The organism is Amycolatopsis sp. NPDC059021 (assembly GCF_042739895.1).
Taxonomy (GTDB): domain Bacteria; phylum Actinomycetota; class Actinomycetes; order Mycobacteriales; family Pseudonocardiaceae; genus Amycolatopsis.
Genome location: NZ_JBHYIQ010000021.1, coordinates 63,352 through 119,080, shown reverse-complemented (window position 1 = coordinate 119,080; position 55,729 = coordinate 63,352). Strand labels below are relative to the sequence as shown.

Below are 55,729 nucleotides of genomic sequence, written 5' to 3'. Positions count from 1 at the left end.
TGTTGGGGGGGCACGGCTTTTCGGTGGGTTATCTTGGTGTTGGTGTGTGGCCCCCACCCCAACCCCCCAGCGGGGGGAAGGCCCCCGGACCCCCATCCTTGTGGCTGGGTGGGTTCCCTCGGTCCGGTTCGTGTGCTGACGCGTTAGGTCCGCTCAACCGCTCCAGTGGGGACACGCCGGGGGTGCATCCAGTTGGAGTGCAGCTGCCGAGGGCTGGGCCGGTGAATGAGGCCATCCCGGAGTTCGAAGACCAGACAGTAGTCGTTGGCGTAGTGGTTGCCGTCGGCCAGAATCGACGTCATGGTTCCTCCACGATCACCGCTCGCTGGCGACGTGGAGGCCGTGAAACGTGACTGCGACGTCGCACACGAACAACCGGGTGAAGTCCTCGGCAAGGAAGTGCGCGATCGCTTTGCGCTATCAGCAGTGACCCATCGATCCGGCGCCGGGGTGTGACTTCTTCCCGGGAAATGCCATGCGTTCGGCACGAAATTCAAGGTTGTTGTGCATGGTAAAAGATGTGAGAAATTGAAGATCGCTTCGTTTGGGTGTGGGGGCGTAACGGAAGGTGTATTGTCCGCTCTTCTGGTTTGCTCGGTTGCCCGCAAGGGCAGGATCGAGCGTCACATCGATGTCGAACAGCAGGTAGGTTGTTCGAAGCGCCGAGAAACTTCGCGTTCGGGATAACCAGTGTGCGTCCGGTGATTGCGGGATCTTTCGCAATCGCGCGGTGGGGTGAACGCGGTCGAAAACGGAAGTGCCCAGGTAGAACTATCGCGAGAGGGGACGGGGTATGCCCGTGACTTCGGATCTCGATCGGACAATCGAGAAGTACGCCACTGGGCGCTTCACCGACGCGACGCCGTTGCTGGAGGCGGGAATCGAGTCGCTGGCATTGCTCCGGCTGGCGGTCGAGGTGGTTTCCGACGAGGACGCGGAGATCGATCTCGCCGACCTCGTCGACGTACGCACGATCGGGGACCTCAAGGCCTGGCTGACGCGGTTGGCGGCCACCGAATGCTGACCGAGACGGGGCCACGCTTTCCGCTCACCGGCTCCCAGCAGGGGCTCCTCGTCGTGCACAACCGCGCCGCCGGGCAGCCGGTCTACAACATGCTGGTCCGGTTCGACCTCGATCCACATCATGACGCCGCCCAGGTGGAGGCCGCGCTCGCCGCGATGGTCGCCATGCAGCCCGCGCTCCGCCAGACCTTCGGCGTGCTGCCCGAGATGCATGCCCGGCTCACCCCGGCGGCCCCCACGGTCCCGTGCGAACGGGTGATCGTGGCGCCTGCCGACTTCGAGGCGGCGGTCGCGGCCACCGCCCACAAGATCGGCAGGCCCGAGTTCGATCTCGAGAACGGCCCGGCGTACCGGTTCGCCACGGTGCGCGCGACCGACGACAGCGCCTCGGTGGTCCTGCTGGCCGACCATCACATCATCCTCGACGGGCTCTCGGTCGGTCCGATGGTCGGCGACCTGGAGCGCATGCTCACCGATCCGCTCACCCCGGCGGAGATCGACGCGAAGGTCAGTTTGCGCGAACGCGCCTACCTCAAGGAAGTGACGGCACAGCAACGGGCTTCGACGTCCGCGGCAGCGCTCGAGCGGTCCGCGGCATGGGCGGAGCGGCTGCGTACGGTGCCGCCGCTGGAGCTGGCTCCCCGGCCGGGCCGGCCCACCCAGACCTCCTTCACCGGCGGGCGGGTGCGGTGGCGGCTCGACGACGCGGAGGCGGCCGCGCTCCACCGCCTCTGCCAGCGGCTCGACGTCTCCCCGTTCGTGCTGTTCACCGGAATTTACGGCGCGGTGCTGGCGCGGCACGGCAATGTGCCGGAGGTGCTCGTCGGCTGCCCGTTCCTGGCCAGGCGCACCATCGGCGCCTTCGACCTGTGCGGATTCTTCGTCAACACTCTGCCGGTGGCCGTCTCGGTCGACTGGGACCGCTCGGTCGCCGAGCATCTGTCCACAGTGGTCAGTGGGGCGATCGACTTCTGCCGGGCCAACACCGATATCAGTTTCACCCAGCTCGTCGCGGACGTGCGGCCGGACAGGACGACGAACCGCAACCCGCTGTTCTCGGCGATGTTGGCGATGCAGGACACGTTCGCGGCGGGGTCCGACGGCCCCGTGCGCCGGGTCAGCGAACCGGGCAACGACACCGCCAAGTTCGACCTGTGGCTCGGCGCGACGCCGGTGGACGGCAGCTGGCTGCTGGAACTGGAGTACGACAAGGAACTGATCGCCCCGGCCGTGGCCGATGGCCTGCTCACCTCCCTGCGCACCGCGTTGCGGCGGGCGTGGGACGACAGTTCCCGGACGCTGGCCGACCTGTTCACCGACGCGTCGGCGGCGGCCAGTACCCGGTCCGACGGCTGGAGCTCCCGGCCGCGGTATCCGACGCTGGTCGAGGGCGTCGAAGCGACGGCGCGGCAGAGCCCGGACGCGATCGCCATCGAGGAACCCGGACGACAGCTGACCTACGCGGAGCTCGTCGCCGCGGTCGCGCGGGCTTCCGGCGGACTCGCCGAACAGGGCGTCGGCCGGGGTGACCTGGTCGGGCTGGCCGCCGACAACCTCGGTGACGCCGTGACCGCGATACTCGCGATCCTCCGCCGTGGCGCGGGTTTCCTGCCCCTCGACGAAAATCTCCCGGGCGAACGCCTGGCCTATATGGTGGACAAGGCGGAATGCCGTCTGGTAGCCGGGAACGAAATCGTCCGGGACGTGCCCGCGGTGGCCGTCAAGGAACTGGTGGAGGCCGAGCCCGGCGAGGCCGCGAGCGATCCGGACGCGCCGGTCTACGTCATGTTCACCTCGGGCTCGACCGGAGCGCCCAAGGGTGTCCAGATGGGACAGCGGTGGCTGACCCAGCTGGCTGCCTGGCAGGCCGACGCGCTGCGCATGGACCGCGACACCCGCTTCCTCCAGTACGCGCCGCTCGGTTTCGACGTGTGCTTCCAGGAAATCCTGCCGACCTTGCTCAGCGGCGGCACGGTGGTGTCGCGGGGCGCGGCCGATCGACGCGACTTCGCCGCGGTGCTGCGGCGGATCGCCGAAGTCGAAGCTACGCACGTGTACCTGCCGGTGGCGGCGTTGCGTCCGCTGGTGATGCACGCGCTGGACCACGGAACGCGGCTGCCGGCGTTGCGCAAGCTCTGCGTCTCGGGTGAGCAGCTGCTCGTGGACGAACAGCTGCGCGAGTTCTTCGTCCAACACCCGCACTGCGAGCTGGTGAACCACTACGGCCCCACCGAAACCCAGGCCGTCACCACGCGCCGGCTGTCCGCGGAGGACGCGGTGTGGCCGGTCCACGTGCCGATCGGGACGCCGCTGCCCGGCGTGGCCGCGTATGTGGTCGACGCGACCGGCCACCTCGCGCCCGCCGGTGTTTCCGGCGAGCTGTATCTCGGCGGGAACTGCCTCTCCGACGGCTACCGCAATGATCCGGCGCTGACCGGGGAACGGTTCGTGCCGGACAGGTTCGCCGGATCCGGCCTGATGTACCGCACCGGGGACCTGGTGGTCCGCGATCACCGCGGCGAGCTGATCTACCTCGGCAGGCTGGACACCCAGGTGAAGATCCGGGGCAACCGGGTCGAGCTGTCCGAGATCGAGGCGGTGGCGACCCGGGTGCTCGGGGTACGCCAGGCCGTCGCGGTGGTGCACGGCGAAGGCGCCGCCAAGGAGCTCGCGCTGCTGCTGGTCCCGCATCCCGGCGCGACGCCCGACCCGGAGCGGGTGCGCACCCATCTCGCGGCGACACTGCCCGAGTACATGCGTCCATTGTGGATATTCACGGTGCCGGGGATCCCGGCGACGGCCACCGGGAAGACCGATCGCGCGGCACTCGGCCGGATGGTCGACGAGCTGCTCGCCGCCCAGCGGCAGGACGACACCCCGGTGGCCGTCGAGTACGAGAGCGACCTCGAACGTGAGCTCGCCGCGCTGTGGTCCCGCGTGCTCAAGGTCGACGGCATCGTCCGCGACCGGCCGGTGCTGGAATACGGCGCGCACTCGCTGAACATCTTCACCACCTTCACGGAAATCCAGCAGACCTACGGAGTCACGCTGGCGATGGGTGAGTTCTTCGCGTCGCCCACGATCGCCACGCTGGCCGCGCTGATCCACTCGGCACAGGAGGACCCATGCTGAAAGTGACGGAGAACGACCGGCTGATCCCGTTGGTGCGCAAGGGATCCCGGCCCTCCTACGTGCTGCTCCCCGGTGCGGGCGGCGGTCTCGCCTACTACCTGCGGATGGCGGGATTCCTCGGGAAGACCGGCAATGTGTACGGCATCCGGGCGGCGGGACTGGTGGCAGGCGAAGAACCCGAGAACCGCCTGTCCGACATGGCGGATTCGGCATTGCGGACGCTGGATGACGCGGGGATCGAGCCGTCGCTGATCGTCGGCTGGTCGATGGGTGGCGTGATCGGCTGGGAGGTGTGCCAGCGGCTGGCCGAGCGTGGCGTGCAGCCCGCGCTGGTGCTGCTGGACACGTCACCGTTCCCCTTCGTGGGAGACGCCGAGTTCACCGACTGGCTGCTCGGCAAGATCGGTGGTCAGCTCGGCCCCAGCCCCGACGAGGAGAGCGCGGCGCGGCTGAAGGGCGTGCTGCTGGGGCAGCTGAGCGCGCTCGCCGAGAACAACGTCGACCGTCCGTACGCGGGCCGGGTGTTGCTGGTGACCTGCGCCGAGCCGGCGGACGCGCGGGAGCAGAACCTGGCCGCCTGGCGGAAGCTGGCGCCGGACCTGCGTGAACACACCGTCGACGTCGATCACTACTCCGTGGCCAAGCCGGAGAACTTCCTGGCTCTGAGCGACCCGCTGGCGTCCTTCCTCGCCCACTGAACCCCAGGAGTCTGCCGTTATGACAACCCGTTCACTCTTCGACTGGTTCCACGCCTCGGCGAAGGCGTACCCGGACAACGTCGCGCTGGAGGTCGGCGCCGAGACCTACACCTACCGCGAGCTGCTGGGCGCGGTGGAGCAGGTTTCGGGGGCGATGCGGGCCGCGCACGACGGCCCGCTCAAGCGGATCGGGTTGCTGACCGCGCGCAGCACCCCCGGCTACATCGCCTACCTGGCGGCGCTGCGGCTCGGCGCGACCGTGGTGCCGATGAACCCGGCCAACCCGGCCGCCCGCAACCTGGGCATCACCGCCGAGGCCGGACTGGACCTCACCATGGTCGACGACAGTGCCGGTGACGGCGCGGCGGAGTACCGGGCGAACGCCGGCGTCGACATCCTCGACCTGACCGGGGACAGCTGGAAGCGTTATCTGGAAACGGATCCCGCGCTGGTGGTCCCGGCGGTCGTGGAGCCCGATCCGGACGATCCCGCGTACCTGATCTGCACCAGCGGCACCACCGGCCGCCCCAAGGGCGTGCCGATCACGAACGCCAACGTCTCCGGGTTCCTGTCCGAAGTGGCGAAGCGCTACCGGTTCGGGCCGGCTTCCCGTGGCGCGCAGACGTTCGAGCTGAGCTTCGACGGGCACGCGCTGGCCATGTTCGGGACGTGGGGCGGCGGTGGCGCGGTGGTCGTCGCGCAGCGCGCGGACGTGCTCGCGCCGGTGAAGTTCATCAACACCCGGCGCCTGACGCACTGGATGTCCGTGCCGTCGCTGATCTGGTTCGCCAAGCGGCTGCGTGCGCTGGGCCCCGGCAGCATGCCGACGCTGGAGCTGAGTTCGTTCGGTGGCGAGGCGCTCACCGTGGAACACGTCGAGGCGTGGACCGCGGCCGCGACGAACACCGCGGTGATCAACTGCTACGGGCCGAGCGAGTGCGCCTGCATCGTCACCGCCTACGAGGTGCCTGCCGACCCGGCGGAGCGGATCGAGACCTCGAACGGCTCGCTGCCGATCGGGGATGTGTTCCCCCGCCTGGAATACGTGCTGCTCGATGAGGATCTCCGCCCGTCGGAGGACGGAGAGCTCTGCGTGCGCGGCGATCAGCGCTTCCCCGGTTATCTCGACCCCGCCGACAACATCGGCCGCTTTGTGTCCATTGTGGATGGTGAGGTGACGGTCTACGACGGGAGCACGCCGCTCACCGCCGCGCACTGGTACCGCACCGGGGACCGGATCCGCCGGGAGAACGGCGAACTCGTGCACCAGGGCCGGGTCGACCACCAGGTCAAGGTGCTCGGCAACCGGGTGGAGCTCGGCGAGATCGAAAGTGCCCTGCGCAGGCACAGCGCGATCTCCGAGGCCGTGGTCGTCACGATTCCCGCCGCGGACGGGGAAGTCGACCTGCACGCCTTCTACCTCGGGACCCCGCTCGCCGAGGAGGAGCTGACCGGGCTGGTCGCCGATCTGCCGCGGTACATGCGGCCGCGGGGCTTCCACCACCGTGAGGAGTTCCCGATCACCGACAACGGCAAAGTCGACCGACGTCGTCTCGTCGACGGATTCCCCGGCCGCTGAGCCGGATCCGGATACCTGCGAGGAAGGGGCCAATCCGTGCACACCGACGTGGAACGGGCGACCGTCACCGCCGCGGCCACGCCGACCCAGGAGGCGATGTGGTGGCTGCACCAGCGGGCGAAGAACAAGTCGGTCTACCACATCACCTGGCGGCTGGCCGCCGAGCGCGCGATCGATCCGGCCACGCTCGCGACCGCGTGGCAGTGCGTGGTCGACCGGCACGACGTGGTGCGGACCTCGGTGTCGAGGCCGGGCGAGGACGTGCTGCTGCGAGTCCAGCCTGAGCTGCACGCGCCAGTGCGCCGGGTCGAAGTGGACGATCCCGGCGACGTGGACACGGACGTGCTCCTGCGGCTGATCGCGGAGGAGGCGCAGCAACAGCCGATGGCGCTCGAGCACGCGCCACTGGCCAGGCTCGCCGCCGTCCGGGTCGGGGACCGGCACGAACTGGTGCTCACGGTCCATCACCTGATCCTCGACGGGTGGGGACTGCAGCTGGTGATGGAGGATCTGTCGACCGCCTACGCCGCCGCGGTCGCCGGCCGGGAGCCGGAGTTCGCCACCGAACCTGAGCCGTTCCACCACTACGCGACGGGCCAGCGGGAGACGGCCACGAGCACGCGGTGGGCGGACGACGTCGAGTACTGGCGGGGCCGGCTGGCAGGCGCGGCCGCCACCACTGTCGCTGCCACCACCGACGCGGAGTTCGTGCCCGGCGCACCCGGCGTGGTGTTCCGCCACACCTTCAGCGAAGCGGCCGCGGCCGGAATCGCGGCTCTCACCACGAGCACCTTCGCCACGCCGTTCGCCGTTTTCCAGGCCGCCATGCACATCGTGCTCGCCCGAGGGGGCGCCGGGCCGGACGTCACGATCGGGACCGAGATGGCCAACCGGATGACTCCGCGCGAGCAGGGTCTCGTCGGTTATCTCGCCAATCTGTGCCTGTCCCGGGCGCACGTGGCCGCGACCGACCGCGTGCTCGACGTCGTCACCGCCGCCCGTGACGACGCTTGGGCGATGCTCACGCACCAGTCCGCGCCGTATCCGTTCGTGTTCGGCGCGCTGCCCGAGGAAACCCGGCGCACGCTGACCGACGACTGCCCGGTGGGGCTGAGCCATCTCGGGCCGATCGGCACCGGGCTCGCGCTCGGCGACGTCGGGCTGACCCTGCTGCCCAGCCCGAACCGGGCGGCGAGGGCGGATTTTTCGATCTCCACCTGGGAAGTCGACGGCACGTACCACGCGGAGGTCGAGTACCACACGGGCCGCTACGACCAGGTGACCGCGCAGGCGCTGCTCACCGATCTGGACGCCGTGCTGGCGGCCGACCCGGAACAGCTGGTGGGCAGCATCCAGGTGCGCACCCGCTCCACCCCGGCACGGGCCGGCCACGTGCACGAGACCGCCGCCGCGGCTCACCCCGAGTCGGCCGCCTGGCGGCACGTGGACGCGGTGTGGTCGGACCTGCTCGGCGCGCCGCCCGAGGGCCCGGACGTGGACTTCTTCGCTGCGGGCGGCAATTCCCTGCTCCTGCTGAGGCTCAGCGCCGCGCTGGAGGAGGCCACCGGGGTGGTCGTCGACGCGGTGGAATGGCTCGCGGAGCCGACGCCGCGCGCGTTGGTGTCCCTCTTGGCGGGGAACGAGGACGAGCCGGGCGACGGCACCACCACGACCACGGTCGTGCTGCGCGAGGGCACCGGCCCGCACCTGCACCTGGTTCCCGGGGCGGGCGGTAGTCCGAGCGACTTCCGGGCGATCGTCGAGGCGCTCCCCGCGCACTGGCGGGTGACGGCTTCGCGGGAACAGGAACCCGCGACGAGCGTGCGCGACATGGCGCGACGCTTCGCGGCTGACCTGGCGGCGGAAGGGATCGAGCCGGACCTGCTCGGCGGCTGGTCGATGGGCGGGCTGGTGGCCTACGAGATGGCCTGCGAGCTGCCGCTGGGAGCCGCGAAACCGTTGGTGCTGCTGGATTCTCCGCCGCCGGTGGGGTATTCGCCCACCCCGGAGGGCGAGCTGTTCGACACCTTCGCCGCGGCGTTCACCACGGGGCTGCCGGTGCTGGCCGGCGAGCCGGAGTTCCGCGTCCGGGTGCTCGCCGCCTGGCTGGCGGCGAGCGGACAGCCGATCCCCGCCGAGACGCTGGAGGAGCGGTGGCGCGCCTACACCAGGCACGCCGGGATGGGCGAGGCCTACGTCCGCGCGGCGGAACTGCCGGTCGCCGCGTTGATCGTCGGCGCGGACCTGCGTCCGAGCGAGTGCGAGGAATGGGCGGGCCGGTTCCGCGGCCCGAGCGTGCTGATGGTCGACACCGACCACCACGGCGTGCTGCGGGACGAGGCCGCGCGGGAAGTGGCCGCCGCGATCGCCGGATTCGGCCTGCGGGACGCGGCGTGAACACCGGCAACCGCGTCGTGCTGAAGATCGGCACCAGTTCCCTGATCACCGACGGCCGCGTGGATCCCCAGCGCGTCGACCGGCTGTGCACGGCGATCCATCGCGGCATCGCGGCCGGTCTGGCACCGGTGCTGGTGGCCTCCGGCGCGATCGCCGTGGGCCGCACCGCGTATCCCGGGGTGGCCTCCGCCGAGGACGCCGCCCAGCAGGTGGCCGCCGCGCTGGGGCAGGGCGTGCTCTATCCGGCGCTGCGCGAGCACTTCGCGGCCGGCGGCCTCACGACGGGGCAGGTGCTGCTCACCCCGCACGACCTGATCGAGCCGAGCCGGGGTGCCCGCGTGCGGGCGCTGCTCGACGAGATGCACCGGCACGGTTTCCTGCCGATCGTCAACGAGAACGACGCGCTCGGCGTCCGCAACAACGACGTGCTCGCCGCACTGCTCGCGGGATTCCTCCGCGCCGAGCTTCTCTTGTTGCTGACCAATGTGCCCGGTCTCTACGACGGCAACCCGATGCTGGGCGCGAACGCGCGCCGGATCGGTCACGTGCCGTCGCTGACTCCGGAGCTCGAAGCCCTGGCGGGGGACTCGCTGGGTGACGGGGGCACCGGCGGTATGCGGATGAAACTGGCCGCGTGCTGGATCGCCACCTATTCGGGGGTACGCACCGTCATCGCCGACACCGCCGATCCCGCCGTCCTCACCGACGCCTACCGCGGTGTCGCGGTGGGAACCGACTTCGCACCGCGCCCGATCCGTGGCAATCCGCCGTCGGCCGGCCGGTTGTGGCGTGCTTTCCGGACTCCGCCGAGGGGCGCGATCACCTGCGGCCCGGCCGGGCAGCGGGCCATCGAACACCGGCAACCGCTGCGGCGGGTGCAGATCACCACCGCGCGCGGCAGGTTCCGCGCGGGTGACGTGGTGGACCTGACCGGTCCGGACCAGCGCCTGCTCGCCCGTGGCGGCATCCGGTTCGCCGCGGACACCGTCGAGTTCGGCTGCGCGCCGGGCACCGCCCTGCTCGCCGGTTCCGACTACGTACGCATCGGAGAGGACTGACATGACCGTGCTGGATCAGTGCCGGGACGCGGTCGCGGCCTCGGCCGTGATCACGCAGCTGACCACGGAGAAGAAGAACGCACTGCTGCGAGACATGGTCACGGCCATCGAAACGCGGCTGGACACGATCATCGAGGCCAACGCCGAGGATGTCGCGGAGGCAAGGGCGGCGGGCACCTCGGCGACGCTGGTGGACCGGCTGACCCTGACCGAGCGGCGGGCGGCCGGGCTGACCGCCGCCATCCGGACGATCATCGACCTGCCCGATCCGTCGGGGCGGGTGGTGGAGGGCTGGACCCGGCCGAACGGTCTGCGCATCGAACGGGTGCTGGAACCGCTGGGCGTCGTCGCGGTGATCTACGAGGCTCGCCCGAACGTCACCGCCGAGGTGGCCGCGCTGTGCCTGAAGTCGGGGAACTGCGCCGTGCTGCGCGGATCGTCGACGGCGATGCGCACCAACCGCGCCATCATGGCGGCACTGGACGCCGCGATCGCGGCGCATCCCGAAGTGCCCGCCGCGGCCGTGCAGCTGATCGACGACCCATCGCGGGAAGCCGCGCTGGAACTGATGCGCGCCAAGGGTTACGTCGACCTGCTGGTGCCGAGGGGCGGCCCGGACCTCATCGCCTCGGTGGAACGGAACGCGACCGTGCCGACGGTGATCGACGGCGCGGGCAACTGCCACCTCTACATCGACGCCTCCGCGCGGCGGGAGATGGCCACCGAGGTGACGGTCAACGCGAAGACGTCCCGGCCGAGCGTGTGCAACGCGATCGAAACCCTGCTGGTGCACGAGGATCTGGTGGCGGACTGGCTGCCCCAGGCACTCGACGAGCTGGCCGCGGCCGGGGTCGAGATCCGTGGCTGCGCCAAGGTGTGCGAGGCGTGGCCGAAGGCGGTGGCTGCCACCGTCGAGGACTGGGCGACGGAATACCTGGACCTCGTTCTCGCGGTCCGCGTGGTGTCCGATGTGGACGGAGCGATCGCGCGCATCCGGGAGTACGGCACCGGCAACGCGGAAGGCATTGTCGCCCAGGACATCGCGGTGGCGAACCGGTTCGCCCGCGAGGTCGATTCCGGCAGCGTGTTCGTCAACGCCTCGCCCCGCTATTCCGATGGCGGCGAGTTCGGCTACGGCGTCGAGATCGGCGTCTCCACACAGAAACTGCACTCGCGGGGCCCGATGGGCCTGACCGCGCTGATGACCGCGAAGAACGTCGTCTGGGGAACCGGACAGACCAGGAAGGTGGCCTGATGGACGGCAGGAGCCCGCTGCGGCCCAGTGCGCTGCTGGAGACGGTCGACCAGGCGATCTCCATCAAGTACAACAACCTGGTCTACGACCTCGAAGCGACCGGGCACGACATCGTCACGCTGTCGCTCGGCGAGTCGTTCTTCGACGTGCCCGCCCCGGATTTCGGCGGATTCGAGCCGGACGAACTGCACCACTACTCGCATTCCCGCGGCCTGCCGGAACTGCGCAGGAGGCTGGCCAAGTACTACGGCGACGAGTTCGGCCTGCCCGTCGACCCCGACCACGAAATCCTGATCACCGCGGGCTCCAAGGTGGCGATCTACCTGGCGTTGCTGGCGACCGTGGAGCCCGGCGACGAGGTCGTGGTGCTCGAACCGTCCTGGCTGAGCTACGCCACGCAGGTCTGGCTCTGCGGCGGCGTGCCGGTCTCGGTGCCGCACGACGTCGGTGTGTTCGAGCTGGACAGGTACGTGACCGGCCGGACCCGGGCGATCATCGTCAACAACCCGAACAATCCGAGCGGCCGGGTCTACACGCAGGCCGAACTGGACTTCCTGCACGAACTGGCCGAGCGGCACGGTCTGCTGCTGGTGGCGGACGAGGCGTACAACGAATTCGTCGCGCCCGGCACCCGCTTCGTCGCCTGCGGTGCCGCCGATTCCGGCAAGCGGCACACGCTGACGATCAACTCGATGTCCAAGAACTACGGCATTTCCGGCTGGCGGGTCGGTTACGTCATCGCCCACCGCACGCTGATCGAGCAGATCCTGAAGGTCAATCAGCACCTGATCACCTGCGCGCCGACGCCGTTGACGCGCTATCTCGCCGAGAACTTCGACACGCTCATCGAGCGCACGCGGCCGCAAATCCAGCGTGTGGTCGAGACACGGAACGAGGTGGCGGGCTGGCTGGCCGAGCGGGGAATCGAGGTGCTGCCCGGCTCGGCGACCTTCTACTTGTTCGCGTCGCTGGGAGATTCGACGCTGGGGTCGGACGCATTCGCCGAGCGCCTGCTGCGGGAGTCCGGGGTCAGCGTGGTTCCCGGGATCGCGTACGGGGAGTCCTGCGATCACTACGTCCGCATCTCGGTCGGCGCCGAAACACCCGAGCGGATCCGGCGCGGCATCGACGCGATCGCCCGGCTCATCGCGAACACCGGCGGGTAGGACGGTGCGGGTCGACCTCGTCGCGGACCTCGGGGAAGGCTTCGGCGCCTACCGGATGGGCGACGACGCGGCATTGCTCGACGTCGTCTCCTCCGCGAACGTCGCCTGTGGTTTCCACGCCGGTGACCCCCGCCTGATGGAGGAGACGGTGGCCGCGTGCGCCCGCCGCGGGATCGGTGTCGGCGCGCATCCCGGGTTCCCGGACCTGGCGGGGTTCGGCAGGCGCGCCATGAGCCTGACCCCGCACGAGGTGCGGACCGACGTGCTCTACCAGCTCGGCGCGCTGGGCGCGTTCGCCAGGGCGTGCCGCACCCGGCTGCGGCACGTGACCCCGCACGGCAGCCTCGGCAATCTGGCGATGACCGAGCGGCCGTACGCGGAAGCCGTCGTCGACGCGGTGGCCGCCTACGACCGCTCGCTGGCCGTGGTCACCCAGGACGGTGTGCTCGCCGAAGCCGCGAGCCGGGCGGGGCTGCCTGTCGCCGTCCTCATGCTGGCCGACCGTGCCTACCGCGACGACGGCACGCTGGTGCCCCGCCGGGAACCGGGCGCCGTCATCACCGATCGCGCCGAGGTGACCGCCAGGGTGGTGCGGGCGGTCACCGGCGGCGTGGTGCGCACCGTCACCGGCCGGGACCTCCCGATCGCCTGCGACACCGTGCTGGTGCACGGCGACACCCCGGGCGCGGTCGACCTCGCGCGCGGTGTCCGTGCCGCACTGGACCAGGCCGGAGTGTGTGTCGCCCCGCTCACGGACGTACTGGCGAACCGGGGTGCGCGATGAAGCTCGACATCGTGCCGTGCGGTGACTCGGCGCTGCTGGTCCGGCCTGGCGAAGGATCGGCGTGGCACATCGTGCAGAGCCTCGCCGACGCCCTCGAGTCTTCCAGTGTGATCGGGCTGGTCGATCTGGTCGCGACTTACGACAGCCTGCTCGTCGCGTTCGACTGCGTCCGTACCGGACACCACGAGTTGGCCAGCCGGGTCCGCCGTCTCGCGGGCACCCTGGAAAACCCAAGCGCGCCAACGGTTTTCCGACGGTTCGAGATCCCGGTCGTCTACGGCGGCGAGCACGGTCCCGATCTCGCGGACGTCGCCGGGGAACTCGGGCTGAGCGAGGACGAGGTGGTGCGGCTGCACGCCGGTGCCGAGTGGGTGGTGCGGTTCCTCGGCGCCCCGGCGGGCGCGCCGATGCTCGACGGCTCACCGTTTCCCGCTCGGGTGAGCCGCCGCTCGCGTCCACGCACGACGGTGCCCGCGGGTTCGGTGGCCGTCTCCGGCACGCAAGCGGTGGTCTACCCGGTGGTTTCGCCGGGCGGCTGGCGGCTGATCGGCCGGACACCGCTGCGGCTCGTGGATCCCGCCCGGGAGCCGATGGCGCCGTACCGGCCGGGTGATCGGTTCCGTTTCGTGCCGATTCCCGCCTCAGGCGGGCGCTCATGATCCGGGTACGGCGAGCGGGGCTCGCCGCCGTCACCGATCTGGGCAGGCCCGGCTTCGCCCGGCAGGGCATCCCGGCGGGCGGCGCCGCCGACCAGTACTCGGCCGCGGTGGCCAACATCCTGGCAGGCAACGCGGAAGACGCGCCGCTGATCGAGGTAACGGCGTCGGACTTCGCGTTCACCACGGACCAAGCGGCGTTCGTGGCGGTGACCGGAGCGCCGGTGACCGTCACCGTCGGCGGGTCCGTCCGCCGGACCTGGGACCCCCTGTGCATCGCCGCGCACGAACCCGTGGCCCTCACTCGGCTCACCGGTGGCCTGCGAGCCTATGTCGCGGTCAACGGCGACTGGCACGTCGACCGGACGCTCGGCAGCTGCGCCGCCGCCCCGGAACTCGGGATACGCACCTGGCTGCGCGCGGGCGCGACGATCGACGTGCGCGGCGGCTACCGTCCCGACGGCCATCCCGTCTTCGTGTTCGGCGCTCGCAGACCCCGGTTCGCCGACCCGCTCACCCTCGACATCACCGCGGGCCCGGACGCGGACGAGCCGGTGGCGGCGGCCCTGACCACCGCCACCTATGTGGTCAAGTCCGAAAGCGACGACGTCGGAGTCCGGTTGGACGGCCCGGCGCCGTCCGGGGTCGCCCGGACCGATCTGCTGTCCAAAGGGGTTCCCGCCGGCGCGGTCGAATTGCCGCCCGGGGACGAACTGCTGGTGTTGCGCCGCTCTCATCCGATCACGGCGGGCTATGCGGTGATCGCGGTCGTGACCCGGACCGGGTTGTCCGCTTTGGGCCAGGCCAGACCGGGACATCGGCTGCGGTTCCGGCTCCGCACGTTCGAGGAAGCCGTCGCGGACCGTCGGCGGCAACGTCAAGCACTCGACGACCTGACCCGCCGGGCACATACCGCGTTCACCAGCGTCGGCGTCCCGGTCCGGGCCGCTCGAAGGACCAGCTGAAGAGGGAAGGGAGCGGTCATGACGAAACCGGTACAAGCGGAGGTGGTCGTCCCTTCCGCCGATCCCAGTGCGCGGAACACCGCCGTGCTGGTGGTCTTCACCGCGGCCACCAACCTCGCCGACGGCGTGCTCAAGGTGGCGCTGCCGCTGATCGCCACCTCGCTGACCACCTCACCGGCGTTGATCTCCGGGGTGCTGACCACCCTGATGCTGCCGTGGTTGTTCACGGCGCTGCATGTCGGTGTCCTGGTCGACCGCGCGGACCGGCGGAAACTGTTGTGGCTGGCCAACGCCGTCCGGGTCGCGGTGGTGGGCGGTTTCCTCGTCGCGGTGCTGGCCGGTGCGCTGAATCTGGCGATGATCTACACCGGCGGGGTGATCCTCGGTGTCGCCGAGGTGATCGCGCTGACCTCCGCGGCCGCGTTGCTGCCCTCGGTGGTTTCCGGGCCGAAACGGGAGCGCGCGAACTCCTGGCTGACCGGGTCGGAAACGGTCTGCAACGAATTCATCGGGCCGTTCCTCGGCGGCCTGCTGGTGGCCGCGGGTGCGGGAATAGCGCTGGGCGCCACCGCGATCACCTACGCGATCACGGCGGCCACGCTGATCTTCCTGGTCGGCCGGTTCCGGGCGGCCGGTGCCTCCGGCCCCGGCGACGTCGAGGCGGCCCGGCCCGCGATCCACGCGCAGATCGCCGAGGGCCTGCGGTATCTGTGGGAACAGCGGGTGCTGCGCGTGATGACCTTGCTGGTCGCCGTGCTCAACGCGTTGTGGGGCGCCTGGCTGGCGTTGATGCCGTTGTACGCCACCACGGCCATGGGCGTGAGCACCGCCGCGTACGGCCTGCTGGTGGGCGCGCTCGGTGTCGGCGGAACCTGCGGAGCCGTGCTGGTGGCTCCCGCCAACCGGCTCTTCGGACGGCGGCGGGTGATGTTCGCCAACATCTTCCTGACCGGAGCCATGGTCGCCTTTCCCGCGCTCAGCACGAACGTCGGAGTGGTCGCGGTCGGTGCGTTCCTCGGCGGGCTGGGCGGCGGGCTGTGGGTGGTCAACGCCCGGACCGTCAGCCAGACGCTGGTCGACGAGTCGATGATGGGCCGGTACAGCGCCGTCGCCCGGCTGTTCGGGTGGGGTTCGGTGCCGCTCGGCGGGTTCGGCGCCGGGTTGCTGGCGGAGTGGGCCGGGGTCAGGATCGCGTTCGCGGTGTTCACCCTGCTCGCGCTGACCGTCGTCGTCCCCTTCCTCCGGGTCTATTCCCGGCCGGTGGCCGCCGCCATGGAGACGCGGATTTCCACGGGCGCGGAGCCAGCGACTCCCCGGGCTTGAGGCAGGTCCACGTGGACCTGTGCCCTTTGGAGGGTGAAGTGTGCCCTTTCGTCTCTGGACACTCCCGGCGCGCCGTTCCTGTCTACTGTGGACACAGTGCGTGATCCACCGGCGGGGTTGTGGTCGCTCTGCGTGGAAAACCGGCCGTGAAGATAACTGGTCGACAAACTTCCGGCGATCGCACAACGCAAACGGGGGCAGGGACGTCTGAACTGTCGTGAAGAGGATGCGAATCGCGGGTCTGGGTGCGCTGGCGCTGCTGCTGACGGCGTGCGGCGGGCAGACCGAGGTGGTCGGGGTGGCGCAGTCGGCGCCGAACGTGGTGCCGGCGGCGAAGGTCGCGGTCGTCAGTCAAGGCAGCGATCAGCTGAGCCCGCGCTCGCCGATCGTGGTCAAGGCGAGTGACGGCACCCTGCAGTCGGTGACGGTCACGAACCCGCAGACGGGCAATACGGTCAAGGGTGACTTTTCCGCGGACAAGGTCACCTGGACCAGTGACGATCAGCTCCGCTACGGGGCCACGTATCAGGTCGTCGCCACCGCGGTGAACAAGGAGGGCAAGCCGGTCGAGCAGCGGAGCGAGGTGCACACGCTCACGCCGAAGGGCGTTGTGACGCCGACGCTCCTGCAGCCGACGTCCGATGGCACGTTCGGTGTCGGCCTGGTCATCGGCGTCAAGTTCGACCGCGACGTCCCGGACAAGGCCGCCGTCGAGAAGTCCCTCAAGGTCACTTCCTCGCCCGAGCAGGGCGGCAGCTGGTACTGGGTCAACAAGCGCGAGGCGCACTTCCGGCCGCAGGCGTACTGGAAGGCCGGCTCCACCGTGAAGCTGGAGTCCACGACGTTCGGCCAGGACATCAGCGGCGGCGTCTACGGCGGCCCGGACGTCTCGGCGACGTACAAGGTGCACGACTCCTGGATCGCCAAGGCGGACGGCAACACCCACCAGATGCAGGCCTTCCACAACGGCGAGCTGGTCAAGACCGCGCCGATCAGCATGGGCAAGACCGAGAACACCCCGCCGCGCGGGCCGACGCCGACGTTCAACGGGACGCACACCGTGCTGGGCAAGCAGGCCCACATGATCATGGACTCCTGCACTTATGGCGTGTGCGAGGGCCAGCCGGGCTACTACAAGGCGCCCGAGAACTGGGACGTCCAGATCTCCGGCGACGGCGAATACCTGCACGAGAACCTGGCGACGGTGAGCGTGCAGGGTAGCCAGAACGTCTCGAACGGCTGCCTGAACATGAACACCGAGAACGCCAAGTGGTTCTTCGACAACTTCAACGTCGGCGACGTCGTCGAGGTGACCAACTCCGGCGGCCCGCAGCTGAACATCAACAACGGGCACGGCGACTGGGCCATCGACTGGTCCGCCTGGCAGGCGGGCAGCGCCCTGCACGGCTGAGCCGCACCTACCCGCAGCATCCGGAACGTGCTGGATCCCGACACCGGGGTCCAGCACGTTTTTGTGCCGGATCAGACGCGGCAGAGGATCTCGCCGTGCGGGATGGCGAAGAAGCCGTCCGGATGCGCGGCCCATTCCGTCCAGGCGGCGGAGATGTCCTCCAGCTCACCGCGGGTGGCGTGACCGCCCTCGACCGCTTGTTCCGCGATGCGGGAATCGAGGATCCGGTCCGCCCACATGCCGCCCCACCACGCCCGCTCGGCCGGGGTGGAGTGCGACCAGATGGACGCGCTGGGCGTGACGTCGGCAGCACCCGCGGCGTGTGCCCAGGCCAGCAGACGGCGCCCGGCGTCCGGTTCCGCGCCGTTGGCGTACGCGACCGCGCGGTACACCTCGCGCCAGCGCTCCAGCCGTGGGTCGGCGGGCCACCACATCGCGCCCGAATAGTCCGTGTCGCGTGCCGCGACGACGCCGCCGGGCTTGGCGATGCGCAGCATTTCCCGCAACGCGGCCACCGGATCGGTGAGGTGCAGCAGAACCTGGTGCGCGTGCACGACGTCGAACGTGTCGTCGGCCGCGTCGAGTGCGGTGATGTCGCCTAGTGCGAATTCGACGTTTTCCACGCCGGCGTCGGCCGCGTTGACGCGGGCCTGCTCGAGGATCGCCTCGGAGACGTCAAGGCCGATGACGCGAGCAGGAGCGACCAGCCGCGCGAAGTCGAGGGTGATCGTGCCGGGCCCGCAGCCGATGTCGAGCAGGGTGCGGCCGGGACGTAGCTCAGGTGCCAGGTACGCGGCCGAGTTCGTGACCGTTCGCCAGTGCTGGGACCGGACGACGCTCTCCGCGTGGCCCTGGCCGTAGGCGCGATCCGCTGTCGTCATGCCCTCGACGGTAGAACCAGTGTCCCATATAGTGCAACGGTTCTCCCAGATCGTGGACGGAAGAGGTGCGGGCGATGACGGACGCGGTGGGCACGGTGACGATCGCGGCGCGGATGGACCGCCTGCCGATCACCCGGCAGCACCGGCTCGCGACCGTCGCGATCGGACTCGGGCTGTTCTTCGACATGTACGAGATCTTCCTGGCCGGGGTGCTGGGAACGGTGCTGCAGAAGGAAATGCAGCTCGGCAAGAACGCGCTCGCGGTGCTGCTCGCCTCGGCCTTCCTCGGCATGTTCCTCGGCGCGATCGGCATGGGCCTGCTCGCCGACCGGCTCGGACGCCGTCGCGCGTTCATGCTCAGCCTCGGCGTCTACTCGGTGTTCTCGCTGCTCGGCGCGTTCAGCACCGGGCCGGTGATGCTGGTGATCACGCGGTTCCTCGCGGGCATCGGCATCGGGGCGGAACCGCCTGTTTCGGACACCTACCTCGGTGATCTCCTGCCGCCGAAACACCGCGGCCGGTACACCGCGTGGGCGTACACGCTGTCGTTCCTCGCCGTGCCGCTCTGCGGTTTCCTCGCTCGCTGGCTGGTTCCCGCCGCGCCGCTCGGCATCGCGGGCTGGCGCTGGATGTTCGTCTTCGGCGCGCTCGGCGCCGTCGTCGTCTTCCTGCTCCGGTCCGGGCTGCCGGAGTCCCCGCGGTGGCTGGAATCGGTGGGGCGCAAGGAAGAAGCCGAGGCGGTGGTCGCCCGTTTCGAGGCGGACGCCCGCGCGGCGCACGGGGAACTTCCGGAGCCCGCCGCCGAAACCGCCGTGCCCGCCGAGTCCGCGGGCGTCGGCGCGTTGTTCGTCCCGCCCTACCGGCGCCGCACGGTGATGATGACCGTGTTCCACCTGTTGCAGAGCTTCGGGTACTACGGCTTCGGCACGCTGGCGCCGATCGTGTTGGTGGCCAAGGGATTCCCGATCGTCCAGTCGCTGCTGTTCAGCGCGCTGACGTTCCTCGGCTACCCGGTCGGCGCGGCGCTCTCGCTGCCGATCGTCGAGCGCGTGGAGCGCAAGCACCTGGTGATCGGGACGGCGATCGCGATGGCGGCCTTCGGCCTCGCGTTCGGGCTGGCCACCGCGACCTGGATGATCCTGGTCTTCGGCTTCGGCTACACCGTGCTGAGCAACGTCTTCTCGAACGCTTTCCACATCTACCAGGCGGAGATCTTCCCGACGGCGGTGCGCGGCACGGCGACCAGCGGCACCTACTCGCTGTCCCGGATCTCCAGCGGCGTGCTTCCGTTCGTCCTGTTGCCGCTGCTGCACGACGCCGGCGCGGGCACGCTGTTCACCGTCGTCGCGGCGGCGATGGCACTGGTGGCGCTGAACGTCGCGCTGCTCGGCCCGCGCACCACCGGGCGCCGTTTGGAAACAGTCAACGCGACATAAACCGGTTGGCCGTGCCAGGCGATCCATGATCGGCTGGGGCACATGATCCCGACTTCCCTGCTCGAGCGGATGGAGCGCAATCTCGCCGAGCACGCCTGCTACCTGCACCCGGCGCTGCCCGGTGCCCGCGTCACGCGGGCCGAGGATCTGCTGATCGCCGACAGCGGCATCGACGACGACACCTTCAACCTTGTCGCCGCTGCGCGTTTCACCCCCGAAACGGCCGACGCCCGCATCGCCGAGACGGTGTCCGCGCTGCGCGCGACCGGGCGTCGTTTCTCGTGGTGGGTAGGCCCGGTGCCGGCGCCGGACGACCTCTCGGCACGGCTGGTCGCGGCGGGGCTGGCCGAGTCGGAGTCCGAGACCGCGATGTGGGCGGAACTCGCCGCCGTCCCGGCCGCAAAACCTGTCGAGGGGTTGGACATCCGCCCGGTGAAGCGACCGGACGAACTCGCCGCGTTCGCCGCGATCCTGTCGGCGAACTGGGAACCGCCCGCGCCGGGCGTCGTCGACTTCTATCGCGGCGTGGCGGGCCGGGCACTCGCGCCGGCCAGTCCCGGACGGCTGCTGATCGGTTACCACCAGGGAAATCCGGTCTGCGCCGCCGAGGTGGTGCTGCACGCGGACGTCGCCGGGATCTACAACATCGCGACGCTCGCCGCGTACCGCCGGCGGGGTTTCGGCGGCGCGATGACGCTCGCCGCCCTGCACACCGCTCGTACGGCCGGGTACGACATCGCGGTGTTGCAGGCCTCGGAGGACGGTGAAGCGGTCTACCGGAAGCTCGGTTTCGAGGCCTGCGGGCGGTTCACGGAATTCGCCGTCGCGCCCTGAACTCAACCCTCGGGTGGAGCCGCGTCTCGACCCGCGCCGCGCCGGAATCCATCCCCGGCTTGACGATCTCGCGGCCACTCCGGCCTTAGCTTTCTCCCCGTCGGCGGGGAGAAACGGGGCGGGTCATGGCGGTGGCGGAGACGGCGAGCGTGCGGCGGGCGGTCCGCGGGGAGGGGATAGTGCTGGGGGCGATCCTGCTCCTCGCGCTGGTGCTGTGGGGATGGGCACCGGCCGGCCACACGCTGCAGCCGTACTACGTCGCCGCCGTGCACTCGATGTCCCAGAACGTGTCGACGTTCTTCTTCGGCGGGTTCGATCCGGCCGGGGTCGTCACGGTCGACAAACCTCCGCTCGCGTTCTGGACCCAGACGGTCGGGGTCTGGGCGTTCGGCTTTCACCCGTGGGTGATCGCCGGGGTCCAGGCGCTGGAAGGGGCCGGGACCGTGCTCGCCCTGAACCGGGTGGTGCGTCGCTGGGCGGGTCCGTACCCGGCGTTGCTCGCTGCCGCGCTCTACGCGCTGACGCCGATCGTGACCGCGGTGGGCCGGGACAATCTGCCGGACACGCTGCTCGTGCTCCTTCTGGTGCTCGGCGCGTATTTCCTGACTCGCGCGATCGAAGAGACGAGTACGCGCTGGCTCGTGCTCGCCGGGGTGTTCGCCGGGCTCGGCTTCCTCACGAAGATGCTCGTGGCATGGATCGTGCTGCCCGCGTTCACGGTGGCGTACTTCGTCGGCGCGGAGGAGTCCCGAGGCAGGCGACTGGCCAAGATCGGGCTGGCCGGGCTAGTGACGCTCGCGGTTTCGCTGTCCTGGCCGGTGGTGGTCAGCGTGTGGCCGGGCGCGAAGCCATTCGTCGGCAGCACCACCGACGGTTCCGTCTGGCAATTGGTCTTCGGTTACAACGGCTTGACCCGGCTCTTCGGCGGTGGGGAGGGGATCAGCGGGGCGTATGGCAGTGCGATCGGCGCCGACCTCGGCGGCGTGCCGGGACCGCTGCGCCTGGTCAACGCCGAACTCGGCGGGCAGATCGCCTGGCTGTTGCCGCTCGCGCTGGCCGCGCTCGTGGTCGCCGCCTTCCGGGCGCGCGGCGCGACGCGGCGAGTACGGGCGGGCTGGACTCTCTGGGGTGGCTGGCTGCTCGTCGGCGCGGCGGTGTTCTCGTTCACCGGCGGCATTTTCCACGGGTACTACACCGCCCTGCTCGCTCCCGCGATCGCCGCACTGGCGGCGGCCGGGTTGACGACGGCGTGGCGGTGGCACCGGGAAGGCGGGCGTGCCCGGTTCGTCCTGCCTGTCGCTGTCGCGGGGACGGCCTTGACCGCATACGTGCTTCTCGACCGCACGCCATCGTGGCTGCCTTGGCTGCGCTATACGGTGCTCGCGCTGGCAGCACTCGCGGTGATCAGTGCTCTCGTCCGTGAGCACCGCGCACGAGTCGTAGCGGTGATCGCCGGACTGGCGGCGATCGTGGCCGGGCCCGCCGCGTACGCCGTGGAAACCGCCGCGCGGCCGATCACCGTACTGGAGGCGGGGGATCCGACAGCGGGGCCCGCGGGGACAGCGGTGTTGGGCAGTGTGCGGACCCTGGTCCCCGCAAAGGATTCTTCGGACATCGAGACCGCGTTCCTGCGGTTCGTCGACGATGCCACCCGGCTCGGCCCCGGACAGGCGCAGATCCTGGACTACGCCCGTGCCCAGGCGCCGGCCGCACGAATCACCATGGCCGTCGAGGGCGGCAGTTATGGCGCGGACCCGTTCTTGCTGCACACGGACGCGCGAGTGGCGCCACTCGGCGGATATCTCGGCTTCGATCCGGCACCGACGGTTATGCAATTGCGGCAATGGGTCGACAGCGCACAACTGCGATTCGTATTACTGCCCCAGGCTTACGTAGACCTCGGGCGGCGGATGAAAGGCGCACAACCGGCTTCAGGCGGTGCCGGGGACAATGGCACGGCTGCGATCGGACAGCGGATCGGCTGGCTCATGAAGTCCTGCGTCCCGGTCCCGCCCCAGCGCATCGGGCCCGACGCGGCGGGATCCGGGGTTCTGTTCGACTGCGCGCGGCGTTAGTTCCGGCTGCCGACGCGGGCGGGCGCGGTCCGGCGCAGCCAGTACAGCCCGATCACCGGCAGCACCAACGGGATGAACAGGTAACCCTGTCCGTACACCGACCACACGGTGGCCTGGGGGAACGCGGCGCGGTCGAAGATACTCAGCGTCCCGATGGCCAGTACGCCGAGCAGTTCGACGGTGCAGGCGGCCGTCGCGACCCACCACCAGCGGTCGCCCTTCGCCAGCGCGATCGTGGCGACCACGTAGACCACCGCCGCGAACGCCGAAAGCGTGTAGGCCAGCGGCGCCTCGTGGAACTTGGTGCCGATCTGCACCCCCGCACGCGAGGTGGCGGCGAGCGCGAAGATCGCGTACACCGCGACCAGGACCCGGCCGGGGCCGGTGGCCGTACTACGCACTCGCGCCATGCCACACCTCGATCAGTCGCAACACCATCACCGGGATGGCCAGGCAGGCGATGCCCAGCACCACCGTGCTCGACCGGCTGCGCTCGGCCAGCGCCCACGCGGCCCCGACCGGCAGCACCAGCAGGCAGCCGATCAGGTAGGCGAGGTAGGTGGCGAGGCTGCCGGGATGTTCGCCGCCCGCCAGTTGCACGACGCCGATCACCAGCTGGGCCACCAGGAGGACTTCGACGACCGCGAGCGCGCCGAGCAGCGGACGGTCCGGGAGCCGGTTGCGTGCGGACTGGACGAAGGCGGCCAGCGCGGTCAGCAGCGCGCACACCGCGACCGTCACCGAGAATCCGACGATCACCCTTTCCTCCTTCCGGCCTATCGGGTTACAACGTACCTGTCGGCATTGCCCGCCCCTCCCACGCCGGTGTGCGCGGGTGTCCCTCGCCACGTGTTCGCATTTGGTGAGAAGCATCGCGTTCGCCCTGCGCGAGGGCATCGGGTGAATAAATCACGTAATGGAGTTGATGGCATTCTGCCAATTCGACGTGGTATTCCGGAGGGCCCCGATCGGACCAGCGGGTACGCTGAAAAAACGTTCGCGTTACACCACAAACGGGTGGTTGGAAGCGCCGGTGGAATTACGCTGGGTTCCCGTACTCGGCGGTAGGCGTTACTTTTGCCTAGCCTGATCAGCCCAGTTGAACCCCCGGGTTGGAGGATTGGCCCAGGGGTGTCCGGCATGGGGGAATATCCCAGTCCCGACGTCGCGGGGTGCGTCGGGCGAACGTATGGAGGGGCTGTTCCATGGATGTCCGGTACGAAGCGTTCTGCTTCGCCGATCCGCTGTTCTTCGACGAACAACGAGAAACCGGGTCATCCGACGATGATTTCGCGCGGTTGCTGCCGCTGCCCGCCGGCGGCTGGAGCGAGCGGCGGCACGGTGTGTGGCGTATCCTGCACCCGGATGGTCTGAGACTTCCCTCGCAGGGCTGGAAAATCCACGTTTCCGCTGGTCTGGACAACGCGGCCCGGGTGCTGGCCCGGGTGCACGAGTACTGTCTCGACCGCCGGATCTCCTACAAGCATCTTCGCTCACGGATGATCCTGCTCGCCCAGAATGCCAAATACGCGCCTCGATCCGGCAGTGGAAAGTTGATCACCATTTACCCGGATGGTGATAACCAACTGAAACGTGTTCTCGACGAGCTGTCGGCCGAGTTGGACGGCGAGACGGGTGCCTATATTCTCAGCGATCTCCGTTATGGGGCGGGACCGCTCTACGTCCGCTATGGCGGATTCGCCGAACAGTGGGTCGAACACGGCGGCAAGCGGGTGCCCGCGATCCGCAAGCCCGACGGGACGTTGATCCCGGATGAGCGTACGCCGACCTTCTCTGTGCCTGATTGGGTGAAGATTCCCCCCTGTTTGGCCGAGAGCGCCGCTGACCGTGCGAAAGGCGACCCCGACCAGTTCCCCTATCGGGTGACCAGTTCCCTGCATTTCTCCAATGGCGGCGGGGTCTACCTGGCCAACCGCAAGGCCGACGGCGAGCAGGTGGTGCTCAAGGAGGCCCGGCCGTACGCCGGTCTCGACGAGGTGGGCGCCGACGCGGTCGCGCGGCTGGAGCGGGAGAAGGCCGTCCTCGACCGGCTCGCCGGCATTCCCGGCATCCCGCGCGTCCACGAGAAGTTCACCGCCTGGGAACACCACTACCTGGCGATGGAGTACATGCCGGGGGTCTCGCTGGGCAAGTGGCTGGCCGCCAACTACCCGCTCACCCGCTGCGACCCCGGCGAGGACGACTTCGCCACGTACACCACCCGCGCGCTCGGGCTGCTGGATCAGGTGGAGCGGACGATCCGGGCCGTGCACGAGCGCGGGGTCGTCTTCGGCGATCTGCACGCGCTGAACATCCTGGTCTCGGACGACGACACCGCGGCGCTGATCGACTTCGAGCTGGCCGCGGATCTGGCGACGGCCAAGCGGACGGCGCTGGGCGCTCCCGGCTTCCGCGCGCCCGCCGACCGCACCGGCGCCGAGATCGACGAGTACGCGCTGGCCGCGATCAAGCTGTGGTTGTTCCTGCCGCTGGTCCAGCTACTCGCACTCTCGCCGTCGAAGTTGCGGGGCTACCTGGACTTCATCCAGCGCCGCTTCCCGCTGCCCGACGGATACGTCGACGCGTGCTACGCCACGCTCGTGCGACGCCGCGAGCCGGAATCCGGCACGCCGGTGAACGCGCACACGGCGCTCGACGAGCCCGAGCCCGACTGGGTACTGGTCCGCAAGCAGATCTCCGAAGCGATACTGGCGAGCGCCACCCCGGACCGTACGGACCGGTTGTTCCCCGGTGACATCGACCAGTTCCGGCCCGGTGGCGGCGCGTGTTTCGGCGTCGGCGCGGCCGGTGTGCTGCACGCGCTCGACGTCGCGGGCGCCGGCCGGTATCCCGAGCACGAGCAGTGGCTGATCGACGCGGTCCGCCGCGACCGGCCGACGCGTCCCGGCTTCTTCGACGGCTCGTACGGCGTGGCCTACGTGCTGGAGAACCTCGGGCACCGCGAGGTGGCCGACGAACTGCTCCGCGCCTCCGCCGCACTGGTCGAGCAGACCGCCGACCACGGCATCGAGCGTGGCCTGGCGGGGATCGGCCTCACCCAGCTGCACTTCGCCCTCGAACGCAAGGACAACGAGTTCGGCAGGCAGGCACTGCAGACCGCCGTCCGGCTGTCCGAAGCCCTGGAGACCGCCGATCCGCCGGGCAAGTTCGCCAGGGCGGGCCTGCTGTCCGGCTGGTCGGGACCGGCGTTGTTGTTCATCCGGCTGTTCGAGCGCACCGGCGAGCGCGCCTGGCTGTCGTTCGCCGACCAGGCACTGCGCCGCGACCTCGAAGAGTGCGAGCTGACCTTCGACGGTTCGCTGCAGGTCCGGGACGGCACGGCACGGACGCTGCCCTACGCCGGCATCGGCAGCGCCGGCATCCTGATGGTGGCCGAACAGCTCGCGCGGCACGAGCCGGAGGCGGCCGCCTGCGAGAACCTGCCCGGTCTCCGTGAAGCGTGCCGCGGCGAGTTCGTCATCTACCCGGGGCTTTGCTACGGCCGGAGCGGCCTGATCGCCGCACTGGCCTACGACCCGGAACCCGATCAGCGGATCCGTAACGCCCTCGACCGGCATCTGGCGCGGCTGGCCTGGCACGCGATCCCGTTCAAGGGCGGGCTGGCCTTCCCGGGGAACCAGCTGCTGCGGCTCTCGATGGACGTCAACACCGGCGGCGCGGGGATCCTGCTCGCGCTCTCGGCGGTGCTGGACGGCACCCCGGTCCTGCCGTTCCTCGGCAGGACGCCGTCCCTTCAGACCTCCGGTCGTGCATGACCGGTGGAGCAGGAAAAAACGAAAGGAAGAGGGACACCATGGAATTCGTTCTCCAGTTGCAGTCGCTCGAGGCTCCCGAGGCGATGGAAGGCCACGGCGGGGGCGGCAGCAACCTGAGCCTGCTGACCCACTGCAGCCACAGCGCGCTCAGCCTGCTGACCTGTGAGGTCGACGCCACGGAGTAAGGCGCGGTGGCAAGAATGATGTGAGGTGCGGGAGCGGCACAGGCCAAGTGCGCCGCTCCCGCACCTTCATTCTGCATTTTGCGCCCGTTCAGGGGGACTCCGGCCGCTGTCTTAGGGGGTGGGATGACACGATCGGCTGACCGGCTGCTGGCCGCACTGGCCCGTCGTGACCGCGCCAGGCTGGCCATGGTCGTGTGCGGTGCGCTGGTCGGGACCGCCGCCGGGCTCGCGCTGCCGGGTGCGCTCGCGGCCGCTGTCGACGCCGTCGTCGCGGGTGATCGCAGCTGGCCGGAGGTTTCCTGGCTGCTCCTGCTCGGCGCCGCCCAGCTCACCACCGACGTCCTGAGCGGCGTGCTCGTCGGCCGGATAACAGCGTCCGCGACGGCCTGGCTGCGCCGTCGCCTGGCCGACCGGCTCCTGCAGCTGGGGACGCGCTCGCCGTTCGCCGACGGGGACGCGGTCAGCAGGCTCGCCGGGGACTGCACCAGCGCGGGTGGCCTCGTCCCGGTCGTGGTGCAGTTCGGTTCGGGGACACTGCTCTCCGCGGGCGCGGTGGTGCTGCTCGCGCTGCTCGACTGGCGGCTCGCCCTCGTCTTCCTCGGCAGTATCCCGTTCGCGGTGCTGCTCGCGCGTGTCCACTTGCGACACAGCGCCGAGGACGTCCTCGCCTATCAGCGCGTGTCCGGCGAGCTCGGCGCGCGCATGCTCGACGCGGTCGCCGGGCTGCGGACGATCGCCGCCGCCGGGATCGCCGACCGCGAAGCCGAACGGGTCCTGCGGCCGCTGCCGCGGCTGAACCTGGCCGGGCGCGGCATCTGGCGGACCCAGGCCAAGATGGTCTGGCGTGCCGCGCTGCTGCTGCCCGCGGTGGAGATCGTCGTGCTCGCCGCGGCCGGCTTCGGCGTCCTGGAGAAACGGCTGAGCGTGGGCGACATGCTGGCCGTACTGGGCTATGTCGCGCTCGGGCTGGGCATTCTCGCGCAGATCCCGATGCTCACCACGCTTTCCCGGGCCCGGTCGAGCGCGGAGCGGCTGACCGAGGTGCTCGACGAGCCGGTGCCCGAATCCGGGAAGCTCGGCTTGCTGCCGGGGCGGGGACGGATCGAACTGCGGCACGTGACCGTGCGCGGCGCGCTGGAGGAGGTCGACCTGGCCGTCGCGGCGGGGACGTTCCTGGCGGTGGTCGGCCGGTCCGGCTCGGGCAAGTCGGCGCTGACCGGCGTGCTCGGCGGACTGGTGCGGCCGGACGAAGGAGCCGTGCTGCTCGACGGCCGCCCGCTGGCCTTGCTGCGGCCCGAGGAACTGCGCGCGGTCGTCGGGTACGCGTTCGAACGGCCCGCGCTGCTGGGCGAAACCGTGGCGGACGCGGTGGGCTACGGCTCGTGGGCGGGGGAGGCCGCGATCCGTGCCGCGTGTCGGACCGCGCAGGTCGACGACGTCGTGGTCCGGCTGCCGCGGGGGTATCGGACACCGCTCGACGAAACGCCGTTGTCCGGTGGGGAGCGGCAGCGGCTCGGCCTGGCCAGAGCGATCGTGCACAACCCGAGGGTGCTGATCCTGGACGACGCGACCGCGAGCCTGGACACCGTCACGGAGCTGGCGGTCGAGGACGCGATGGCCTCGGCGCTGCCGGGCCGGACCCGGATCGTCGTGACGCACCGCGCGAGCACGGCTTCGCGGGCGGATCTGGTGCTGTGGCTGGAGGACGGCCGGATCCGCGCGGTGGCGCCGCATGCCGCGTTGTGGCGGGAGCCGGGGTATCGAGGGGTTTTCACCGAGGAAATGGAAGAGGCAACGTGACCAGACGATCTCGAATCCTGTTCGCGTTGCCGATCGGGTGCTGGTGTCCCGCGGGCTGTGGGGCGGCAACGTGATGTCCGTCGACGCGGAGGAAGCGCGGGTCGGCTCGTGAGTGTCCGGCGGCTGTACCGGTCCGCGTTGCGCGAGCAGTGGCGCGGCGGTGTCGTGCTGCTGGGCTGTTCGGTGCTGGAGGGTGTGCCCGCGTTCTTCTCCGGCAGGCTCGTCGAGCTGGCGGTGGACCGCGGCTTCGGGGCGGGCCGGGCCGGGATCGGGCTGGTGTGGCTCGGTGCGTTCGGGGTGGTGGCGCTGCTCGGCGCGTTCGGCTCGCGACTGGTGTGGCGGCAGCTGGGCAAGGTCGTCGAGCCGTTGCGGGACGCGCTGGTGCGGGCCGTCGTCCGGGGCGTGCTGCACGATCCGTCGCCGCCGCGCAACAGCGCCGACGCGAGTGGCGTCGCCCGGATCACCCAGCATGTCGAGGTCGTCCGCGACGCGACCGGCGGGCTGCTGGTGCAGGCGCGCGGGATGGTGGTGACCACGGTCGCCGCGCTCGCCGGGCTGGTCACCGTGGCGGGGGCGCTGATGCTGCCGGTCGCGGCACCGGTGCTGGTGGCGGTGACGGTGTTCGCCTTCCTGCTGCCGTCGCTGGCGCGGCGGCAGCGCGCACTGGCGCTGGCGGACGAACACGCGGCCGCGACGGTCGGCGCGGTGTTGTCGGGAATGCGGGACGTCGTCGCGTGCGGCGCGGAACCCCTTGCCGGGCTGGCGATCGACGACGCGGTCGACGCGCAGGCCCGCGCGGCCACGCGGGTCGCGCAGGCCGGGGCGGCCCGTGCCGTGGTGATCGGGCTGGGCGCGTTCGTGCCGCTGGTGCTGGCGTTGCTGCTGGCGCCGGGCCTGGTGCGGCGCGGAGAGCTGACCGCGGGCGCGGCGCTGGGCGCGCTGGTGTACCTGGCGACCACGATGGAGCCGGCGCTGCGTGGCCTGGCGTCGACGGCGACCACGGTCGTGCTGCGGCTGATGGTCGCGTTGCGCCGCCTCGCGGAGACCGCGGAGGTGCCCGAACCGGTCGACGGCCAAGGACGTCCGCGCGGGGTCGACCTGCACGTGCGGGGCCTGACGTTCGGGTGGGGCGCGGCGGCCGAACCGGTCGTGCGGGACCTGGACCTCGATCTCGGCCTCGGCGCGCATCTGGCGGTGGTCGGCCCGAGCGGTATCGGCAAGTCGACATTGTCCGGGCTGCTGACGGGTCTGCTCGAACCGCAGGCGGGACGGGTGCTGCTGGGCGGCGTCCCGGTGCGCGAGGTCCCCGCGGAGCTGCGGCATCAGCTGGTGACGCTGATCCCGCAGGAGGCCTACGTCTTCGCCGGGACGGTGCGGGACAACCTCGGCCTGTTCAACGCGACGGCCACGGACGCGCAACTGCTCGCCTCGGCGGACGCCGTCGGTGCCGGGGAACTGGTGCGACGGCTCGGCGGGCTCGACGGGGAACTCGGGCACGGCGACGTCTCCGCGGGTCAGGCGCAGCTGATCGCGCTGGCGCGGGTCTACGCGAGCCCGGCGCGGATCGTCGTGCTGGACGAGGCGACCTCCCATCTCGACCCGGTCGCTGAGGCGCGGGCGGAACGCGCCTTCGCCGCGCGGGGCGGGATCCTGGTGGTGATCGCGCACCGGCTCTCCTCGGCGATGCGGGCGGAACGCGTCCTGGTGATGGACGGCCGTGAAACCGCGCTGGGCTCCCACGAGGAACTGCTGACCCGCTCCTCGCGCTACGCCGAACTGATGCGCGCGTGGGCACCGGCCCCCGTTCCACGCCACGCCAAGGCGGGCCTCACATCCCGGGTGCCGCTGACCGTCCCCGCCGAGCACCACCCTCCACAGTAGACTCTTCGCCGAGCCTCCGCGGCCACACTGCTCACCGGACATCCCCCGCCCTCCCTTGGGGGGACTGCCCAGCAGCAGTCTACCGCGGCCCCACGACAATTCCGGGGCTGTGAAGGGAATCGGGCCGAGTTGTCCACAGTCGCCGGGGGCTGTGGACAGGTGGGTTCTCGTGTGGGGCGGGCTTATTGGTGAGTCGGCCCGGACTGTGGGTTCCGGCCTTCCGTATGTCTATTGTGGACTTTCGTGTGACGAGGGGGTCCTTTGGTGCATCCAACGCACCGAAGGACCCCCTCGTCACATCGGCATCCTTCGCGAAGTGGGATGTGAGAGGCTGCCGCGTCCAGCGGTGCACCTGGTGCCCGGCCTGAGTGGTGGGGGTGTCCTGAACGACGCGTTCGGGACGTTCGATCTGGAGCCGCCGTCCACCGCGATGTCGCGAAAGCGTCGTTGGGGACGCTGATCGTCTCGAACGCGTCGTTCAGGACATCGCTCCGGCGGCAACCGGACACCGCGCCCCTGTCACGAACGCGTCATCGGGGACGTCGAGCGTCGCGAACGGCGCGTCCGAGACATGCGCTGAAGCCGCGCCGAAGCCGCTGAAGCCGCTCAGACCGCGCCGACCGCTCAGACCCGCAACTCCTCCAGCGACTCCCGCAGTTTCCCCGCCACCGGAACCGGCCGCCGCGTCTCCCCGTCCACGAACACGTGCACGAAGTGTCCCTCCGCGACCAGCGTCTCGTCCGCCGTGTACATCCCGACCTCGTACCGCACGCTGGAATTCCCCAGATGCGCCACCCGGAGCCCGACGCGCAGCGTGCCGGGGAACGACACCGACGCGTGATACCCGCACTTCGATTCCACGCACAACCCGATGACACCACCCGAGCCCGAGCCCGAGATATCGAGCCCGCCCCGTTCGATCAGCCAGGTGTTGATCACCGTGTCCATGATCGAGTAGTGCACGACGTTGTTGACATGCCCGTAGACGTCGTTGTCCTTCCAGCGCAACGGAACCGTCTGCCAGTGCGGGTACCCGTTCACCACAGCGTCACCGATTCCCGGAGGATCGCCGCAAGATCCGAAGCAGACGCCGACCGCGGTGCCATCGTCAAAAGCCGTTGCTGTTTCAGCGTTCCCTCCACCAGATTGTCCACATCGGACTCCGAATAGCCGACGGCGCCGAGCCCGTTCGGGATGCCGATCTCCCGCATCAGGTTCGTCAGCACCGCGGGCAGGTGATCGGCGAAATCGCCGGGCCATTCGAAGTCGGGGGCCAGCAGCCGGGCCACGCGCAGATGCCGGTCCGGCGCCGCCTCGAAGGTGAAGCGGAACGCGGCGGGCGCGGTCAGCGACACCGCCATCCCGTGTGGTACCAACGATTCCGAGGCGGGATAGCCTGCTGGGTGGAATTCGCCCACCTGCCCGGCGATCGGGTACGCGTTGGCGTGCGGGATGTGCACGCCCGCGTTGCCGAAGCCGAGCCCGGCGAGCGTCGCGGCCAGCGACATCGCCTCGCGGGCCGCCACGTCCGAGCCGTCCCGCACCGCGGCGGGCAGCGCCCGGGAAAGCAACCGCAGCGACTGCTCGGCGAACATGTCCGCCAACGGGTTCGAGCCGCAGTACGGCACGCGCTGGTCGGGACGTTTGCGTTCGAACGAGGTGAACGGCTTGGCCGTGTAGCTTTCCGCCGCGTGGCACAGGATGTCCATCCCGGCCGCCGCGGTCACGCCGGCGGGCTGGCTCATCGTGAGGCGCGGGTCGACGACCGCGAGTGTCGGGCGCAGCCGCAGATGGCTGATCCCGCTCTTGACCCGCAGGGACAGCACGTCGAGCACGCACACCGTGGTGCTCTCCGCGCCGGTCCCGGTCGTCGTCGGCACCGCGACCAGCGGTTTCAGCGGGTTCACCGGCGCCCGTCCGCCGCCGACCGGCACGTTGACGTAATCCATGAGGTCGCCGTCGTTGCTGGTCAGCAGGTTCGCCGCCTTCGCGGTGTCGATGCTCGAACCGCCGCCGACCGCGACGAACGCGTCCCACGGCCCGGTCCCGCGCGCGAACTCGACGGCCTTGCGCATGCTGACGTCGGTGGGTTCGACGTGCACCCCGTCGAACACCTCGGCTTCGATGCCGTAGCCGGTGATCCCCTCGGCGATGCGCCGCGGCCAGCCCGTCGCGGCGACGCCGGGATCGGTGAGCACGAGCACGCGCCGCGCGCCGAACTGCGTCAGGTCGTAACCGATCTCGTCGCTGGCGCCCGCCCCGAATTTGAGGCCCGGCGCACCATACGTGAAGACTGTTTCATATTCGGTTGCCAAGGCCCTCGTCCTCGCTCTCTGCTCGGCCGAACGGATCTGTCGAAAGCGGACATTCAGTGCTATCCCCGTGTCTCTTCGCCCTGATCCGCCGAAGATCACTTGACGGCACTGAACGGTTCCCGCCTAAGCTTTCCCCATTAGATACCAACTAGGAGCGACCGTCGCCCAGACGGCAGTACGGATACTGACCGAGGCGGGAGTAGATCGGGTATACGCGGTCGTCGGGGAGTCCTTCCTGGAACTTCTCGACGCGGTCCAGCGCGAGCGCTCGATCACCCTCGTCTCGGCGAGGCATGACGCCGGTGCCGCCTTCATGGCCGAGGCCGAGGGCAAACTCACCGAGCGTCCCGCCGTGCTGCTCGCCGGACGGGGGCCGAGCGCGGCGAACCTGGCCGTCGGCGTGCAGACCGCCTATCAGGACGAGACACCGATGGTGGTGTTCCTGGAGACGCCGGCGATGGACCCGGCGCCCGGTGGTTCCCTGCCCGCCAGCGACCTCACCGCGATGTTCGAGCCGATCAGCAAGTCGTGCGTGCGGGCGCAGGACCCCGACGAGGTGCCCGGTCTGCTGGCCGAGGCGCTGACCTCCTCCCGCGAAGGACGGCCGGGGCCGATCGTGATCGGCGTGCCCGGCGACGCGTGGGGAGTGCCCTACGACTCGGCGAAGCCGGTCGCCACGGTCCGCCCGCCCGCCACGGGAACGCTCGGCCGCTCGGCCGACGCGGTCGCGCAGCTGGTGGACGAGGCGCGGTATCCGGTGGTCATCGTCGGCGGCAGGGCTCGCTCGGCGCGCGAAGAGCTGATCGCCGTCGCGGACGAACTCTCGCTGCCGGTGTACAACGCGTTCCGCCGACAGGACGCCTTCCCGGAGAACCACGCGCGCTACGCCGGTCACCTCGGCCTCGGCATCCCGGCCCGCCAGCTCGACGCGCTCGAACGCGCCGACCTGGTGCTCGCGCTGGGCACCCGGCTGGACGAGGTCACCACGCAGTCCTACCGGTACCCGACCCCGCAGCAGACACTCGTGCTGGTCGGCACGGGCAGTGACGACACGCCGCGGCGCGGGCTGACGTTCCGGATCGACGCCGAGGTAGAGCCGTTCCTGCGGGAACTGCGTTCGGTGGCCTCGCCGCGGACACGCCGGGCCTCGGCGGCCAACGCGGCGGTGCACACCTTCATGACCCCGCCCGACACCAGCGGCAACAGCCGGGTGCATCCGGCCGACGTCGTCCGCGCCCTGCGGAAGCTCGCGCCCGAGGACACCATCGTGACCAGCGACGCGGGCAATGTCGCGCAGTTCATGCACCGCTACTGGTGCTTCACCGCGCCCCGCAGCCAGCTCGGCCCGAGCAACGCGGCCGTCGGCTACGCGGTGCCCGCCGCGGTGGCGGCGAAGCTGGCCGAACCGCGGCGCACCGTGGTCGCGATGGTCGGCGACGCCGGGACGCTGATGACCGGCCAGGAGATCGAGACGGCGGTCCGCTACCGGGCGCCGGTCATCGTCGTCGTCTTCCAGAACGGCCTGTACGGCGGCTTCGCCACGCACCAGGCGCGGGCACACGGCAGGCTGGCCGGCGTCACGATTCCGCTGGTGGATTTCGCTTCATGGGCGCGAGGGCTCGGCGCGGCGGGGTACACCGTGGACGGTCGGGAGGAGCTCGAGCCGATCATCGCGAGCGCGCTGGTCCGCCAGCGTCCGTGCGTCATCGACGTGCACACCGACCCCGACGTGGTGACCCCGGAGGTGCGGCTGTCCGGGTTGCTCGGTGCGGTCCGTCCGCAACCTCCTGTGACATAAGGAATTTCTCAGGGACTCACAGGGAAGTTATGCCGCGCCGGCGGAAAACTCCGGTAGCCTGACGGTGTTCCGGATCGGCGATGACGTCGCCGAACCTTTTTGTCGGTGCCCGGTGGCACCCTGGCGGTCATCACCCCAAGCGGGTCCCAGAACGAGGGGAGTTCGACATGGCCGACGAACAGCGCGCGGCAGAGTCGCGCAAGGCGTCCGAAGTGGTCCCGGTGCAGTTCAGCGCCAGTGCGGAGGCCCACGACGACGTGGTGGTGGCGGCCCATCGGGACGCCTCGTGGCGGTCGCCGTTCGGCACCGAGCCACGGCGGGCGGCGAGTGGCGGATAGTACACACCACTCTGGGTGACACGGGTTGTCGGCCGGGCCGACCCTGTGCTTTACTTCAAGTGGTCTTGTTTTTTGTGTTCGTGGTGAATCACGCTCGCAGAATTCAGCGGGCGCAGTGTCTCCTCATCGAGGAAGCAAACCGTCCGGGTTCGACCCGGGTCGCCGACTGGCTTCCTGATTTTGGTGTTATACATGGAGATTTTTGATGACTCAGGGCACTGTGAAGTGGTTCAACTCCGAGAAGGGGTTCGGCTTCATCACCCCCGACAACGGTGGCGGCGACGTCTTCGTTCACTACAGCGAGATCCAGGGTAACGGCTTCCGTACCCTCGAAGAGAACGCCCGGGTGGAGTTCGAGATCGGCCAGGGCCAGAAGGGCCCGCAGGCCACCTCGGTCACCCTTCTCTGACCCACGCACTTACTTCAGGGGCCGTCACCGCTCGCCGGTGGCGGCCCCTGTCGTGTCTGCCGTCCACAGTGGATTCCGTGGTGGCGGGAACCAGGAAATGGGATCACCCGATCGGGGACGGCGCTGGTCAGTAGGCTGCCGGACATGGTTGAGACCGGGTACACCGTCTCCGGAATGTCCTGTGGCCACTGTGCGCAGTCGGTCACCGAAGAACTCACCGAGCTCCCCGGAGTGGCCGGAGTGGACGTCGACGTCGCCAGTGGCCGCGTCACCGTCCGCAGTGCCGCACCGCTGGCGGCGGACTTGGTAAGCGCCGCGATAACCGAGGCCGGTTACCGGTTCGAAGGCGTGACGAGCCTCGCGCCGTAGCGCGGCCTTCACCTTCGGCTTACGTTGCAACCCTGCTGCAACCCTTTCCCGCCGGGGACGTCCCGGAGTCTGCTGTTCCTCCAGGAGCACCGGCAGGGAGGGCACGCGGTGGGTGAAGCGGTGGCGGGCATCGTCGCGAATCCGGCGTCCGGGCGGGACATCCGCAGGCTGGTCGCGCAGGCTTCCGTCTTTCCCACCGCCGAGAAGGCGAACATGGTGCAGCGCCTGCTCGCCGCCTTCGCCGCCACCGGGGTTCAGCGCGCCGTCCTTTCGTCCGATCTCGGCGGGATCTCCGCCTCGGTGGGGCAGGCCCTCGACCGGGGTGGCAGGCCGCCCGAGGTCGAGTTCTGCGATGCGGAACCGCTCACCGGGACCGCGGTGGACACCACCAACGCCGTGCGCCGCATGGTGGACGAAGGCGCCGGGGTGATCGTGTGCCTCGGCGGCGACGGCACCGCGCGCGTCGCGGCCGCCGCCTGCGGTGACGTGCCGCTGCTGGCATTGTCCACCGGCACCAACAACGCCTTCCCCGAGATGCGCGAGGCGACCGTCGCCGGGCTGGCGGCGGGGCTGATCGCGAGCGGTCAGATCGATCCGGACCTGGTGACCCGCCGGATGAGCGTGCTCGAGGTGGTCACCAAGGCCCGCCGTGAGATCGCCCTCGTCGACGTCTGTGTGTCGCTGATCAGGCACGTCGGCGCGCGAGCGCTGTGGGAGCCCGCGTCGCTGACCGAGCTGTACTGCACCTTCGCCGAACCGGACGGCATCGGGTTGTCCAGCATCGCCGGCCAGCTTTGCCCGAGCCCGAGGTCGAGCGCCGACGGCGTCGCGCTGCAGCTCGGCCCGGTCGGGGAGACGCCGTATGTCGTGCAGGCGCCGATCGCGCCGGGCCTCGTCGTGCCGGTCGGGGTCCGCGGCTGGGGTGTGCTGCGGCCCGGGGTGCGGGTCGAGCTCGCGGCGGCGGGCGGGGTGATCGCCGTCGACGGCGAGCGTGAGCTGGAGCTGAAGAACGGCGAGAGCGCGTTCGTGGAGCTGCGCTCGGAGGGGCCGTGGTGTGTGGACGTCCGCGCGACCATGGCGGAGGCGGCCCGCCGGGGGCTGCTCCGCACGACCACCGCGGCGGCGCCGGGCAAGGAGCGCCGAAGATGACCGGGCTTCTGCGCGAGGCGTACCGGATGATGCGCACGATCCGGGTCTTCGAACAGTGCGTGCACGACGCTTCCGCCCGTGGCGAACTCCCCGGTGCCGAACGGCTCCACGCCGGTGACGAGGCCGCGGCCACCGGAGTCTGCCTGCATCTCGACGAGCGGGACGCGATCGCCGGCACCCAGCGCGGATACGGCCACTGCATCGCCGGCGGTGTCGACGTCAAGGGCATGATGGCCGAGCTGTACGGCCGTCGCACCGGCTCCCGCCGTCGCGGGGGCGGTGCCCTGCACATCGCCGATCTCGCGCGGGGCATGCTCGGCGCGAACGGCGTGCTCGGCGGCCCGAGCCTGATCTGCGGCACCGCGCTCGCCGCGAAACAACAGGGCACCGGCGGTGTCGGTGTCGCGTTCTTCGGTGACGGCGCGAGCGGGGACGGCGCGACCCTCGAGGCGCTGCACCTGGCCACGACCTGGTGCCTGCCGGTGCTCTTCATCGCCGAGAACACCGCCTGGCCCCGGCCGTCGCGTGGCTGGTCGGTGGCCTCGGACAGCATCGCCGACCGCGCCGCCGCGTTCGGCATGCCCGGCGAGATCGTCGACGGGCTCGACTTCTTCGCCGTCTACGAAGCCGCCGGTGAAGCCATCGTCCGCGCGAGGAACGGCGGCGGGCCGACGCTCATCGAGGTCCGGCGGTTCGCGATCCCGCCGGGGTGCGCGTACGGCGGCTGCCTGGAACGGTTCCGTGGCACGGTCCTCGACGGCGGACTCGAAGAGTCCATTTTGGACAGAATCGACGGCGAGGTGGCCGCGCTCGTCGCGGCCTCTGTCGCCGAAGCGAAAGCGGCGCCGGAACCGGCTTCGGCCGATCTGGAAACCGGCGCCTGAGTTCTCCCGTCGAGAGGAGCGGCCGATGGCCCGCGCGATCAGCTACCGCGACGCGATCATCGAGGCGCTGACGCAGGAGATGACGCGGGACGTGTCGGTCATCGTGCTCGGGGACGACGGGATTTCCGCGCCGGGACTTTCCGTCCGCTTCCCCGGCCGGGTGCTGGGCATGCCCGGCTCCGGCTCCGCGTTCGTCGGCGCGGCGATCGGGGCCGCGAGCCGGGGGCAGCGGCCGGTCGCGGAGCTGGTGTTCGGCGGCATCGGCTTCGACCAGATCTTCGGCCAGGCGGCGACGTTCCGCTCCCTGTTCGGCGGCACCGCGAGCACCCCGCTGGTGGTCAGGATGGCTTACGGGGCCGGGCCGTGCCCGTATCCGATCTTCACCCACCTCCCCGGCCTCAAGGTGGTCGTCCCTGCGACGCCGTACGAGGCTAAAGGCCTTATGGTGCAAGCGATCCGTGATGATGACCCGGTAATCTTCTGTGAGCACAAGGGTTTGTCCGACGTCGTCGGAGAAGTCCCTTGTGACAGCTATGCTCTGGCATTCGGAGTCGCGAACATCGTCCGCTCCGGCGAGGATGTCACGCTGGTCGCGCTCGGCCGGATGGTGCCGGTCGCCGAGCAGGCCGCGTGCGAACTGGCGGCGTCCGGAATAGCCGCCGAGGTGATCGATCCCCGCACCACGAGCCCGCTCGACACCGCGACGATCCTCGGCAGCGTCGGCCGCACCGGACGGCTGGTCGTCGTCGACGAGGCGTCGCCGCGGTGCAATCTCGCCACGGACATCTCCGCGTTGGTGGCGAAGGAGGCGTTCGGCGCGTTGCGCGCGCCGATCGAGATGGTGACGCCGCCGCACACCCCGATGCCCTTTTCGCGGGTGTTGGAGAATCCCTACCCGCCGGACATCCAGCGTGTCGTCAACGCCGCCAAAACCGTCGCCTGCTGGCGCCGGTGACGGTCCTCACGCGAGGAAATCCCTGCGTACGCCCTAGGAATCTCGGACTCCGTAGTGCAGACTCCCTCTGCGAGCACTGGGAGCGGCAGTGGGACTACGGAGCCTCGAGGCAGCGTTGCCGGCTGGGGTCGATCCCCGGCAGCACGCGCGCGCCCTCGCCCGCATCCATGACGCCGCGCTGTCGGGCAGGGCCCTGCCTGGCAGGCCGCGGCCGGTGATCGGCGCCTCCTGGCAACGGATGCGGCAACTGGGCATGGACCCGGACCGCGGCGCGGGCGGACCCCGGCTCAAGATCGAGGAAATCGAGGAACGCCGCAGGCGGTGCGGGCTGGCCGAGGTGCTCCCCACCCTGCGCGGCGGCCTGCTCGCGATGGCCGAGCAGGCCGCGCACATCATGGTCGTCACCGACGCCGACGGACGGATCCTGTGGCGCGAGGGCAGCGCGCCGGTGCGGCGCCGCGCCGACGCCATCGGGTTCAGCGAAGGCGTCGACTGGCACGAGAACGCCGTCGGCACCAACGCGATCGGGACGGCACTCGTCGCGCGGCAGCCCGTCCAGGTCTACTCCGCGGAGCACTACGTCCGCGCGCAGCACGACTGGACCTGTGCCGCGGTGCCCCTGTGCGACCCGCGCGACGGGCAGCTGCTCGGCGCGGTCGATCTCTCCGGTCCGGCTTCGACGGTGCATCCGACGACGTTGGCGCTGGTCGACGCCGTCGCCCAGCTCGCGGAGGCCGGGCTGCGGTCCACCCACGGGACGGAGCTGGAACGGCTGCGCGGTATCGCCGTCCCGGTGCTGGCGAAGGTGCGGGGACGCGCGGTCGTCGTCGACCGGCACGGCTGGGTCGCGGCCACCGCCGGGCTCGCCCCTGTCGACCGGATCGCGCTGCCCACCGGCTGTTCGCCGGGCCGGGCCTGGCTGCCCGCGTACGGGAGTTGCCAGATCGAGCCGCTGCCTAGCGGCTGGCTCGTGCGGCTCGCCGATGGCGGCGACGCGGCCGACGCACAGCCCACTCGCGTCGTGCTCGACGTCCGCGTGCCGCGCGAGCCGACGCTGACCGTGTCCGGTGACACGGGTACCTGGACGCACCGGCTCAGCCCGCGGCACGCCGAGATGCTGTACGTGCTGGCTTGCCGCAGGGACGGCCGGTCGGCGTCGGAACTTTCGCTCGACCTCTTCGGCGACGCCGCGCGGACGGTCACCGTGCGTGCCGAGATGTCCCGGCTGCGGCGGCATTTCGGCGGCATCCTCGGCGGGCGCCCGTACCGGTTCGCCGACGACGTCGAAGTGGTGATCGAACGGCCAGCCGATCCGGCCGAGGTGCTGCCGCATTCACTGGCGCCCGCCATCCGCGGCTGAGCGGATCTCCACCCGCGCCTCCACCCGTCGACGGTCCCGCTCCACCCGGCCCCGTACCTAGCGTGATCGCCACGAACAAGGCGGCCCATGCCGAGGGGCGGGAACGAGGGGGAAGGATGAAGATGGTGATCGGACTGGTGGTGGTCGGCCTGATCGTGCTGATCGGGTTCATCGCCTACCGGTTGATCCTGGTGGAGCTGATCACGAAGATGAGCGATCACCACTGACAGGCGAGACCACGGGCCGGAGGGGATGTGGCGAGGCGAGGGCGGCCGCTGCTGCCGGACACGATCGCGCCGAGCTGGCTCGTCGTGCAGCTGCTCGGCACGCTCTTCGTCGTCGCGACGTTGCTCACCGGGCGGGAGTCGCAATCGTGGATCTGGGTGTGTTACGGCGTTTCCGCCGCACTGTGGCTGGGATTCGTGGCGACAGCACACTGGCGGCCGGTTCCGGCGGCGGTGCTGCTGGCCGTGGCCAGCGTGGTGCCCGCGGCGGTGCTCGGCTGGGCGCAGGACTCGTCGGCGATCATCCTGTGCGTCATCGCGCTCGGCAGGCTCGCGACCCTGACGAGGGTCAGTGTCACGGCCATCGTCGGCATGGCGCTGCTGGACATCACGCTGGTCCTGTCCACCAGCGCGTTCGCCGGGGCGAGCATGACCGAGGCGGCGACCGACGTCGGGATCATGCTGCTGCTGTTGCTGATCGGCCTCAACCGCCGCCAGTACGAGGTGCAGGCGGCGCAGGCCGAGCAGCTGCTGGAGCAGACCCGGCTCGCACAGGCCGAGCACGCGCGGGCCGCCGCGCTCGACGAACGCACGCGCATCGCGCGGGAACTCCACGACGTCCTCGCGCATTCCCTTGGGGCACTGGGTGTCCAGCTTGAACTGGCCGAGGCGCTGCTCGCCGAGAAGTCCGATGTGGACGGTGCATTGCGGACGGTCCGGCGCTCCCGGCGGCTCGCCGCCGACGGGCTCGCCGAAGCACGCGACGCGGTCGCCGCGCTGCGTCGCGACGTCCTGCCGCTGGCCGAAGCGCTGACCGCCGTCGCCGACGCGCACGCCCGTGATCACGCGGTGAGCGTGGATTTCGCCGCGACCGGACAGGTGCGGCCGCTGCCCTCGGCGGCGGTGGTGTCGCTCGTGGGGGTCGCGCGAGAGGCGCTGACCAACGCCGGGAAACACGCGCCGGACCAGCCGGTCACGGTGCGGCTGGCGTACGAGTCCGACCTCGTCCGGCTCTCCGTGAGCAGTGCTCTCGTTGCGGCCGGGCGCGCTCAGTCCGGTGAAGGCGGATTCGGGCTGACCGGGATGCGGGAGCGCCTCGCGCTCGCCGGTGGCACGCTGACGTCCGGCCCCAGCGACGGGGAGTGGCGAGTGGTGGCGGAGGTGCCGGCGTGATCAGGGTCGTCGTCGTGGACGATCAGCAGGTGGTGCGCGAAGGACTCGTCGCGCTGCTCGGGCTGCTGGACGATGTGGACGTCGTCGGCTCGGCCGCCGACGGACGGCAGGCGCTCGCCCTGCTCGGCACGACACCCGCCGATGTCGTGCTGATGGACCTGCGGATGCCCGAACTCGACGGCGTCGCGGCGACCCGCATGATCACCCGTGACCACCCCGGCATCGCCGTCGTCGTGCTGACGACGTACGCCGACGATGTGTCCATTGCGGACGCTCTGCGCGCCGGGGCCCGGGGTTACCTGACCAAGGACGCGGGCCGCGCCGAGATCGGCGCGGCACTGCGCTCGGCCGCCGCGGGGCAGGCGATCTTCGACGCCAAGGTGTCGGAGCGCCTCGTGGCCGCGCTGGACGCCCGGCCCGCCACCCGCGCGAAGCCGTCGCTGCCGGACGGCCTGACCGCCCGCGAGGCGGAGGTCGTCGGGCTCATCGCCCGCGGGCTGACGAACGCGGAGATCGCCGCCGAGCTGTACATCGGCGAGACGACCGTGAAGACGCACATCAACAACGCCTTCGCGAAGATCGGCGTGCGGCATCGCGCCGAAGCCGTCCGCTACGGCCTGGACCACGAGCTGTAGCCCCGGCTTTCTCCACCTCGATCTCCACCCGCGGGGCGTCCCGGTCCACCCTTGCCAGAACCTATTTTCGTTCTCCGAAGCGTGAAGCGGACAGCTGCGGAGGGAAAGCCATGGGACACATCGAAAACCTGGCCGAGGGCGGGAACACGAACCTCGGCGAGATCATGAACATCCTGCTGGTCCGGTTCGGGGTGATGGCCGCGGGGATCGCGGTGCTGGTGCTCGTCGTCTTCACCATCGCCGTCGTCCTCAAGCGCAGGGGCAAGCTCGGCGCCGCCCGGCGCTACGTGGAGCCGCTGGCCCGCGGTTACGTGGCGAACCGCGCGGCGCGGCGCGGCCGGGGCGGACGCCGGAGCGGCGGCTGGACGGGCGCTGTCGTCGAGGGCGTCGTGAAGTACGTCGACAACCAGGACGCCGGCCGGAATCGCCGCGACGACCGGGACGGCCCGCGGCGCTGATCCGCACGGAAACCGGGAAGGTGAGCGGAGATGGAACGGGTACTGGCCGAAGGCAACGGCGGCGAGATCATGGGCGAGCTGCTGCACGATTTCCTCATGAAGGGCGTCATCGTCGTCGTGCTCGTCGTGGTGGTGCTCATCGCCATGGTGGTGATCTGGAAGACCGTCGGCAAGAAGCGGGACTGAGGTCCCGTCACGAAGCGGACGGATCGCGGAGCAGCGGTTCGGCGACCTTCGCCAGGTGGTCGAGGTGTTCCAGGGCCTCGGCCTCGGGCAGCGTCGGCATCAGGAACGACACCTCGTCGACACCGGCGTCGGCGAAACCCCGCACCAGCTCGAGGTCGGCGGGCGCGCCGAAGACGCTGATCCGGACGTCGGCCCGGCCCTGATCCGCGAGCCAGGAACGCACCCGGCGTAGCTCGTCGAGCGGGGTCACGGAATGCGGCAGCCAGCCGTCCGCGTGCTCGGCGAGCCGCTTGAGCCCCGCCGGCCCCTGGCCCGCGACATAGATCGGCGGATGTGGTTTCCGTACCGGCTTCGGCCAGGAGAAGACCGGGTCGAAGTCGATGTGCTCGCCGTGGAACTCCGCCTCGTCCTTGGTCCAGATCTCCTTGAGCGCGCGAAGCTGCTCGGTCAGCAATGCGCCCCGCGTGCGCGGATCGACGCCGTGGTTGCGCATCTCCTCGATGTTCCAGCCGGCGCCGACCCCGAACACCACTCGGCCGTTCGAGAGGAAATCGAGGCTGGCGATCTCCTTCGCCGTGTAGAACACGTCGCGCTGGATCATCAACGCGACCGCGGTGCCCAGCCGGAGGTTCGAGGTGGCGGACGCGACGGCGGTCAGCGCGATGAACGGATCGAGGTTACGCGCGGCGCCGCGCGGCAGTTCGCCGCCGGGATACGGGGTTTCCCTGCTGACCGGGATGTGGGAATGCTCCGGGAGGAACAGGGAGTGGAACCCGCGCTCCTCGATCGCCGCCCCCAGCACGTGCGGCCGGATACCTTCGTCGGTCACTGATGTCGCGATCCCGAAGTCCATACCGGGCAACGACTCCGCGGGACACCCGAATATTCCGGCAGACGAGGCCGTCAGGCCGCGGGTGACCGTTCCGTGACCTTCACGCGATACCGCCCGGGGGTAATACCGAACTCCCGCTCGAAGGCGTGCGAGAGGGCGTACGGGCTGCCGTAACCGACTCGGTCCGCGATGGTGGCCAGGGTGTCGGGAGTGTCCCTGAGCAGAGTGGCCGCGAGGGTCAGGCGCCACCAGGTGAGGTACGCCATCGGCGGGCGGCCGACCAGGGTGGTGAACCGGCGCGCCAGGGTGGGGCGGGAGACGTTCGCCTCCGCGGCCAGGCGATCGGTGGTCCAGGGCGCGGCCGGGTCCGAGTGCAGTGCCCGCAGGGCGGCGGCCGCCACCGGGTCGCTCAGCACGCGAGGCCAGGCCCCGCTGGTGGCCTCGTCGATCCATGACCGGATCACGTAGACGAAGAGAAGATCGAGCAGGCTCGGGAGCGCGACGCAGGCGCCGGGCCGTCGCTCGTCCAGTTCCCCGGCGAGCAGGTCGATCGCGGCGCGGAGTTCGGGGTGGCTGCCCACGCGATTGGGCAGGTGCACGACCCGGGGCAGTTCGGCCATGAGCGGGTGCAGGCGGCTGCAGTCGAGCCGGTACTTGCCACACAGCAGTTCCGTCTCGCCACGGTCGCGCGGTCCCGTCTCCGTGAGCCATCGCTCGAACGGCACCGTCCGTGTCGGCGCGTCCGCCGGGTCGACGCGGGAATCGGTGAGCACGTGGCCGGTGCCGTGGGGCAGCAGCACCACGTCGCCCACGCCGAGCGACACGGGATCGCCGCCGTCGGGCAGCAGACGGCAACTGCCTTTCAGAACGACGGCGAAGCCCGCTCCGACGTACGGGTCCAGCCGCACGCACCAGCTTCCGCTGATCCCGATCCGGTCGGACGAAGGGTGCCCGAGGCGTACGGCGGAGATCGCGTCGCTCACTACGTCCATGCCACGATCGTATTCCTCGCCTCAGGGATGAGACGAACGCGTATTTCGTTGAGCTGGATAAGCATTGAGACGATCGTCGCGGCTTTCTAGCGTTGGCCGCATGACAACGGAAAGCATCGTGCTGGGGGACGTCGAGATCATCCGGATCGTCGAGTGGCAGGGCCCGTTCATGCCCGTCGCCGACCTGGTTCCGGACGCCGCCGCCGAGGTGCGGAAGGACAACGCGGACTGGCTGGCACCGGACCACTGGGAGCCGGACAGCGACCGGGCGGTGCTCGCGGTGCAGTCCTGGGTGCTGCGCAGCGGCGGACGGACCGTCCTGGTCGACACCGGAGTGGGCAAGGGACGCGAACGCCCGGCTTCGCCGCCGTTCCACCACTGGCAGAGCGATCTCCTCGAACTCCTGGCGGACGCCGGTGTCCACCCGCGAGAGGTCGACGTCGTCGTCAACACCCACCTCCACGTCGATCACGTCGGCGGCAACACCGTCGACGCGAACGGCGAGTGGGTACCGGCTTTCCCCAACGCCGAGTACCTCATTCCGGCCGCCGACGACTTCCATTTCGGTCCGGACAACGGGTATGGGAACACCGCACGGGAGGACGAACGCCTCATCCACGAAGACAGCATCGCGCCCCTGCACCGGGCGGGGCAGGCCGTGCTGTGGGACGGCAGCCATCGCATCGACGAACACCTTACCCTCGAGTCCGCGCCCGGCCACACACCCGGTTCGTCCGTGCTGCGCCTGAACTCCGGCAGCGACCGGGCGGTCTTCGTCGGGGATCTGGTGCACAGCCCGATCCAGCTCCTCGAGCCCTCCTGCAACAGCAGTGCCTGCCTGGCACCGGACCAAGCGGCGGCCAGCCGCCGCCGGGTTCTCGAGCGGGCAGCCGACGAACGGGAACTGCTCGTCCCCGCGCACTTCGCCGGTGCCGGCGCCGTGGAAGTCCGGCGGGAGAACGGGAAACTCGCCCTCGGTTCCTGGGCGGCGACCGGCACGCGCTGAGCAGCGTCGGTGGCGTCCTCCCGCACTCGGCGACGGCCATCGTGCCGACATGCCGACGACCGGGTGTTCGTCGGCGCACACTTGTGCTCATGCAGGGCGAACCAGGTGACGAGAAGCGTGGTGCGGTAGACCGGGAAGCCACCGGGAACGCGCGATACGAACAGGAGGTGGCCGCGGACGAACGCGAGCAGGCCGCGGACGAACGCGAACTCGCCGCCGACGAACGGGAGCAGGCCGCCGATGTGCGGGAGCGGATCGCGGACGATCGGGAGAGCCGTGCCGACGCGCGGGAGGAGGAGCTTGCCGGGTGGGAGCAGCGGCTGGACCGGCGAGATCGTGTGCGTGGTGCGCCCGTCGCCAGTTCGTGGGAGCGCGGACAGGAGGCCACGGTGCGGGCTCGCGCGCTCCTGGTGGCCAGCATGGCGCGGTTGGATCGCAGCGAGGAGGCGTTGCGCCGCGCGCGGCAGTGGCAGGAGCGGGAGCAGGACGCGGTCGACCGCGAGGTCGCGGCCTCGCGACGTGAGCTGCCCTCTTCGCAGGAGCGGCAAACAACGGGAGCCCTGCTGGCCGCCGCGGCCGAGGCGCTGCGAACGCAGCTCGTCGCGACGGCCCGCGAGCTGGCCGAGGTGGAGGAATCCGTGGCGGACCATCATGATCGGCTCGCCAAGGCGGATTCGGGCGGCGGGGAGGACCTGCGCCGGGCCGAGGCCGCGCGGACCAGGGCCCTGACGGCGCGCGAGACAGCCGAACGGTTCCTGCCCTGATACCGCGCGTCATGGTGTGGCTGGGGGCTGTACCTGTCACCGAACGTCGGCTAAGACCCGTATTCGCCGGGCGGCGTGGGGCGAGGCTCGCGGCCATCGGGTCCATGCCGGAAGGTGAGATGGTGAGGCCGGTGGTCCCTGCCTGCCGAGTCGATCGAGTGATCCCCGCTCCCACCACACGCCGTCAACTGGTCCGCACTCACCATCGCAGCGGCCGGCGAGATCGGTGTCCGACCAACCTGAGCAATCGGCACCCAGTCCTGGACAGCGGCATTGCTCGCTCTGGCGTTCGACCCGATCGGCCGAACCGGGTGTCCAGTCCGTTGTGGACAGTGCGTTCCCCGCGCCGCGCTTCGAGCGGGTTGGGGACCGCGCCCGTGCCCTGCGGCTAAGGTGACCACGGTCAGGTAGGACTTGGGGAGGATCGGCGATGACGACGACCGCGACGCAGCCCGCGCCGCCGGGCGGCCCCGGCGCTCCGCCGCCCGAAGAAGGCCGCAGCGGAATCGCCGGTCTGCTCGAACTGCCGGGGCAGGCGGTGCGCGCCGTCACGCGGTCCGCGGCGACCACCCCCGGCAGGCTGACCGTGATCGCCGTCGGGCTCGTCCTGCTCTCCCTGCTGGCCGGTCTCGTCGCGACGTTGTCCGTGCAGGGACGCAAGAACACGATCAACGGCCTCATCGAGCACCGCGAACCCCTGGCCGCCGCGGCACAGCAGGTCTACCGCGCGCTTTCGGACGCGGACGCCACGGCGGCGAGCGCGTTCCTTTCCACCGGCACCGAGCCGCCCGAGCTGCGTCAGCGCTACGAGCGGGCTGTCGCCGAGGCGGGAGCGGCGCTGGCGAAGGCGGCGTCGGACTCCGCGGACGTCACCGAGGCGGCCGCCCAGGTCGACGTGCTCAGCCAGCGGCTCCCGGTCTACACCGGACTCGTCGAGACCGCGCGGGCGAACAACCGCCAGGGTTTCCCGGCGGGCGCGTCCTATCTCCGCGAAGCGTCCGAGCTGATGCGGGCGAAGCTGTTGCCCGCCGCGCAGGAGCTCTACAAGGTCGACACCCTGCGCCTCGCCGACGAGCAGGACGACGCGACCGGATTCCCGTGGCTCGCGACCCTGCTGGTGCTGGTGCTGCTCGCCGCGCTGATCGTCACCCAGGTGTACCTGACCCGGCGGACCAACCGCCTGCTGAACGTCGGCCTCGTGGTCGCGACCGTGTGCGTCGCGGTCTCACTGCTGTGGGGCGCGGCGGCACTGATCGTCCAGGGCGTGTTCGTCGGGAACGGCCAGGACAACGGAACCCGTCAGGTCGACGCGCTGGTGCGGACGCGGATCACCGCGCTGCAGGGTCGCGCGGACGAGACGCTGACGCTGGTCGCGCGCGGCGACGGCGGCGGGTACGAAAAGGACTTCGCCGGGCTCGCCGTCCAGCTCGTCGGCCAGGACGGCAGGAGCGGCCTGCTGGGCGAGGCCCGCGGCCTCGCGAACGGTGGTGACGCCGCGGGCAAGATCGACGAAGCCTCGCAGGCGGCGGCCGACTGGTTGAAGGCACACAAGGAAGTGCGGCGCTTCGACGACGACGGCCAGTACTCCGACGCCGTCGACCTCGCCATCCGCCACGACCGGCAGAACGGCGCGGCCCCGGCGTTCCAGCGGCTCGACGACAGCCTGCAGGCAGCGATCAACGTGGGACGCCAGGCGTTCCTCGACGACACGCGCGCGGGCGATCGCGCGCTCACCCTGCTGGCCCCCGGCCTCGCGGTGCTGGCCGTGGTGGCCGCGGCCGGTGCGACGATGGGGATCCGGGAACGGCTGAGGGAGTACCGTTGAGCAAGCGGAATGTCGTGCGGGCGGGTGTGCTCGCCGCGGTCGCGGTGCTGGCTGGGTCGTTGTCGGCCTGCGGGAGCGCGGGCAAGCCGATGGATCCGGCCCCGGTCAGCGACGCCGCCTGGCCGCAGCCCGCGCACGTGGCGGGTGGCGAGACCGGGGCGGGCGGGTCGTCGGACACCAGCTGCAACCCACTGGCCAGCCTCGCGCCGACCGGGGGCACGGCGATCCCGGCCGGCTCGACGATGGCGAAGATCAAGGAACGCGGGAAGCTGATCGCCGGGGTCGACCAGACGACGTATCTGTTCGGTTCCCGCAATCCGACGACCGGCAACCTCGAAGGCTTCGACATCGACATGGTCAACGAGGTCGCCGACGCGATCTTCGGCGGCCACGAGGGCAAGGTGCAGTTCCGCGCGATCACCTCGGGCCAGCGCGAGGACGTGCTGACCGGCCACCAGGTCGACATCGTCGTGCGGACCTACAGCATCACCTGCGCGCGCAAGAAGGTCGTCAACTTCTCGTCGGTGTACTACGTGGCGGGGCAACGGATCCTGGCGCCGAAGGAAGCGAAGGTCGCCACGCTGGCCGACTTGTCGGGCAAGCGCGTCTGCGCGGCGAAGAAGTCGACGCCGCTGACGAAGATCACCACCGACCCGGCGAAGGTCGTCCCGGTGTCGGTGGACAACTGGTCCGACTGCCTGGTGATGCTCCAGCAGGGCCAGGTGGACGCCGTGTCGACCGACGACACGATCCTCGCCGGCATGGCCGCGCAGGATCCGCAGCGGATCGAGATCAAGGGGCCGCGGTTCACGACGGAGAACTACGGCATCGGCATCCCGAAGGAAAACGACGACATGGTGCGGTTCGTCAACGCCGTGCTGGAGAACGTGCGCAAGGGCGACTGGCAGAAGAGCTACGACTCCTGGGTCGGCAAGCCGCTCGGCGCGGCGAGCCCGCCCGCCGCGCAGTACCAGTGACCGTGTGTGCCGTCCCGCTGTCGCGAACGGCCCGTTCACGCGCACGGCGGGCACCGCTGGACCGTTCGTGCCCCACTAGGATCGATGGCGGACTTCGTCGCGGTGAAAACGGGAGGTAGCAGTGTCGGAGGAACCACGCCGTCCCCGGCACGCGGCACCGGACGAACCGGAGGAGCGTGCCCAGCCCGTCGAGCCCGCCGGGAGTTCGGGCTGGACGCCGCCCCCGCCGGTGCGCTGGGACACGCCGGAGCCGTCCATTTCCGGCCGCCTCGACGGCACGCCGGAGGAGGAGCCCCGGAAACGCCCCTCCGGGAGTGACGCGGAAACCGTCTTCCACGCGCCCGTGCGGCGTCCGGCCACTCCGCCGCGTGGCCAGCCGCAGGCCCAGCCGCCACGCCCGCCCCGGCAACCGCCGTCCGGTGCGGACGATCCGACCAGGCCGCCGGGTGAGCTGAACCCGGTCGCCCAGCCGACCCAGGCGGTGCGTCCCGCCGCGAACGTCGCGCAGCCGACGAGCGTGCTCGCCGCGCCGACGCCGGAAACGCAGAGCATCATGCCGCCCGCGCCGCGCGCCGACGCCGGCGCGGAGCCGCTGCCGGACCCCGGCACCGAGAGCGTCCTGCCCGAGCGGTCCAGTGAGGGGCACGGGACCGGCAGCCGCGGCACCGGCACGGGAACCGGCACCGGCACCGGGACCGGCACCGGTTCGGGCGGTGGCGCGTTTCCCGGAACCTCGCGCCGGACGTCCTCGCGGACGTCGCGGCGGTCCCGGCGCGGCAGGCTCGGCGCCGGTCTGGTCGAGGTGCCGCCGGTGCCCTACCGCGACCCGTCGACCGCGGTGCTCGAGAACCCGGTGGTGTCGGAGGAGAAACGCTTCTGCGGCAGTTGCAACGCGAAGGTCGGCCGCGGCAAGGACGGCGAGCCCGGCTCGCCCGAGGGCACCTGCGCGAACTGCGGCGCGCCGTTTTCCTTCATTCCCAAGCTGAAGCCGCACGAGCTGGTCGGTGGCCAGTACGAGGTGCTCGGCGCGCTCGCCTACGGCGGTCTCGGCTGGATCTACCTCGCGCAGGACCACAACGTCAGCGACCGGTGGGTCGTCCTCAAAGGACTGATCGACACCGGTGACGCGACGGCGATGGCCGCCGCGGCCAACGAGGAACGGTTCCTGGCCGAGGTCGAGCACCCGAACATCGTCAAGATCCACAACTTCGTGCAGCACCCGGACCCGCAGACCGGGAACTCCGTCGGTTACATCGTGATGGAGTACGTCGGCGGCCAGTCGCTGCGCCAGCTCGCGCTCGCCCACCACCGCGAGACCAAGCGGCCGGAGCCCCTGCCGATCGGCCAGGTCATCGCGTACGGTCTCGAGATCCTTCCCGCGATCGGCTACCTGCACTCGCAGAACCTGCTGTACTGCGACCTGAAGCCGGACAACGTCATCCAGACCCACGAGCAGCTGAAGCTGATCGACCTCGGCGCGGTGCGCCGGATGGACGACTACGAGAGCCCGCTGTTCTTCACCACCGGCTACAGCGCGCCCGAACTGGCGAAGCAGGGCGCGTCGGTCGCGTCGGACCTGTACACGGTCGGCCGGACGCTGGCCGTGCTGAGCTTCGAGTTCGTCGGCTACACGACGAAGTACAAGTCGACGCTGCCCGGGCCCGACGTGGTCCCGTTGTTCGCGTTGTTCGGCTCGTACCACCGCTTCCTCAAGCGCGCGACGCACGCCGACCCGGACCGCCGGTTCGTCTCCGCCGAGGAGATGGCCGATCAGCTGACCGGGGTGCTGCGCGAGATCATGGCGATGGGCACCGGCAAGCCGCGGCCCGGCGCGTCGACGGTCTTCGGGCCGGAGAGCCGCACATTCGGCGTGGACATGGTCGTCCCGGAACCCGGCGCGAGCGTGCCGCTGCCCGAGCCGGTCGAGGTCGTCTCCGGCCTGCCGCTCCCGCAGGTCGACACGGACGACCCGGCGGCGGGTGTGCTGGCCACGACCACCGCGCTCGACCCGAAGGGCGCGATCGAGGCGCTCGCGGGCGCGCCGCGCGAGTCCATCGAGGTGCGGCTGCGCATCGTGCGGGCGCGGATCGAGCTGGGCGAGCTGGTCGAGGCGCAGCGGCAGCTGCAGGCCGCGCAGTACCTGGCGATCAGGGCCGGTTTCCCGCACGACTGGCGGATCGACTGGTACCGCGGCCTCATCGAGCTGGCCGGCGGACGTCCGCGCGTCGCGCACGTCGCCTTCGACGCGGTGTACGACGACCTGCCCGGCGAGATCGCGCCGAAGCTGGCGCTGGCCGTCAGCGCCGAAGGCGTCGGCGACTACTTCGGCGCCGCGCGGTTCTACGAGCTGGTGTGGCGAACGGACCGGTCGTACGTGAGTGCCGCCTTCGGGCTCGCCAGGGTGTACCTGGCGCAGGGCGCGCGGGCGAGCGCGATCGAGGTCCTGGAGGCGGTGCCGCCGTCGTCGACGCACTACGTCGACGCGCAGGTCGCGGCGATCAAGATCAAGACCAGGGTCAACGGCGGCGGCAAGGAGCCTGCCGGTGTCTCCGAGCGCGATCTCGTGGACGCCTCGGGCAGGCTCGAACGACTGAGCCTGGACGCCGAGCGCCGCACCCGCCTGTCCGCCGAGGTCCTGGAAGCCGCGCACGACTGGCTGCGCGCGCCGGGGCAGACCGGCGCGTCGGCGGGCGTCCGGGTGCTGGGCTGCGCGCTGGAGGAGCGGGACCTGCGCTTCGGTCTGGAACGCTGCTACCGCACGCTGGCCCGGCTGGCGGGGACCACGAAGGAACGCGTCGACCTGGTCGACCGCGCCAACGCCATCCGGCCGAGGACCCTGACGTAAGCGGTGGACCAGGCCCGCTCGGGGCCCGCTCTCGGCGCGTCGAAATCCGCGTGACCGCCGTCGCCGGGCGCGAGACGTAGGTCATATCCGCCGCTGTCACATCGGGCCGCGCTGCACCGTCAGTGCTGTGAAACCACCGAAACAGCACTGGGAGCGCATCATGGAAGCTCGGTTGAACATCTTCGGCAACGCGGCCGCGGGCAAGGTCATGCGGTACTTCGGCTCGGCGGGCAAGGTGATCACGGACTCGGCGCTGCCCGCCGCGACGCAGGAGCTCGTGAAGATCCGGGCGAGCCAGATCAACGGCTGCGGCATGTGCCTCGACATGCACACCAAGGACGCCGCGGCCGCGGGGGAGACCGCGGTGCGCCTCGCCATGATCGCGGCCTGGCGCGAGGCCACGGTCTTCACCGAGGCCGAGCGCGCGGCACTGGAGCTAACCGAGCAGGGCACCCGCATCGCGGACGCCGCGGGCGGCGTCTCCGACGAGGTGTGGGCGAACGCGGCCAAGCACTACGACGAGGACCAGCTCGTCGCCCTGGTGTCCCTGATCGCCCTGATCAACGCCTACAACCGGCTGAACGTCATCAACCAGCAGCCCGCGGGTGACTACCGGGTCGGCCAGTTCGGCTGACCGGGGGAAACGGTCCGGAGGGCGGCCGGGGCATCGGGTGCCGTCCTCCGGACCGCCGTCACTCCCGAAATCGGGGAGAGCAGGACCACCGTCGCGCGCTACGTTCTGATCTCCGCCCGGCGCGGGCTTCCGCGCCGGGTGTCTGGGATTCCGAACGACTGGGGAGAGAACATGCGCATGCGCACCATCACCGTCGTGGTCGCCATGGCCGCGGCGGCCGTCGCGACCGGAGCCGCGGCCGTCCCCGCCAGTGCCGCGGAGGCACCGGCCATCATCGGCGGCGGGAACGTGTCCGCAAAGGACTATCCGTGGATGATCGCGTTGTACGGCAGCGATCACAAGTTCCACTGCGGTGGCGAGCTCATCGCCCCGGACAAGGTGCTCACCGCCGGGCACTGCACCGGCAACGTCGAGGCGGTCCAGGGCCGCGACGACGTCACCAAGGGCGGCGGCACGAGCTACAAGGTGATCCGGCACGACCGCAATCCGCACTTCAAGCAGGTCGGCGACCCGAAGGGCGACGACATCAAATGGGGTGACGTCGGCGTGCTCACGCTGGACCGCCCGGTTCGCGGTGTCCAGCCGATCGGCTTCGTCAAACAGGGCGAGACCGGCCCGTACGCCGCGGGTACCGCGGCCCAGATTCTCGGCTGGGGTAAGGACAAATCGGGCAAGATCGGCCATCTGAAGAAGGCGGGTGTCCCGATCGTGAGCGAGGCCCAGTGCAAGCAGGCGTACGGCAAGGACTTCGACGCCCGCGAAATCGTCTGCGCGGGCAACTGGTCGGCTGGCGGCGTCGACGCGTGCAGCAACGACAGTGGTGGTCCGCTCCTGGTCGGCGGCCGGGTTGCCGGCATCGTGTCGGCGGGTCGCGGCTGCGCCCAGGCGCACAACCCCGGCACGTATGCCCGACTGGCGAGTTACGCCGATTGGGTGCGTGCGAGGTAGTACAGAAGGAGTCCGAAGGCCTGGCTCGTGGGGCGGCGCGCGCCGCCCCACGAGAGGCCGGTCAGGGGTTGATTTCCCAGTCGCGCTCTTCGCGGGCACGCTTGGCCTTCTCGTGGGCGGCGGCCAGCTTCTCCAGTGCCTGCGGGTCGCCGTGGGTGCTGAAGTGCTCGAAGCCGACGACCACGAACAACGCCCGCGCGCTGACCGCGATCGGGCCGTCCTCGGCGTCGAGGCGCCCGTTGGCGCTGACGTAGATCTTGCGCCCGGCGATGCCGTCGAGCCGCGTCGCGATGTACAGGGTCGACCCGACCGGCACGGGCCGCCGGAAGTCGGTCTCGAGCTTCCCGGTCACCGCGGGCCTGCGCAGCAGGTTCCCGACCGTCGAACCGAGGGCCTCGTCGAACGCGCAGGCCAGCAGCCCGCCGTGGGCGAGGCCCGGCGCGCCCTGGTGCGCGGCGGTCACGGTGAACTTCGAGTGCACCGTCTGCCCCTCGCCGACCCGCGACCGCAGGTGCAGACCGGATTCCACCTCGTCGCCGCAGCCGAAGCACTCGCCGAAGTGCACACCCAGCTCCGTGCCGGCGGGCGGTGCCTTCGGATGGGCCTCGGCGGGCTCCACCGGCACCGGCGGCCAGGGTTGAGAAACACGACTCATGAATTGACGTTAACTCGACAGTGGTTACTCGCCGCACGCGACCCACGCGCCGTCGGCCTGCACCGTGAGCGCTCCGTAGTCGGAAATTGCCGAACCGTAGATCATTTCCGATTCGTTCTGCCGAGACGGCTCCGTCACGCAAGACTGGGTCGATGAGCTCGAAAGAAACCGTTGCACGCGGAGGAGGTCGTCGCGGGGATGAGTGACGCAGTAGCGCAAAAGCCGGAGGTGGACCAGAGAACGGTCAGGCGGGCGGTCATCGCGTCCGCGATGGGGAACGCGACGGAGTGGTACGACTACGGCGTCTTCACCTCGGGCGCGATCGCCACCAGCATCGGCACGGTGTTCTTCCCCGGCGAGGGCAACGCGGTGCTGAAGTCGCTCGCGCTCGTCGCGGTCGGCTTCATCGTCCGCCCGTTCGGTGGGGCGTTCTTCGGGCCGCTGGGGGACAAGCTCGGCAGGCAGAAGGTCCTGGCGATCACGATCCTGCTGATGTCCGGGTGCACGTTCCTGGTCGGCTGCCTGCCGACCTACGCCGGTCCGTACAGCATGGGCATCGCGGCCCCGGTCGCCGTCTTGCTGCTGCGGCTGATCCAGGGCTTCTCCACCGGCGGTGAGTACGGCGGGGCAGCGACGTTCATCGCCGAGTACGCGCCGACCAAACGCCGGGGGTTCTTCGGCAGCTTCCTGGAAATGGGCACGCTCGGCGGGTACGTGCTGGGCAACGTGGTCGTGCTGGCCGTGACCCTGTCGCTCCCGCACGACCAGGTCGAGGCGTGGGGCTGGCGGATCCCGTTCTTCGTGGCGCTCCCGCTGGGCCTAATCGGTCTCTACCTGCGGTCGAAGCTGGAGGACACGCCGGAGTTCCGCAGGCTGGAGGCGTCCGGGAAGAAGCCGGAGAAGGCGCCGCTGCGGGAGACGCTGACCCGCAACTGGCGGATGATCCTGAACCTCATCGGGATCGTGCTCCTGCTCAACATCGCCGACTACATGCTCCTGACGACGATGCCGACCTACTTCACCGACACGCTCAAGATCAACGACAACACCTCGACGCTGATCATCATCGGGGTGGAGCTGGTGCAGATGGCGATCATCCTCCCGCTCGGCGCGCTGTCCGACCGGATCGGCCGGAAACCGCTGCTGCTCACGGCGGCGATCGGGTTCGCGGTGCTGAGCTGGCCCTCGATCAAGCTGATGCAGTCGGGCAGCATCCTGTGGCTGGTCGTCGGCTTCCTGATCGTGGCGGTGCTGCTGGTGTTCATGCTGGCGGTGATCGGCTCGACGTTCCCGGCGATGTTCCCGACCCGCGTGCGATACGGCTCGTTCGCGATCGGCTACAACGTCTCGACGTCGATCTTCGGTGGTACCTGCGGTGTCATCGTGACCGCGTTGATCAAGAGCACCGGCAACGCCGACTGGCCGGCGTACTACCTGATCATCGCGGCGTTGATCGCGATCGTGCCGATCCTCAAGATCCCGGAGACGTCCCAGGTGCCGATCGAGCAGATCGACACCGCGGACAGCGGCGACGCACTGGTCGGTGCCAAGCGCTGACACCGTCACCGGCCGAACGCGGAAGTGGGGGCGGGGCGCGGGTGGTGGGGGGGGTAGGGGGAGGGGGGGGGTGGGTGGGGGGGTGGGGAGCGCGACGCGGGGGGGGGGGTCGCGGAGAGTGAGACA

Annotated in this window: 48 protein-coding genes; 40 read left to right on the top strand and 8 right to left on the bottom strand. The window is 70.4% G+C overall.

The genetic code is table 11. The features are described 5' to 3' along the window. Positions 1-793: 793 nt before the first annotated feature. From ACFWX1_RS15595 to ACFWX1_RS15535, 13 genes are all read left to right on the top strand, one after another. Positions 794-1,024 carry an acyl carrier protein gene (locus ACFWX1_RS15595; protein WP_378387727.1) on the top strand — a complete coding sequence of 77 codons (231 nt, stop codon included), beginning with the start codon at positions 794-796 and terminating at the stop codon, positions 1,022-1,024. Then, a complete protein-coding gene (locus ACFWX1_RS15590; RefSeq protein ID WP_378387725.1) occupies positions 1,018-4,155 on the top strand; it encodes an amino acid adenylation domain-containing protein in 3,138 nt (1,045 codons plus the stop codon). The genes ACFWX1_RS15595 and ACFWX1_RS15590 overlap by 7 nt, the downstream gene beginning before the upstream one ends. Next, positions 4,149-4,853: an alpha/beta fold hydrolase gene (locus tag ACFWX1_RS15585; RefSeq protein WP_378387723.1), complete on the top strand. Its 705-nt coding sequence runs from the start codon at positions 4,149-4,151 to the stop codon at positions 4,851-4,853. Before ACFWX1_RS15590 ends, ACFWX1_RS15585 begins: the two co-directional genes overlap by 7 nt. 19 nt (positions 4,854-4,872) lie before the next feature. Continuing rightward, the gene (locus ACFWX1_RS15580) at positions 4,873-6,432 is read left to right on the top strand and encodes an AMP-binding protein (RefSeq protein ID WP_378387721.1); all 1,560 of its coding nucleotides are present in this window, start codon (positions 4,873-4,875) and stop codon (positions 6,430-6,432) included. Positions 6,433-6,468: 36 nt separating this feature from the next. Beyond that, positions 6,469-8,829, top strand: coding sequence for a condensation domain-containing protein (locus ACFWX1_RS15575; RefSeq protein ID WP_378387719.1), 2,361 nt, complete (start codon positions 6,469-6,471; stop codon positions 8,827-8,829). Further along, positions 8,826-9,887: a glutamate 5-kinase gene (gene proB, locus ACFWX1_RS15570; RefSeq protein ID WP_378387717.1), complete on the top strand. Its 1,062-nt coding sequence runs from the start codon at positions 8,826-8,828 to the stop codon at positions 9,885-9,887. The genes ACFWX1_RS15575 and proB overlap by 4 nt, the downstream gene beginning before the upstream one ends. Position 9,888: 1 nt before the next feature. After that, the gene (locus ACFWX1_RS15565) at positions 9,889-11,142 is read left to right on the top strand and encodes a glutamate-5-semialdehyde dehydrogenase (protein WP_378387715.1); all 1,254 of its coding nucleotides are present in this window, start codon (positions 9,889-9,891) and stop codon (positions 11,140-11,142) included. Beyond that, positions 11,142-12,308: a pyridoxal phosphate-dependent aminotransferase gene (locus tag ACFWX1_RS15560; RefSeq protein ID WP_378387713.1), complete on the top strand. Its 1,167-nt coding sequence runs from the start codon at positions 11,142-11,144 to the stop codon at positions 12,306-12,308. Before ACFWX1_RS15565 ends, ACFWX1_RS15560 begins: the two co-directional genes overlap by 1 nt. Positions 12,309-12,312: 4 nt before the next feature. Continuing rightward, a complete protein-coding gene (locus tag ACFWX1_RS15555) occupies positions 12,313-13,092 on the top strand; it encodes a LamB/YcsF family protein (protein ID WP_378387711.1) in 780 nt (259 codons plus the stop codon). After that, positions 13,089-13,751 (top strand): 5-oxoprolinase subunit PxpB, encoded by a 663-nt coding sequence (gene pxpB / locus ACFWX1_RS15550; protein WP_378387709.1) that lies wholly within the window; start codon positions 13,089-13,091, stop codon positions 13,749-13,751. The genes ACFWX1_RS15555 and pxpB overlap by 4 nt, the downstream gene beginning before the upstream one ends. Beyond that, positions 13,748-14,713, top strand: a complete 966-nt coding sequence (locus ACFWX1_RS15545; protein ID WP_378387707.1) for a biotin-dependent carboxyltransferase family protein — start codon at positions 13,748-13,750, stop codon at positions 14,711-14,713. The genes pxpB and ACFWX1_RS15545 overlap by 4 nt, the downstream gene beginning before the upstream one ends. An 18-nt stretch (positions 14,714-14,731) precedes the next feature. Next, the gene (locus tag ACFWX1_RS15540; protein WP_378387705.1) at positions 14,732-16,036 is read left to right on the top strand and encodes an MFS transporter; all 1,305 of its coding nucleotides are present in this window, start codon (positions 14,732-14,734) and stop codon (positions 16,034-16,036) included. A 226-nt stretch (positions 16,037-16,262) separates the two neighbouring features. Further along, positions 16,263-17,447, top strand: coding sequence for an Ig-like domain-containing protein (locus ACFWX1_RS15535; RefSeq protein WP_378387703.1), 1,185 nt, complete (start codon positions 16,263-16,265; stop codon positions 17,445-17,447). A 71-nt stretch (positions 17,448-17,518) separates the two neighbouring features. Here ACFWX1_RS15535 and ACFWX1_RS15530 read toward each other — a convergent pair whose 3' ends face one another. Continuing rightward, positions 17,519-18,328 (bottom strand): class I SAM-dependent methyltransferase, encoded by an 810-nt coding sequence (locus ACFWX1_RS15530; protein WP_378387701.1) that lies wholly within the window; start codon positions 18,326-18,328, stop codon positions 17,519-17,521. A gap of 74 nt (positions 18,329-18,402) precedes the next feature. Between ACFWX1_RS15530 and ACFWX1_RS15525 the strand changes: the two genes are divergently transcribed. The 3 genes from ACFWX1_RS15525 (at position 18,403) to ACFWX1_RS15515 (ending at position 22,673) form a co-directional block, all read left to right on the top strand. After that, complete coding sequence (locus tag ACFWX1_RS15525) at positions 18,403-19,764, top strand: MFS transporter (RefSeq protein ID WP_378387699.1); 1,362 nt, start codon at positions 18,403-18,405, stop codon at positions 19,762-19,764. A 42-nt stretch (positions 19,765-19,806) separates the two neighbouring features. Continuing rightward, positions 19,807-20,598 (top strand): GNAT family N-acetyltransferase, encoded by a 792-nt coding sequence (locus tag ACFWX1_RS15520; protein WP_378387697.1) that lies wholly within the window; start codon positions 19,807-19,809, stop codon positions 20,596-20,598. Positions 20,599-20,723: 125 nt separating this feature from the next. After that, on the top strand, positions 20,724-22,673 hold the full coding sequence (locus tag ACFWX1_RS15515; protein ID WP_378387695.1) for an ArnT family glycosyltransferase: 1,950 nt from the start codon (positions 20,724-20,726) through the stop codon (positions 22,671-22,673). On the opposite strand, the gene ACFWX1_RS15510 is transcribed toward ACFWX1_RS15515, so the two are convergent. Together ACFWX1_RS15510 and ACFWX1_RS15505 are read right to left on the bottom strand one after the other, a co-directional pair. Further along, on the bottom strand, positions 22,670-23,083 hold the full coding sequence (locus tag ACFWX1_RS15510; protein ID WP_378387693.1) for a hypothetical protein: 414 nt from the start codon (positions 23,081-23,083) through the stop codon (positions 22,670-22,672). The two genes, ACFWX1_RS15515 and ACFWX1_RS15510, sit on opposite strands and share 4 nt — an antisense overlap. Beyond that, positions 23,067-23,432 (bottom strand): hypothetical protein, encoded by a 366-nt coding sequence (locus tag ACFWX1_RS15505; RefSeq protein ID WP_378387691.1) that lies wholly within the window; start codon positions 23,430-23,432, stop codon positions 23,067-23,069. Before ACFWX1_RS15505 ends, ACFWX1_RS15510 begins: the two co-directional genes overlap by 17 nt. Before the next feature lie 446 nt (positions 23,433-23,878). Here ACFWX1_RS15505 and lanKC point away from each other — a divergent pair, with 446 nt between their 5' ends. The 4 genes from lanKC (at position 23,879) to ACFWX1_RS15485 (ending at position 30,315) form a co-directional block, all read left to right on the top strand. Next, positions 23,879-26,449, top strand: a complete 2,571-nt coding sequence (gene lanKC / locus ACFWX1_RS15500) for a class III lanthionine synthetase LanKC (protein WP_378387689.1) — start codon at positions 23,879-23,881, stop codon at positions 26,447-26,449. Positions 26,450-26,487: 38 nt separating this feature from the next. Beyond that, complete coding sequence (locus ACFWX1_RS15495; protein ID WP_378387687.1) at positions 26,488-26,634, top strand: SapB/AmfS family lanthipeptide; 147 nt, start codon at positions 26,488-26,490, stop codon at positions 26,632-26,634. 123 nt (positions 26,635-26,757) lie between these two features. Beyond that, positions 26,758-28,434, top strand: coding sequence for an ABC transporter ATP-binding protein (locus ACFWX1_RS15490; RefSeq protein WP_378387685.1), 1,677 nt, complete (start codon positions 26,758-26,760; stop codon positions 28,432-28,434). A gap of 108 nt (positions 28,435-28,542) precedes the next feature. Continuing rightward, positions 28,543-30,315, top strand: coding sequence for an ATP-binding cassette domain-containing protein (locus ACFWX1_RS15485; protein ID WP_378387683.1), 1,773 nt, complete (start codon positions 28,543-28,545; stop codon positions 30,313-30,315). Between the two features lie 624 nt (positions 30,316-30,939). Here the strand turns inward: ACFWX1_RS15485 and ACFWX1_RS15480 are convergent. Together ACFWX1_RS15480 and ACFWX1_RS15475 are read right to left on the bottom strand one after the other, a co-directional pair. Beyond that, complete coding sequence (locus ACFWX1_RS15480) at positions 30,940-31,359, bottom strand: acyl-CoA thioesterase (protein ID WP_378387681.1); 420 nt, start codon at positions 31,357-31,359, stop codon at positions 30,940-30,942. Next, a complete protein-coding gene (locus ACFWX1_RS15475) occupies positions 31,353-32,630 on the bottom strand; it encodes a hydroxyacid-oxoacid transhydrogenase (RefSeq protein ID WP_378387679.1) in 1,278 nt (425 codons plus the stop codon). Before ACFWX1_RS15475 ends, ACFWX1_RS15480 begins: the two co-directional genes overlap by 7 nt. Positions 32,631-32,814: 184 nt before the next feature. Between ACFWX1_RS15475 and ACFWX1_RS15470 the strand changes: the two genes are divergently transcribed. The 12 genes from ACFWX1_RS15470 to ACFWX1_RS15415 all read left to right on the top strand — a co-directional run bounded on the left by ACFWX1_RS15470 (position 32,815) and on the right by ACFWX1_RS15415 (position 42,568). Next, the gene (locus ACFWX1_RS15470; RefSeq protein WP_378387738.1) at positions 32,815-34,428 is read left to right on the top strand and encodes a thiamine pyrophosphate-dependent enzyme; all 1,614 of its coding nucleotides are present in this window, start codon (positions 32,815-32,817) and stop codon (positions 34,426-34,428) included. A gap of 167 nt (positions 34,429-34,595) precedes the next feature. Continuing rightward, positions 34,596-34,766 carry a hypothetical protein gene (locus ACFWX1_RS15465; RefSeq protein ID WP_378329682.1) on the top strand — a complete coding sequence of 57 codons (171 nt, stop codon included), beginning with the start codon at positions 34,596-34,598 and terminating at the stop codon, positions 34,764-34,766. Between the two features lie 205 nt (positions 34,767-34,971). After that, positions 34,972-35,175, top strand: coding sequence for a cold-shock protein (locus ACFWX1_RS15460; protein ID WP_345397993.1), 204 nt, complete (start codon positions 34,972-34,974; stop codon positions 35,173-35,175). Between the two features lie 144 nt (positions 35,176-35,319). After that, complete coding sequence (locus tag ACFWX1_RS15455) at positions 35,320-35,544, top strand: heavy-metal-associated domain-containing protein (RefSeq protein ID WP_378387677.1); 225 nt, start codon at positions 35,320-35,322, stop codon at positions 35,542-35,544. Between the two features lie 108 nt (positions 35,545-35,652). Further along, a complete protein-coding gene (locus ACFWX1_RS15450) occupies positions 35,653-36,693 on the top strand; it encodes an ATP-NAD kinase family protein (protein ID WP_378387675.1) in 1,041 nt (346 codons plus the stop codon). Next, the gene (locus ACFWX1_RS15445) at positions 36,690-37,577 is read left to right on the top strand and encodes a thiamine pyrophosphate-dependent dehydrogenase E1 component subunit alpha (protein WP_378387673.1); all 888 of its coding nucleotides are present in this window, start codon (positions 36,690-36,692) and stop codon (positions 37,575-37,577) included. The genes ACFWX1_RS15450 and ACFWX1_RS15445 overlap by 4 nt, the downstream gene beginning before the upstream one ends. Before the next feature lie 25 nt (positions 37,578-37,602). Beyond that, positions 37,603-38,532 carry an alpha-ketoacid dehydrogenase subunit beta gene (locus ACFWX1_RS15440; protein ID WP_378387671.1) on the top strand — a complete coding sequence of 310 codons (930 nt, stop codon included), beginning with the start codon at positions 37,603-37,605 and terminating at the stop codon, positions 38,530-38,532. 88 nt (positions 38,533-38,620) lie between these two features. After that, a complete protein-coding gene (locus tag ACFWX1_RS15435) occupies positions 38,621-39,892 on the top strand; it encodes a GAF domain-containing protein (RefSeq protein WP_378387669.1) in 1,272 nt (423 codons plus the stop codon). 254 nt (positions 39,893-40,146) lie between these two features. Beyond that, positions 40,147-41,289: a sensor histidine kinase gene (locus ACFWX1_RS15430; RefSeq protein WP_378387667.1), complete on the top strand. Its 1,143-nt coding sequence runs from the start codon at positions 40,147-40,149 to the stop codon at positions 41,287-41,289. Continuing rightward, on the top strand, positions 41,286-41,924 hold the full coding sequence (locus tag ACFWX1_RS15425; RefSeq protein WP_378387665.1) for a response regulator: 639 nt from the start codon (positions 41,286-41,288) through the stop codon (positions 41,922-41,924). The genes ACFWX1_RS15430 and ACFWX1_RS15425 overlap by 4 nt, the downstream gene beginning before the upstream one ends. Before the next feature lie 110 nt (positions 41,925-42,034). Next, positions 42,035-42,382: a hypothetical protein gene (locus tag ACFWX1_RS15420; protein WP_378387663.1), complete on the top strand. Its 348-nt coding sequence runs from the start codon at positions 42,035-42,037 to the stop codon at positions 42,380-42,382. 30 nt (positions 42,383-42,412) lie between these two features. Then, positions 42,413-42,568: a hypothetical protein gene (locus ACFWX1_RS15415; protein WP_378329691.1), complete on the top strand. Its 156-nt coding sequence runs from the start codon at positions 42,413-42,415 to the stop codon at positions 42,566-42,568. 7 nt (positions 42,569-42,575) lie between these two features. Here the strand turns inward: ACFWX1_RS15415 and ACFWX1_RS15410 are convergent, their stop codons facing one another. Both ACFWX1_RS15410 and ACFWX1_RS15405 read right to left on the bottom strand, forming a co-directional pair. Continuing rightward, positions 42,576-43,421, bottom strand: a complete 846-nt coding sequence (locus ACFWX1_RS15410) for an LLM class F420-dependent oxidoreductase (RefSeq protein WP_378387661.1) — start codon at positions 43,419-43,421, stop codon at positions 42,576-42,578. 50 nt (positions 43,422-43,471) lie between these two features. Next, a complete protein-coding gene (locus ACFWX1_RS15405; RefSeq protein WP_378387659.1) occupies positions 43,472-44,392 on the bottom strand; it encodes an AraC family transcriptional regulator in 921 nt (306 codons plus the stop codon). Between the two features lie 100 nt (positions 44,393-44,492). Here ACFWX1_RS15405 and ACFWX1_RS15400 point away from each other — a divergent pair, with 100 nt between their 5' ends. The 7 genes from ACFWX1_RS15400 to ACFWX1_RS15370 all read left to right on the top strand — a co-directional run bounded on the left by ACFWX1_RS15400 (position 44,493) and on the right by ACFWX1_RS15370 (position 53,391). After that, positions 44,493-45,398, top strand: coding sequence for an MBL fold metallo-hydrolase (locus tag ACFWX1_RS15400; protein ID WP_378387657.1), 906 nt, complete (start codon positions 44,493-44,495; stop codon positions 45,396-45,398). Positions 45,399-45,487: 89 nt separating this feature from the next. Next, a complete protein-coding gene (locus ACFWX1_RS15395; RefSeq protein WP_378387655.1) occupies positions 45,488-46,162 on the top strand; it encodes a hypothetical protein in 675 nt (224 codons plus the stop codon). Between the two features lie 430 nt (positions 46,163-46,592). After that, positions 46,593-47,987 (top strand): hypothetical protein, encoded by a 1,395-nt coding sequence (locus ACFWX1_RS15390; protein WP_378387653.1) that lies wholly within the window; start codon positions 46,593-46,595, stop codon positions 47,985-47,987. Continuing rightward, positions 47,984-48,964 carry a glutamate ABC transporter substrate-binding protein gene (locus ACFWX1_RS15385; protein ID WP_378387651.1) on the top strand — a complete coding sequence of 327 codons (981 nt, stop codon included), beginning with the start codon at positions 47,984-47,986 and terminating at the stop codon, positions 48,962-48,964. Before ACFWX1_RS15390 ends, ACFWX1_RS15385 begins: the two co-directional genes overlap by 4 nt. 121 nt (positions 48,965-49,085) lie before the next feature. Further along, entirely contained in the window at positions 49,086-51,809 is a 2,724-nt protein-coding gene (locus tag ACFWX1_RS15380; RefSeq protein ID WP_378387649.1) for a tetratricopeptide repeat protein, read from the top strand. 160 nt (positions 51,810-51,969) lie between these two features. Beyond that, a complete protein-coding gene (locus tag ACFWX1_RS15375; protein ID WP_378387647.1) occupies positions 51,970-52,443 on the top strand; it encodes a carboxymuconolactone decarboxylase family protein in 474 nt (157 codons plus the stop codon). Positions 52,444-52,614: 171 nt separating this feature from the next. Continuing rightward, positions 52,615-53,391 (top strand): S1 family peptidase, encoded by a 777-nt coding sequence (locus ACFWX1_RS15370; RefSeq protein WP_378387645.1) that lies wholly within the window; start codon positions 52,615-52,617, stop codon positions 53,389-53,391. A 61-nt stretch (positions 53,392-53,452) separates the two neighbouring features. On the opposite strand, the gene ACFWX1_RS15365 is transcribed toward ACFWX1_RS15370, so the two are convergent. Next, positions 53,453-54,046 (bottom strand): PaaI family thioesterase, encoded by a 594-nt coding sequence (locus ACFWX1_RS15365; protein WP_378387643.1) that lies wholly within the window; start codon positions 54,044-54,046, stop codon positions 53,453-53,455. Positions 54,047-54,244: 198 nt separating this feature from the next. On the opposite strand from ACFWX1_RS15365, the gene ACFWX1_RS15360 reads away from it, so the two are divergent. Further along, complete coding sequence (locus ACFWX1_RS15360) at positions 54,245-55,603, top strand: MFS transporter (RefSeq protein WP_378387641.1); 1,359 nt, start codon at positions 54,245-54,247, stop codon at positions 55,601-55,603. Positions 55,604-55,729 lie beyond the last annotated feature (126 nt).

Coding starts and splice junctions, on each gene's coding strand:
- ACFWX1_RS15565 (WP_378387715.1), top strand. CDS start 9,889: ATGACCGTGCTGGATCAGTGCCGGGACGCGGTCGCGGCCTCGGCCGTG.
- ACFWX1_RS15545 (WP_378387707.1), top strand. CDS start 13,748: ATGATCCGGGTACGGCGAGCGGGGCTCGCCGCCGTCACCGATCTGGGC.
- ACFWX1_RS15440 (WP_378387671.1), top strand. CDS start 37,603: ATGGCCCGCGCGATCAGCTACCGCGACGCGATCATCGAGGCGCTGACG.
- ACFWX1_RS15360 (WP_378387641.1), top strand. CDS start 54,245: ATGAGTGACGCAGTAGCGCAAAAGCCGGAGGTGGACCAGAGAACGGTC.
- ACFWX1_RS15420 (WP_378387663.1), top strand. CDS start 42,035: ATGGGACACATCGAAAACCTGGCCGAGGGCGGGAACACGAACCTCGGC.
- ACFWX1_RS15400 (WP_378387657.1), top strand. CDS start 44,493: ATGACAACGGAAAGCATCGTGCTGGGGGACGTCGAGATCATCCGGATC.
- ACFWX1_RS15455 (WP_378387677.1), top strand. CDS start 35,320: ATGGTTGAGACCGGGTACACCGTCTCCGGAATGTCCTGTGGCCACTGT.
- pxpB (WP_378387709.1), top strand. CDS start 13,089: ATGAAGCTCGACATCGTGCCGTGCGGTGACTCGGCGCTGCTGGTCCGG.
- ACFWX1_RS15580 (WP_378387721.1), top strand. CDS start 4,873: ATGACAACCCGTTCACTCTTCGACTGGTTCCACGCCTCGGCGAAGGCG.
- ACFWX1_RS15365 (WP_378387643.1), bottom strand. CDS start 54,046: ATGAGTCGTGTTTCTCAACCCTGGCCGCCGGTGCCGGTGGAGCCCGCC.
- ACFWX1_RS15530 (WP_378387701.1), bottom strand. CDS start 18,328: ATGACGACAGCGGATCGCGCCTACGGCCAGGGCCACGCGGAGAGCGTC.
- ACFWX1_RS15585 (WP_378387723.1), top strand. CDS start 4,149: ATGCTGAAAGTGACGGAGAACGACCGGCTGATCCCGTTGGTGCGCAAG.
- ACFWX1_RS15445 (WP_378387673.1), top strand. CDS start 36,690: ATGACCGGGCTTCTGCGCGAGGCGTACCGGATGATGCGCACGATCCGG.
- ACFWX1_RS15370 (WP_378387645.1), top strand. CDS start 52,615: ATGCGCATGCGCACCATCACCGTCGTGGTCGCCATGGCCGCGGCGGCC.
- ACFWX1_RS15590 (WP_378387725.1), top strand. CDS start 1,018: ATGCTGACCGAGACGGGGCCACGCTTTCCGCTCACCGGCTCCCAGCAG.
- ACFWX1_RS15490 (WP_378387685.1), top strand. CDS start 26,758: ATGACACGATCGGCTGACCGGCTGCTGGCCGCACTGGCCCGTCGTGAC.
- ACFWX1_RS15510 (WP_378387693.1), bottom strand. CDS start 23,083: ATGGCGCGAGTGCGTAGTACGGCCACCGGCCCCGGCCGGGTCCTGGTC.
- ACFWX1_RS15375 (WP_378387647.1), top strand. CDS start 51,970: ATGGAAGCTCGGTTGAACATCTTCGGCAACGCGGCCGCGGGCAAGGTC.
- ACFWX1_RS15495 (WP_378387687.1), top strand. CDS start 26,488: ATGGAATTCGTTCTCCAGTTGCAGTCGCTCGAGGCTCCCGAGGCGATG.
- ACFWX1_RS15460 (WP_345397993.1), top strand. CDS start 34,972: ATGACTCAGGGCACTGTGAAGTGGTTCAACTCCGAGAAGGGGTTCGGC.
- ACFWX1_RS15415 (WP_378329691.1), top strand. CDS start 42,413: ATGGAACGGGTACTGGCCGAAGGCAACGGCGGCGAGATCATGGGCGAG.
- ACFWX1_RS15520 (WP_378387697.1), top strand. CDS start 19,807: ATGATCCCGACTTCCCTGCTCGAGCGGATGGAGCGCAATCTCGCCGAG.
- ACFWX1_RS15515 (WP_378387695.1), top strand. CDS start 20,724: ATGGCGGTGGCGGAGACGGCGAGCGTGCGGCGGGCGGTCCGCGGGGAG.
- ACFWX1_RS15595 (WP_378387727.1), top strand. CDS start 794: ATGCCCGTGACTTCGGATCTCGATCGGACAATCGAGAAGTACGCCACT.
- ACFWX1_RS15395 (WP_378387655.1), top strand. CDS start 45,488: ATGCAGGGCGAACCAGGTGACGAGAAGCGTGGTGCGGTAGACCGGGAA.
- ACFWX1_RS15540 (WP_378387705.1), top strand. CDS start 14,732: ATGACGAAACCGGTACAAGCGGAGGTGGTCGTCCCTTCCGCCGATCCC.
- ACFWX1_RS15560 (WP_378387713.1), top strand. CDS start 11,142: ATGGACGGCAGGAGCCCGCTGCGGCCCAGTGCGCTGCTGGAGACGGTC.
- ACFWX1_RS15410 (WP_378387661.1), bottom strand. CDS start 43,421: ATGGACTTCGGGATCGCGACATCAGTGACCGACGAAGGTATCCGGCCG.
- lanKC (WP_378387689.1), top strand. CDS start 23,879: ATGGATGTCCGGTACGAAGCGTTCTGCTTCGCCGATCCGCTGTTCTTC.
- ACFWX1_RS15535 (WP_378387703.1), top strand. CDS start 16,263: ATGCGAATCGCGGGTCTGGGTGCGCTGGCGCTGCTGCTGACGGCGTGC.
- ACFWX1_RS15525 (WP_378387699.1), top strand. CDS start 18,403: ATGACGGACGCGGTGGGCACGGTGACGATCGCGGCGCGGATGGACCGC.
- ACFWX1_RS15465 (WP_378329682.1), top strand. CDS start 34,596: ATGGCCGACGAACAGCGCGCGGCAGAGTCGCGCAAGGCGTCCGAAGTG.
- ACFWX1_RS15390 (WP_378387653.1), top strand. CDS start 46,593: ATGACGACGACCGCGACGCAGCCCGCGCCGCCGGGCGGCCCCGGCGCT.
- ACFWX1_RS15405 (WP_378387659.1), bottom strand. CDS start 44,392: ATGGACGTAGTGAGCGACGCGATCTCCGCCGTACGCCTCGGGCACCCT.